The following is a 57,671-nucleotide window of genomic DNA, read 5'->3' as shown; positions in this document are numbered from 1 at the left end:
GGTCTGCACGGCATGTCGATCATGCCGTTTATCATGTCCGGCGGGCTTCCCGGCGGTTGCGCCGTTCCCGGTGTCATGACCTGCCGTACCCTGCGCAGTCCCAAGGAGCGCATCGCTACCATCCTCACCGCTCCGTTCATGATTTGCGGTGCTAAAACCACGGCTTATCTGATGCTGGTCCGTGCATTTTACCCGGACAACGCAACCACAGTCATGTTCGGCCTTGTGCTGGTTTCATGGCTGCTGGCCCTTTGTTTCGGACGTTTGCTGCGCTGGACTGCGCTTAGGGGTGAGTCCACCCCTTTTGTGATGGAGCTGCCTCCGTATCGTATTCCCACTTTGCACGGGGTTGCCATTCACACCTGGGATAGAGTCTGGGAATACGTGAAGAAGGCCGGTACTGTCATTCTGGCCATCTCGATTCTTATGTGGGCTTTGATGACTTTTCCGCAGCTGCCTGTTGATCAGGTTGCATCTTTTGAAGAGCAGCGAGTTCAGGTTGCCGAGCAGAGCGCCGCGTGGTCTGGAACCGCAGAGGAAAAAGAGACGAAAGTGGCCGAGGCTTTGGCGCAGATCAGCTATAATGAAGGTGAAGCGGCCCTCAAGCATTCTTACGCCGGGCGTCTCAGTGAAGCCATTTCTCCGGTAACAGACGTCGCCGGATTCCCGTGGCAGGCCAATATTGCCTTTATTGGCGCGTTTGCTGCCAAGGAAGTATTTGTCTCCACCATGTCCACAGCTTATTCGCTTGGTGAAGAAGATCCGGAAGAGCCTCTCTCGCTCAGTGAAAAGATCGCAGCGGATAAGGCTTGGACTACCCCGGTAATCTGGTCGGTGTTCATATTCCTGATGGTCTATGTGCCGTGTATGGTTACAGTGGCGGTAATCGCCCGTGAGACGAACTGGAAATGGGCTACGTTCTCAGTGTTCGGGTCGCTTGCTTTCGGCTACACACTCTCAGTGATTATTTATCAGGTCGGGAGTTTGTTAGTTTAGAAGATGCCTCCGGCGGCCCTTCCAAATTTTTTAGTTTGGCTTCGCCGTGTAAATTTTTGAATATGTTTAATTTTAATGGCCGCAACCTATTCAGGTTGCGGCCATTTTTTTCATTGCTCTAATGCAAATAGCAAAAGGCGGGATGTTCGGGTGGTAACGAACATTCCGCCTTTTTTGCTAGGGTGTGAGTGGTTTATGAGGTGATTAGAAATTTTTTAAAGAGGCTCGTAGTAACAGCGTTTGGGGCTGTGTACTTTACCAGCTTCTCTGAGGGCTTTGATAGCTTTGGAAACATCTTTGGATTCTTCGCCGATTGCTTTTGCAACATCACCGGGACGAACGGGCTTACCTGCTTCTTTCATTGCTTCGAGGACTTTATCTTGCATTTGGAATCTCCTTATTTGTTGCTGTTGATAACTATTACTAGTTTGGTTGTTGTCTGTTGTCAACAAGAAAATATAATTAGTTGTGAAGAATTATCTAAAGATCAGGAGCATAGAAGGTAGGCTGCTTTGATTGATATCTCACACAATCTGGACATGTGTGATGACTTTTGATTTATTAGGTTAATGATTTGAAATCGGGATTTCAGTCAAATAGATGAAAATTTTTCTGGTTGAAAGTTGCATCTAATCCAGATGTGAAATTTTTCAGGAGGTAGCGATGGGTAAAGAAGTTGTGTTATTTAAGAGTGAAGAGAAAAAAACTGCTGCTGAGGCCGCAGAGGTGTTGCGTCTTGTGGCAGATAGGGTTGAGTCCGGGAAATTGATTTTGTCCGCTGGTGGTGAACCGGTCGAGCTTGAAATTCCGGGGCAGGTCACTCTGGAGATTAAGGCTGAAGAAGAAACAGGTTCCAGCGGTAAGGTAAAGCGGTCACTGGAACTTGAAGTAGAATGGGCAGTGGGGGATGATGTTGGTTCTGGTGGGGGAGTGAGTATTGGTTGATTGTATATTGAGGACGAAGCTTATTAAAAGGTTTTGGGATTCTTAAACCCTTTTGTAAAAGGGTTTAAGGCCCCCGGCAGGGCCGCCGGAGGCCTTTATCTTATTCAGTTTTAAATTCCAAACCATCATCGCCTGCATCAATATTGATGAGGTGTTCCTCACGCAGTTCTCCGCCGATAATCTTCTTCGCCAGCGGGGTTTCCACGTGGGACTGCAGGTATCTGCGCAGCGGCCTTGCTCCATAGATTGGGTCGTAGGACGCATGGGCGATGAATGCCTTGGCCTTGTCAGTGACTTTCATGGACATCTTCTGTTCTTCAAGACGCGCACTCAGTCCGGCAAGTTGCAGGTCTACAATCTTGACAAGATCTTTTTCAAGCAACGGTTTGAAGAGCACTGTTTCGTCAACGCGGTTCAGGAATTCCGGGCGGAAGTGGTTGCGCAGAACGTTCATTACGCCGTCCTGAACACCGTTCTTGAATTCACCGTTTTCTTCAATTCCTTCAAGCATCAGCTGGGAGCCGAGGTTCGAAGTCATGATGATGATGGTGTTCTTGCAATCCACGGTGCGGCCCTGTGAATCTGTGATTCTCCCGTCGTCGAGGATTTGCAGCAGCACGTTGAATACATCGCTGTGCGCTTTTTCGATCTCATCAAAGAGCACCACGGAGTATGGCTTGCGGCGGATCGCTTCGGTGAGCTGTCCGCCTTCATCATAGCCGATATAGCCCGGAGGAGCTCCGATGAGCCGTGCCACGGCGTGTTTCTCCATGTATTCGGACATATCCATGCGGATGATGTTTTCTTCACTGTCAAATAGAGCTTCAGCCAGAGCCTTGCATAGCTCGGTTTTACCGACCCCGGTGGGACCGAGGAAGATAAATGAACCGATAGGCCGGGAGGGGTCTTTAAGTCCCGCACGGGCGCGCAGTACCGCTTCGGATACAGCACGGACCGCATCATCCTGCCCGATTACCCGATCATGCAGGATTTCTTCAAGCCGGAGCAGCTTTTCGCGCTCACCTTCCACAAGGCGGCTTACCGGGATTCCGGTCCAGCGCGAGATGATTCCGGCGATGTCGTCCGGGCCGACAAATTCCTTGAGCAGACGTTTGCTGTCCGCAGTGACTTTGTCTTCTTCGCCTTCGATGTTGCTTTCAATCCCTTCAAGCTGTTTTTCAAGAGCGAGCAGGGTGGAGTATTTCAGTTCTGCAGCGCGGTTGTAATCAAGGCTGCGTTCTGCAGTTTCTATGTCGAGTTTGGTCTTTTCGATCTGGGCTTTAAGGTTGCGCACCGTGTCGATGGAGCCTTTTTCCTTTTCCCATTGTTCGACCAGCTCGGACTGCTTGATTTTCATCTCGGTGAGGGAATCTTCCAGCTTGGAAAGACGCTCACGGGATGCCGCATCTTCTTCTTTGCGCAGTGCTTCGCGCTCGATTTCAGCCTGCAGGATCTGGCGGTTGATCTTATCCAGTTCGTAGGGCTGGGAGTCGATCTCGGTCCTGATCATTGCTGCGGCTTCATCGATGAGGTCGATGGCTTTGTCCGGCAACTGTCGTTCAGTAATATAACGGGCAGAAAGTCCGGCTGCTTCTACCAGCGCACTATCGCTTATGCGAACACCGTGGTGTACTTCAAAGCGTTCCTTAAGACCGCGCAGGATTGAGATGGTGTCCTCAATTGTCGGTTCCTCGACCAGAATGGTCTGGAAACGGCGTTCAAGGGCCGGGTCCTTCTCAATGTACTTGCGGTATTCGTCAGTAGTTGTCGCGCCGATGCAGTGCAGTTCGCCACGGGCCAGCATGGGCTTGAGCAGGTTTCCGGCATCCATCGCTCCGTCGGTTTTACCCGCGCCGACAATGGTGTGGATTTCATCAATAAAGATAAGGATCTGACCTTCGGATTCCTGAACTTCCTTAAGCACGGCCTTGAGCCGTTCTTCGAATTCACCGCGATATTTTGCGCCCGCAATGAGCGCACCCATGTCGAGCATGAATACGGTCTTGTCTTTCAGTCCTTCGGGAACATCCTGTTTGACGATGCGCTGGGCCAACCCCTCGATAATGGCGGTTTTACCGACCCCGGCTTCACCGATTAGGATAGGGTTGTTCTTGGTCCGCCGGGAAAGGATGCGGATTACGCGCCTGATTTCGGAATCTCGCCCGATGACTGGATCAAGCTTGCCCTTGCGGGCTTCTTCAACCAGATCGCGGCCATATTTTTTGAGCGCATCATAGGTGGCTTCAGGATTGTCAGTGGTCACGCGCTGGTTGCCCCGGATGGAGGTCATGGCTTCCAGAACCTTGTCCTTGGTCAGGCCGAAAGTCTTGTTGACCCTGCCTGCCCCGGTGGAACCGTGCTCATCCATGATGGCAAGGAACAGGTGTTCTACGCTGATGAATTCGTCCTGCATGCGCTGGGCAATTTCTTCAGAGGCAACAATAATCCTGTTCAACCGCTGGGTGACAAACACCTGTCCGGGCTGGGCGCCGGGACCGCTGACACTGGGCAGTTTACGGATTTCGTCTTCAACGGCATTTTTATAGGCCGCAGGATCAATGGATGATTTCTGGAGAATTTTGGAAACAATTCCTTTTTCCTGCTCAATAAGGGCGAGGAGGAGGTGTTCCACTTCTATCTGCTGCTGACCGTTTTTTACAGCCAGAGATTGTGCCGCAGCAATCGCGTCGTTAGTTTTCTGTGTGAATTTGTTCGGATCCATATAAAGTCTCCTTTTTGCTTTATCTTAATTGACTTGCATTCAAGATTCACAACTCATTTCAGGTAGTCTGCCTGAAATCCGGACGCACTTCTACTGTTCTCAGAGGGGAGGGCGTGTCCTCCCCTCTGAGTTTATGCTGCGTTTTAGGCAGGAGTCTGAATCCTGTAGAAAGATCGCAAGTCATTGCTTTCTTTTAGCCTCCGGCGGCTTAAACCCTTTTTATTGCGCCCCTTCCTGGGGCTTACCCCTTCGGGCGGTGCTTTCAGGCACCGGGCAAATCCGCTGTCCTGCAGATTTGTGCTAAAAGGGTTTAAGAATCCCAAAACTTTTTAATAAGCTTCGCTGCTGCCGTATGGCTGATTGTTCGTTATATCAATTTTTTCATTTCTTCGATCTGGGTTTCGAGTTTTTCCACCCTGTCGAGCAGGTCAATAATAATTGATCCGCCTATGGGGGTGACTTCCAAATCTTTGCAGAGCCTTGAGAGCTTAGTCATGCGATACAGATCGCGGGTCTCGAAGAGAAAATGACCGTCCCCGGTGGTTCCGGGCCGCACCCATTCCATGCTGATCAGTTCCATGACCACGGTTTCCTCCAATCCGGTCATTTCAATAACCTGAGTGATAACCAGTCTCTTGGAGCTGCTGGGAGGCTGCGCTTCGGTTCTTTTATTAATTTCCATAGCGGGCCTCCTTTAGAATGAGCGGGGTGAGAAGTCGGACTTTTCAGCCAGTTCTTCCCAGAGTTTTTTCATTTCATCGGTCTCGGCCTTGGGAACCTGAATCATGATGCGCACAAACTGATCGCCTTTGTTGGCTCCGGTTCCGAGTCCGCGTCCTTTAATCCTGAGTTTCTTACCGCTGCCAAGTCCTGCGGGAATATTCATTTCTACCATACCGTCGAGGGTAGGCAGCTTGAATTTACCGCCCATAACCGCTTCCCAGGGGGCAAGGTGCAGGTCGAGGATGATGTTGTTGTCTTCAACCTTGAAATGTTGGTGGGCAGCGAACTTGACTTTCAGGTACAGATCGCCGCGCGGTCCGTCGTGCTGTCCGGGGGAACCCTGACCGGAAAGCCTTATTTTCTGGCCTTCCTTGATTCCTGCGGGGATTTTGACATCCAGAGTCTTTGACTGCACCATGGGATGTCCGCCCGGTCCGGTTGCCTTTTCCTGCACGGTGATGGATTTTGGCCCGCCCTTGTATGCTTCCTCAAGGGTCAGAAGCAGGGTGGTTTCGGAGTTCTCTCCTTTGCGCGGACGCTGCTGCTGGTGGAAACCTCCACCGCCGAACCCTTGCGCTCCACCGAAACCTCCACCGCCGAAGTTTGCGCCACCGCCGCCGAAAATGGTTTCGAAAAAGTCGCTGAAATCACCGCCGCCGGCACCGTCGAATCCTTGGAATCCGCCACCGCCGAAGTTCATGTTCTCATAGCCCGGAGGCGGACGGAAATTCTGCCCGTGTTCCCAGTCCGCGCCGAACTGGTCGTACATCTTGCGCTTTTCCGGGTCCTTGAGAACTTCGTAAGCTTCGTTGATTTCCTTAAACTTCCTTTCAGCGTCCTCGTTGTCCGGGTTCAAGTCCGGGTGGTATTGCCTAGCCAGCTTTTTGAAAGCCTTGGCAATCTCATCCTTGCTTGAGGACCGTGAAACTCCCAGAAGTTTGTAGTAATCCTTATATTTCACGCTCATCTTGTAATTACTCCTTGAGTGATTGGGCGATTAGTTTCTGTTCGCCACTCTATCAAAGTAATTCAGTCTTCGCGCAAGTCAAGCGTAATAATTGAATTTAGGTTATGGTGGGCAGAATTTTGCTTATTGCTTATGATGTAACAGTATTTTGATTTGTATTTTTTGGGTGAGAGTGAGTGCATACTCTATGGTTTTGAAATATAGATTCTTTTATGTGTTTTTTGCGGTTTTAGAGGTTTCACCATCTTGTGTGGATGTTAAATTTTGTTTAATAAGATTAAGAAATGTTTTTTGAAGTCGACCTAACTTTCTTAGATTATATATTTTTGTTTTACATGGATTGAACTAATGCCGGATAATTCTTCATATGAAATTGGAAAGATTGTAGCCGTTAACGGTGAAGCTTTTGCGGAATCCGAGTCCGGTTTGCGTCCTTTGCAGGCCGGAAGCTCCATTTTTGAAGGTGAAGAGCTGGTTACCGGGGCAGATTCCAATCTTGAAGTGCGCTTTGTGGATGATACCCTGCTTTCTCAGGGCGAAGATTCGCGCATTTCCCTTGATGATTATGCTTTTGACCCTTCCGGTGAAGAGCTTTCGGACTACATGGTCAATATCACCGAAGGTACTTTCCGTATGGTTACCGGTAAAATTGCGGAGCAGAACCCCGAGCGGTTCAAGGTCGGAACCCCGCTTGCTACCATCGGTATCCGTGGCACCACCACTGTTCATGAAGTTATTCCGGGACAGGGCGAGAAACACGGTATCGAAGAGATTCACAGTGGCCGGGCATTGATAGTTCAAGGTTTCGACGGTCAGATCCGCCAGATTTCACAGTCCCAGAACATTGTTGATGTTTCATCCTCCGGTCAGCTCGGTGCTGTGCGTTCATTTTCTGTTCAGGAATTTAATACTTTCCGTGAGATCGCGCCTGCCAACATCCGCGAAGAGCAGGACATCAGGCGTGAACGTCAGGAAGAGCGAGAGCGTAATGATGCTCCTGACGATGCTCCTGACGATGCTCCTGACGATCAGCCGCAGGAGCAGGCATCCGGGGATGAGCCGCAGGATGACGATGCACAGCCGCAGGAGCAGCTGGTCCAGAGTGACGGTCCCCTGCCTGGTGATATTGTTCCTGGCGGTGGTGATATCGAAGATGTGCGCGGCGGAGTTATTGACCCTGAACATGGGGTGTTGACTGACGATGGTTTTGGCGCGTTGGCCGATGATAGGGATTTTGAGGGCGATAAGCTCCGGGGTGACCCCAAAGAGCTGGGAGAAAAGAATCAACCTCAGGGAAAGGAAGAGTCGCCGCTTGATGAAGAAGAAGTAGATGGTGAGGGTGAAGGTGAGGGAGAAGGTGAAGGCGGCGAAGCCGGAGAAGTTCCGAACCCTGAAGATCTGGAAAAAGAGCTGAAACCTGAGGGCGGAGAAAAAGACGGCGAAGATGATATACTGGACGATGAAAATTTAAACACTAGCGGCGATACCCCGCAGCAAAGTAGCGATGATGATTCCGGCAGCTCTGAGGAATCTCCAACCCCCATCATTCCTGTTGAGGGTTCATCTACCGGTGATTCTGACAGCTCGGATAGCGGCAGCTCTGGTAGCGGAGGTGGTGAGGCCGGCAGTTCGTCCTCTTCCCAGATTGTTTTTACTGGAGACGATAACCCAAACAATATTCAGGGTAATGAGCTGGCAAACACCATTTTCGGCTACGGCGGTACTGACCGGCTCGAAGGTCTGAGCGGCAATGATACCATCTATGGCGGTTCCGGTGATGACTCCATCTACGGCGGTAATGGCGATGATACCATCTATGGCGGGACAGGCAGCAATACCCTTGATGGTGGTGCAGAAGTCCGTGAGGGGCAAAGGAATGTTCTTTCATATAAAGACCTGACAGACGGTAGCGGAGTTAACCTTAATGTCGCTACCCATTTTGCCACCCATAGCAGTGAATCCGGTATTGATACATTTCAAAATTTTCAAGGTTACGAAGGTACCAACCATAACGACACCATGACCGGTGGTGGCTCGGACAACAGCCATTTTCTGGATACCCTTGGGGATGATACCTATATTCAGGGTGCTCCTGCGGGTGAGTACGATGTTGTTTCATATGAGTTTGTAAGTAAAGATATCAGCACCGGTGTTAATATCAATCTGGAAGCGCAAACAGCGCAAGGTGCATCCGGTAACGATACTTATACCAACATCCAAAGGGTTATCGGAACTGATTACGTCGACCATATTACCGGTTTTACCAGTGCCGGAAAGGATGCCACCATTGAGGGTGGGAAGGGTAATGATGTTCTTGATGGCGGGACCGGTGGCACAGCCAACGAAGTCAGGTATTACAATGCAGAAGGTGCAGTGCAGGTTAATCTGGCAGGTGGAACCGCTACTGGAGCTGACGGCGAAGATACCATAAGTAATTTTCAAAATGTGAGAGGGTCACATTACGATGACCATCTTGTCGGCGATGCTAATAATAACAGGCTTCGTGGCGATGACGGAAACGATACCCTTGAAGGGGGAGGCGGGTCTGACACTTTGAGGGGTGACGTCGGTGAGGATACACTCTACGGAGACAGTGGTAATGACTCTCTATATGGCGGAGCTGGTAATGATACTCTTATAGGTGGAGCCGGGGAAGATTACCTTGATGGTGGTGGCGGTAACGATACCTTTGTATACAATGATATGGGTACGAGTACTGTAACTGCAGAGCGAATGGCTTTTTTCGAAAGCGGTCTTGATACTCTCGAGTTTGCAGGTAGTGCCGGATACAGTGCCAGCGCGGGCTTGGTCCGTGTCACTGGAGCCTATACCGGAACCGGTCCGAATGTCGGTTCAGGAGCGACTTTTGTTTTAGATGATAGCCATCGCCTCTGGTATGATGACAATGGTAATACTGCGGGGGGGCTGCATTTTATCGCAACAATTACTGCCGGAGATGTCAAAGCTTCCGATATAACCGTTGATGGTGCGGCCATCTCTGGAATGACCATTGTCGAAAAAGGTTCAGGTCTTTCGATTATCGGCACTTCCGGTAACGACATAATCACCGGAACCGCAAACGGTGATGAAATTCATGGCATGGGCGGAGATGACACCATCAATGGCGGAACTGGTGAAGACGGAATCTGGGGCGGAGCCGGAAACGATGAGCTTCATGGCGGAACCTCTGCTGGTGATGTTGACCGTGTTATCTATTTTGATGCTACTTCCGGAGTGAATGTTAATCTTGCTGACGGAACAGCAACCGGTGGTGGGGGGAATGATACCTTTGACGGTTTTGAAGGTGTGATCGGATCTAATTATGATGATACCCTGACCGGGGATGCCGGTAACAATACCTTCTGGGGTGCAGGCGGAAATGATGTCATAGATGGCGCTGGCGGTCAGAACATGGTCCGTTATGAAATGGCACTTTCAGGAGTTACTGTTGATCTTTCAGCTAGTTTGGCAACGGGTGAAGGCACCGATACCTTGACCAATATCCAACATGTCAAAGGTTCTGCGCATGGAGACACCATAACCGGTGATACCGGCGCAAACAGGTTATACGGCGAAGACGGAAACGACACCATTTATGGTGGTGACGGCGCCGATACCCTTGATGGCGGACAGGGTCAGGATTACCTTGACGGTGGAGAAGGTAATGATCACATTTTCGCTGAGGCCGGAGATACTGTTTTAGGTGGCAGCGGTTTTGATACCCTTGATCTTAGTGGGGCCAGTTTAGGGGTTGTGTTAGATCTGAATACTAACATGATCGGAAGTGTCAGTGAGATTAATGGTGATCTGAAGCAGATTGAGAATGTAATCGGTTCTATTCATAATGACTCTTTTACCGGACTAAGCACTGATTTAAATGACGCTGCCACTCTTGATGAAACATTCTACAGCGGACGGGGGCATGATTCGATTACCTTGGCTTCTGATCCGTTAAATACTGTTTCAACTGTCCTTAAATATGATCAGTTCAGTGATTCATCCGACTACGATGATATTTTTAACTTTGATTCGGGTGAAGATAAGTTTGCTTTCAAAATGGGGTCAATTGGATTCGAATCTGTAGCGGGAAGCTATGATGGGCAAGCAGGCGTAACTTCGTCAACAGCGGTATTTGTCTTTGATGGGGATGATAACCTTTGGTACGACGCCGATGGTAACACCAGTGCTGGTGGCGAGGTAAAGATTGCCCACGTAACCGGCGAAGATGTTAGCGCAGGCGATATTAATTTCTACTCGTAAAACTATTTTAGCGGAAATGTTGTTTCATTTCACGTTTTGAATTTTTGGAGTGCAACAAGTGCGTTTTTTTGATTTGCGGATATTGGGGTTGGGGCTGCTTTTTGTCTTTTGGACTTTTGGAACAAGTTTTGCCGCAAGCTTGAGTATCCAGAATAAAGGTATTTACGAAGTCGAAGCCGAGCCGAAACCGTTACATAAAGAAGGCGACGTCGTTAAGATCAAAAAATATGTGCTTTCCAAGGAAACAAATGAGATTCCTGCTGTTCCCGGAACCCATTTCGGTTTTGAATATGTTGTGGAAGGAGATGGTGGAGCATCCACTAATATAACCATTTCCTCATATTACGAAGATGAATCCGGGGAATTGCAGAAGGTTGTACATACTGAAATTCCAGTAAAAGTTAAAGGCGGCCAGAAGCATTATCTGGGCTGGAATCTGCAGGATGATGAACTTAAATTTTCAGCATGGGAATTTAAATTCAGCTACCCGTATTCAAAATACTGCACTTTTAAAGTTGCCCAGCCCCGCAAGCCTGAGATGGGACAGGCAGAAACATTTTCTGTTCTTGGCGGTGTTGTGACCAGATATCTGGTTCGTGACGGCATTTATTCCCGGTTGAGCGAAGCAAAGTCCAGAAAGGCGGAGCTGAAAGAGCAGGGGTACAGTCCTTTTCTCTTCGGGCGTATACATAAAAACGACCGCTACTATTACCATTTGTTTGTCAGTATGCATGGCACTGAGGAAGAGGCCCAAAAAGATCTAGAGAAATATGTGAGTGCCAGCAATTCAGATGCTGAAATTGAAAAGGCCGAGATCTCATTGGATTAGCGGACTTTGATCTTGTCGTGCTGCGGGCTAAAAATCTTCCGGCAGTTCGTAATCTTTTTTTTCCGGAACGTAGCAATAAACACAGCGGTCTTTTTTTACAAAAAAACGGATCAATATCATTCCGGCTACGAAACCGCCAACATGTGCGGCCCACGCAACTTTTTGCGTACCTTCTGCAAAATGACTGGTTACGCCTGAAAAGACTTGGATAAAAAACCATAATCCCAGAAATAGAGCTGCCGGAATCTTGAAGAAAAATGGTATGATGATGACCGGGAACAGGGTCAGAACCTGCCCGTGCGGGTAGAGCAGCATATATGCACCCATGATTCCGGCTACTGCTCCAGAGGCCCCTATGACAGGTGCACTGGCAGATGGGTTGATCACCATTTGTACTGCAATGGCGATGATCCCGCAGATCACATAAAATATGATAAATCTGCCATGTCCCATTGCATCCTCAATATTGTCGGCAAAAATCCATAGCATCCACAAATTCAAGATAATATGCAGCCAGCCGCTGTGCAGGAACATGTAGGTGAACAGCGGCAGAAAACCTGAATCGGGATATCCTGCTGCTACAGCCCATTCAGGTTGGAAAAATCTGGCCGGAACTACGCCCAGTAGATGGAAAAGTGCAAGCCTTCCTTGCGGTGTCAGCATTTGCTCAAACAGGAAGACCGCAATATTTGCGATTATAATTCCGCGCAGCATATATGGTTTTATCAGGCAGGGGACGTTGTCGCGGATGGGAATCATGAAACACCTTTTCTTCGTAGTAGCTTGATTTTGATAAGTTCAAATAGAACTCTATCAGAAAAGAAAACTGATCTCTATGGTGCTGAGGACCAAAAAAAGACCCCCGTCGCATAAATGCGACGGGGGCGTGACGAGATTGAGTTGGTAGGTAAACTAGGGGTACTCACTCCCTAACCGAACCTGATTCCGAAAGCGGGGTTGGACCTTGCGTAGAATTCTTTTTTGTAAAATGGACTTGCATCCTAACAATTAATTTGTGTTCATTCTTCCGACTACAGTCCTGACCACTCGCCTCAGGTCTCACTTATAAAATAACACAGGGAGCTGGTAAGTCAATACTCACTCTCTCGTAAAACTAGACTGTATCGGGATGAAACAGTTTTTTAAGGTAGTTTTCGAATAAACTTTCCTTCTCTTCTCGCTGGGTTCTCAGAACTTCGAGAATGCGGTCTGTTTCCGAATCAATTTTCTTCAGGTCTTCGTCGTTTTCGATGATGGCGGTGCAGCAATCCAGCTTGGATTTCTCGTCCCATTGCCATGAATCGAATACTGCTAGAATTTCCGGGCTGATCCCGCGTTTCTCACGCAGTTCTTCGTTTCTCTTGCTTTCCGGGCAGCGTACACCGACGACGGCATCGACGATTTTTTGAGTATGCCAGCCACCTTCCAGCAGCAGGGGAACTTCGGCAACAGCCAGAGGTTCATCGTTGTGCGCTTTGTAAAATTCCAGCACATCATGTTGCACGATAGGGTGGATAATGCCCATTACTTCCCGGCGCAGATCTGCATTATCTCGCATAGCATTGAACAGTTTCGGTTTGTCCACTGTACCGGTTTCTGAATCAATAAAGCGGTTGCCGAATCTTTGGCGCAGCAACTCCCAGCCAGGACCATCTTTTTCGTAGGAGTGGGCAACTGAGTCATCTGCGCTGAAAGTGGGAATCCCTTTAGCGGCGAGAATCTTGAGTGCAGCAGATTTTCCGCCGCAGGGCATGCCGATGAGGCCGACCCGTTGCACTGATTTATTTAGGGCTTTGAGCATACCGATAAAATCATCCGGCGGTGCTTGTGTGAAACTGAGCTCTTCGCCTGATTCAGGATGCGCAAAAGAAAGGGAGTAGGCATGCAGCATCTGGCGTGTTGCCAGTTCAGCCAGTAGTGGTTCATCCTTAACCAGACGGGCATGTTCCATGGAACCGTAGACCTGATCTCCGAGCAGCGGATGTCCGATGTGGGCCATATGAACCCTGATCTGGTGAGTTCTTCCAGTGAATATTTTTACTTTGACCAGACTTGCACGTTCTTCAGGGTCTGACCAGAGAGTCTCATATTCAGAGCGCGCATCACGACCACCTTTAAGTACGACAGCCATCTTGGTTTTGTGCACTGGGTGTCTGCCCATGGGAGCTTCAATTTCCCCGAAATTACGTTCAGGCACTCCATGCACGATAGCCAGATAAGACTTGCTGACCTCGCGTTCAGCAAAGGCTGTGGACATAGCCAAGCGGTCATGTTCGTTCAGTGCAATGCTGATTAGACCGGAGGTGAATTTATCCAGACGGTGGACGATTCCAGGTCGCCATTCGTCCATATCTTTGATTTCAGGGAAATGGTGAATCATGCGGTGAACAAGTGTGCCGGTAGGGCAGCTGGGGGCTGGATGAGTGGTCAGTCCGGCAGGTTTGTTAATAACAGCGATTTTTCCATCATTAAATATAATTTCCAGCGGCAAATCTTCCGGGACCAGTGAAGTGATTTCAGCTTCACCTTTAAGGGTAAGCTCCTCATTTCCCATGAGCTTCTGGTTCGGCTTTTTGCAGACTTTGCCGTTAATCTCAGCAAATCCGGATTTAATCCAGTCTTTTACTTTGCCTCGGGAAATTCCTTCTTCTTCCAAAACGGTCCCCCAGAATTTATCCAGACGGGTGTTTCGATCAGAAAATCCTGCGGTCTTTTCCCAGAGAAGCTGGTTCTTATTTTCTGTAAAATCTTCATTATTGCACATGTAATTTATTCCATATTGGGTTATATTCGTGTTCAGTGAAAAAAAGTATATTTGTAATTTTCAGTAATGCCAAGTGGATATGGTTTATCTGAAAAATAGTTAAAAAAGATCTTGACTGTCAAAGCTGTGTCTTATAGAAACACGAAGTTTTGACTTTTCGGATTTTATAACAAATAACATGGGATCAAGGAGGCACCGTGGCGGTACATGTGGTAGACCATCCTTTGGTAAGACACAAGCTCGGCATTCTCCGTGAAGACGGCATCAGTACAAGTCGTTTTCGCGCTCTGGCTCAGGAAATTTCCAGATTGCTTACTTATGAAGCAACTAAAGACCTCGCTACCGAGTCCAAAACCATTACTGGTTGGGCAGGTGAAGTTGAGGTTGAGGAAATCAAGGGTAAAAAAATCACCGTAGTTCCTATTCTCAGGGCCGGCCTCGGTATGATGGACGGCGTTCTGGATATGGTTCCGGGTGCCCGCGTCAGTGTTGTCGGCTTCTACCGTAACGAAGAAACTTTGCAGCCTGTCGAGTATTACGTCAAGCTTGCAAGCAATATTGAAGAGCGCATCGCTCTTATTCTTGACCCCATGCTCGCTACCGGCGGAACCCTGCTGGCTACAATCGAACTTCTCAAGAAGGCCGGTTGTACCAACATTAAGGGTCTGTTCCTCGTAGCGGCTCCTGAAGGGATTGAGAAGATCGTAAGCGAACATCCCGATGTGGATATCTACACGGCTTCGATCGACGAAAAACTCAATGATGTAGGATACATTCTCCCCGGTCTCGGAGACGCGGGCGATAAGATATTCGGCACCAAGTAAATGTTTTTAAAGGCACCAGAAACGGTGCCTTTTTTTTGGAAAAAATATACGGAGAAATTAATGAGCACACATAATACTGAGTATAATTTTCGGGCAAAGGATTTTGTCCTCGGCGCGCAGATGCTTTTCGTCGCATTCGGCGCTCTTGTCCTTGTTCCCCTGTTGACAGGACTTGATCCTAACGTTGCCCTTTTTACTGCAGGTGCCGGTACACTTGTTTTTCAGGTAGTAACAAAAGGTAAGATTCCTGTATTTCTGGCTTCTTCTTTTGCCTTTATCGCACCTATTATTTATGGTGTGCAGACTTGGGGGATTCCTTCCACTCTGTGCGGTCTTGCCGCTGCGGGGGTTTTTTATGTCGTGCTCAGTTTCCTGATTCGCTGGCGTGGTACCGATATCCTGAAAAGAGTGCTGCCCCCGGTTGTTACCGGTCCGGTCATCATGGTTATTGGTTTGATCCTTGCTCCGGTCGCGGTGTTCATGGCTGTGGGTAAAACCGGCGACGGCGCAGTCGTGCTGGTTCCTGAAAAGACCGCGTTGATAGTGTCCATGATTTCTCTTTCAGTGACAGTTGCAGTTTCTCTGCTCGGTAAAGGCTGGCTCAAACTGATCCCCATCCTTTGTGGTATTACTGCCGGATATGTTACATCGTTATTTCTCGGTCTGGTTAATTTTGAAGCTGTTGCGGCTGCTCCGTGGATCGCGATGCCTAACTTCACTCTGCCTGAGTGGAACCTCGAAGCAATCCTTTTCATCGTTCCGGTAGCAATTGCTCCGGCAATTGAGCATTTCGGCGATGTGCTTGCCATCAGTTCAGTTGCAGATAAAGATTACGTGAAGGAACCCGGTATTCAGAACACCATGCTCGGTGACGGTCTGGCTACCTCCCTAGCTGCATTTCTAGGCGGACCTCCGAATACCACTTATTCTGAAGTTACCGGTGCTGTCGCACTGATCAAAGTCTTCAACCCCGCAATCATGACCTGGGCCGCAATTGTTGCCATGTCTCTTGCTTTCTGCGGTAAGGTCGGCGCATTCCTGTCCACCATCCCTGTTCCTGTAATGGGTGGTATCATGGTTCTGCTTTTCGGTGCGATTATGGTTGTAGGTATGAACACTCTCGTTCGTGCCGGTGAAGACCTCATGGAAGCACGCAACCTCGCCATTGTGGCTTTGATTGTTATCTTCGGCGTGGGCGGTATGTCTCTGCCCACCCCCTTCAGTGAAGAGTTCAGACTCGGTGGGATCGGCCTTGCCGGTATCCTCGGTGTATTCCTGAACCTTGTGCTGCCGCAGCCGAAGAAAGAAGAATAGCAAATCTCCGGCAGGTGCCGGATTTGTATATAGGATAGACTTGTGAGAGACTTGTCCGGGGACCCATCGGGGGTGTCCGGGCATTTCTCATTTTTTGCTTGCTGGACGTAGGTCCGCTCTGTATTTTGTAACCGGAACGAAGTTTCGCGGTTGATAAATTGTTACAAATAAAAAGTAATTTGTGGAGAATGGGATGGATACAGGGTTTAAATATCCTGAGCTGAATGAGCTTGTCGCCGGGCGTAAAGTCGCAATGGCGGTCAGCGGCGGTGCAGACAGCTTGCTTTCTTTGGTACTGCTGAAAGAGAGCGGGGCGGATGTTATTGCGATCCACGGTTGTTTTCTTGGAAAGGAAAAGGCCGGATTCGCTGTCGCCGGGCTGGAAAAAAGATGTGCGGAGCTGGATGTTCCGCTGCATGTTTTTGATTTTACGGCCGAGTTCGACCGTCTGGTGGTTGAGCCGTTTATTCAGGAATACCTTAAAGGAAATACTCCTAATCCATGCGCTCTTTGCAATCCTGAGATCAAGTTCGGCGTGTTGAATTCCGCGGCGCAGGAACTCGGTGCGGAGTTGATCGGCACCGGGCACTATGTGCGCATTGCTGAAGATGTACGGTACGGAAAAGTGCTGGCCCGTGGTGCGGACCAGTCCAAAGACCAGAGTTATTTTCTTTCCCTTGTTCCGCGCGATTCAGTTCTGAATGCAGTCTTCCCTCTTGGCGGTCATAGCAAGGATCAGACTTATGCTGAGCTTGATAAGCGCAGTGTGGAAATTCCGCTGCCTTCCGAGAGTCAGGAGATCTGTTTTGTCCCTGATGACGATTACCGCCAGTTCCTTATCGACCGTAAAGTGAAGCTTTCCGGACCGGGAATAGCTGTTCTTTCAGACGGCAGTAAAGTCGGTAAACATAAAGGTCTGTGGCGCTATACTCAAGGTCAGCGACGAGGACTTGGTATTTCCTGGAAAGCTCCTCTTTACGTTCTGGATAAGGACATGAAGCGTAATCTGCTCATCGTGGGAACCCGCGACGAGCTGGAGTCTCAGGGGTGCACCGCCGACAGCTTTAATTTTCTCGTGGATTTTGAAGAGTGGCCGGAAACAGTTTCTATCCAGACCCGCTACCGACAGCGATCCAAGCCCGCAAGGGCCGCGCAAGTTGGCAGTAGTATAAAATTTGATTTTATTGAGCCACATTCACGCCCTACGCCGGGACAGATTGTGGCAGTATATACAGAAGAGGGTGCTGTTCTCGGAGGTGGTATCATCCGGGAATAGTCCCGGGAGATATGCGCCGTGTTTATCGAGACGCAAAGATTGATATTAAGGCCCCTGAAGCAAAATGACGCCGTTTTTCTTTCCGGTATGATGAAAGATCCTGATGTTTACAAATTCATCCTGACACAGGAACCGTGGCCTGAAAGAAAGATTGATTCGCTGCTGCAAAAGCAGGAAAAGCTTTTTGCGCGGCAGGGCTACAGCCTTTTTGGTGTTGAAATCAAAGGAAGTGGCGATCTGGCCGGGTATTGCGGGGTTCAACCGCTGGAAGATTTTTCTGAATCGCTGTACGGAGAAGTCGGCATCAGCTGGGTCTTTAAAAAAGATTATTGGGGAGCGGGATTGGCTACCGAATCCGCCTCAGCATTCATTGATTACGCTTACCTGAAAACAGATCTACAGGCCATAAAAGCTCTCATCCATCCTGCTAACCGGGGGTCTGTTCGCGTTGCGTCAAAGCTTGGATTTGAATTCGACGACCTTGTTTTTCGCAACGGCAGATTGCGGATCATGTATTCACTTTCGAAAGACAAGTTCTGTGAAGGGGGTGGCGAGTTGGCTACGCAGGAACAGAAATTTATGCAGCCGGTCTATATTTAAGTTGTGCTGGGTGAGTATTCAGTCATAATCTTAGGAGCTTAAATTGTGCGCGGTCATAGTGTGAAAATTTCCTGATACCAATATTCAAATATTTTATGAATCTTGGGTTGACCTTTGTTTGGCTGGGGAGTATTAACTGATTCCTGAATGGGGTGACAAGTGTGTTGCCTTTCGAACATTTCAGCCCTGATGGGTAAATTTAAAATTAAAAACTAATACGATTCTACTGGAATTTATTTCCGAATCGGTTTAAGTATTTTTCATGGCAAAGGAAAAAAGAATACCGAAGCACAAGGGCGTATACATTCTGCCCAACCTTCTCACCGTGTCGAGTCTGTTTTGCGGATTCCTCGCGATGAACTGGGTTGTGGAAGGTGCATACGAGATGAGTGCTGTAGCCATTCTGGTGAGCTGTCTCTTTGACGGTCTCGACGGGAAGGTTGCCCGGTTGACCGGAACCAGCAGTGAGTTCGGCGTACAGCTCGACTCTCTCGCTGATGCGGTTGCCTTCGGTGTTACTCCTGCGTTCATGGTATATCATTGGCAGTTGCACCAGTTTGGCCGTTTGGGCATGCTGGCTGCATTCTTGTTGATGGCTTGCGGTGTGCTCAGGCTTGCCCGTTTCAACGTCCAGTCCGGTACTACTTCCAAGGCCCATTTCATAGGTCTGCCCATTCCTGCGGCTGGTTGTACCTTGTCGACTTTGATCCTGTTCACCCCCTACATCCCCGAAAATATCGCACAGAGTGTACTGCCTATGTTCACTCTGGTGCTCGTATATTGCCTCGCATTTCTGATGGTGAGTACTGTTCGCTATAATTCTTTCAAAGAATTTGGTGCATTCAAGGCTCATCCCTTCAGTTCCATGGTTACCGTTATTGCGCTTTTTACCATGGTTGCCTCTCAGCCTAAATTTTTGGGCTTCGTGATTTTTGCCGGATACATTCTTTCCGGTCCTATTTATACTATTTTTATTCTATCCCGCAGAAGCAATAAGCTACTAGGAAAGTCCTCCAAAGAATTGTCATAGGCTTTTTTCAGGGTAGTTCTATAACTACATCCAGAATAAGCTTGTACGGTACCATGATTCTTTAGGGGACGGTAAATTACTCGGTAGTTTAACCTGTTTCACTGTTTTATCCCCCCATTTTGTTATAAACTGCAAATATTCTGTTTTTGCAGCTTTTTTCAGGAGATAGATAAATGTCTGATAAAGTTTATATTTTTGATACTACCTTGCGTGATGGCGAACAGTCCCCCGGTGCAACCATGAACAGGGGTGAGAAAATCGCCATGGCCCGCCAGTTGGAAAAACTGGGCGTAGACATCATCGAGGCCGGTTTCCCTGCAGCAAGTCAGGGTGATTTCGAAGCTGTAACCGAAATTGCTAAATCCGTTGGTGATATTCAGGTTGCCGGACTTTGCCGTGCTTTGAAAGCGGACATCGACCGAGCTTTTGAAGCGGTCAAACATGCTAAGAATCCCAGAATCCATACCTTCGTGGCTACTTCCGATATCCACATGAAACATAAGTTCAACAAGGAACCCGAAGAGATTCTGGAAATGGCCCGCAAGGCTGTGCGCCACGCGGTTTCTCTGACTCCCAACGTTGAATTTTCTGCAGAAGATGCTTCCCGTTCACGCTGGGATTTCCTGGCACAGGTTGTTGAGGTTGCAATTGCTGAAGGCGCGACCACCATCAATATCCCTGATACAGTCGGTTATGCTCAGCCTGATGAGTTCGGCAAGCTGATCGAGTATTTGATCAAAAATGTTCCCAATAGCGACAAAGCCATCTTTAGTGTACATTGCCACAATGACCTCGGCTTGGCTTGTGCTAACACACTGGCTGCAATCAAAGCCGGTGCGCGTCAGGCGGAAGTAACTCTCTCCGGTATAGGCGAGCGTGCGGGTAACGCAGCTTTGGAAGAAGTGATCATGGCCTTACATACACGCAAAGACTACTATGATGTAGAGACTTCCATCCTCACCGAAGAGTTGTTTCCCTCCTGCCGCAGGCTGGCAACTACCATCGGTCAGCCCATATCTCCGTACAAAGCAATTGTCGGAGCTAACGCATTTGCCCATGAGTCCGGCATTCATCAGGACGGCATGCTCAAGAACCGCCAGACCTATGAGATCATGACTCCTGAATCCATTGGTAAGAAGGGCACTTCCATTGTAATAGGTAAACATTCCGGACGAAATGCGTTGGGGTCCAAGCTCAACGAAATGGGGTATGAGTTGGATGATGAGCAGATCGCACGCGTATTTGCTGCGGTTAAAGCCTTGGCTGACAAGAAAGAAGAAATCTTTGATGAAGACGTTGAAGCACTCGTTCTCGAAGAAGCCTACAGAATCCACGATTTATATCGTGTAAAAGATCTCTCCGTATTCTCCGGTACTGCAGGCGTTTCGCCGCACGCCGCAATCGTGTTGGAAGATTACAGTGCAGATAAGGAGAATCCGGTCGAGATTCAGGAAGTAGGTTTCGGCGACGGTCCAATCAACGCAGTGTTCTCTACCATTAATAAAATGGTCAACAGAACACCCAAACTGGAACTTTATTCCGTAAACGCAGTTACCGGCGGAACCGATGCGCAGGGTGCGGTTACGGTTCATATTACCGATAATGGTTTCAAATCAATTGGGCGCGGTTCTGACGAAGACATCATCGTCGCCAGTGCCAAAGCTTATGTCAACGCTATCAACAGGGTTGAACGCATGAAACAGGAGAAGAAATAATGCCTAAAACTTTAGCTGAGAAAATTTTACAGGCTCATACCGAAGAAACAGTGAAAGAGCCGGGCCAGATTGTCCGTTGCAATGTTTCAATGGTTCTGGCCAACGACATCACCGCCCCGCTTGCCATTAAATCTTTCAAGGCCATGGGCGCGGATCAGGTCTTCGACAAGGATAAAGTTGCTCTTGTCTGTGACCACTTTACACCCAACAAGGACATTGACTCCGCAGAGCAGGTCAAGGTTGTCCGCGAATTCGCGCACGAAAAGAACATTACCCACTACTACGAGGGTGGCGAAGTTGGTGTTGAACATGCGCTTCTGCCTGAGTTGGGTCTGGTCGGTCCTTCCGATATCGTAATCGGTGCTGACTCCCACACCTGCACCTACGGCGGGCTCGGCGCATTCGCTACCGGAATGGGCTCCACCGACATTGCGGGCGGTATGGCTCTCGGGGAAACTTGGTTCAAGGTTCCTCCGACTATCAAGGTTGAAATTGAAGGTACTCCCGGTAAGTACATGGGTGCGAAGGACTACATCCTCAACCTGATCGGAACTATCGGCGTTTCCGGTGCACTCTACAAGGCTCTTGAATTCAGCGGTTCCGTTGTTGATGACCTGTCCATCGAAGGCCGCATGACTATCGCTAACATGGCGATTGAAGCCGGTGGTAAAGTCGGTCTGTTCCCTGTTGACGCCAAGACCCTTGAATACTGCAAGGCTGCCGGCCGCACAGGTGATGTTGAAATGCGTGCTGATGAAGGTGCAAACTATGAGCGCGTGGTTAAAATTGACGTGACCGGCATGAAGCCACAGGTCGCTTGTCCGCACCTGCCCGACAACGTCAAGCCTGTTGATGAAGTCAAAGATATGAGAATCCATCAGGCAGTTATCGGGTCCTGTACCAACGGCCGTATTGAAGACCTGCGCGAAGCCGCAGCAGTGCTGAAAGGGCGCAAGGCTGACAAGAATGTACGCCTGATCGTTCTGCCCGCTACTCCGAATATCTGGAAGCAGGCTCTGCGCGAAGGCCTGATTGAAACTTTCATGGAGTCCGGCGCAATCGTAGGTCCCGCAACCTGTGGTCCCTGCCTCGGCGGTCACATGGGTATCCTCGCCGGTGGTGAAAGAGCAATTGCTACCACCAACCGTAACTTCAAAGGCCGCATGGGCAGTCTCGAGAGTGAAGTTTTCCTCTCCAGCCCCGCTGTAGCTGCAGCTTCTGCAATTACCGGTATCATTACTGATCCTGAAGCTTTGTAGAAGAATGCCTTCGGCGACCCTGCCGGGGGTCTTAAACCCTTTTGAAAAAGGGTTTAAGAATCCCAAAACTTTTTGTCAGGGCTTCGCCTAAAAACTTAAAAAGCATACGCAATTTATTAATTTAAGTTTCTAGCGGGGAATTTCTCTCCCCAAGGAGAATTTATATATGTCTATTAAAGGTACTGCACACAGAGTCGGGGCGCACATTGATACTGATGCCATCATCCCGGCCCGTTTTCTGGTTACTACCGATCCTGATGTGCTCGGTGCGAACTGCATGGAAGGTCTTGAAGAAGGCTGGATCAAGCGTGTTAAAAAGAACGATATCATGGTTGCCGATGAAAACTTCGGTTGCGGTTCCTCCCGTGAACACGCACCTATTTCTCTCCTCGGCGCTGGAATTCCGGTCGTTGTAGCTAAAAGTTTTGCCCGTATTTTTTACCGCAACGGTTTCAACATGGGGCTGATTCTCCTCGAAGTCGGTGATGATTTTGAAAAGCTCGGTGACGGCGATGAGCTCGATGTTGATGCTGAAAAAGGTGAAATCAAGAACATTACCACTGGTGAGACCATCACTTGTGCTCCTGTTCCCCCGTTCATGAAAGGTATCCTCGATTGTGGCGGACTGGTAGAATATGTAAAGGACCGCCTCGCTAAATAATTTTATAAATAGATAGATGCTAGACAGTTCTATTCTCTATAGGGAGTAATAGAACCAAGCGGCGAAGCCGTAATAAAAGGTTTTGGGAGAGTCCAGAGAACCCTTTTGCAAAAGGGTTCTTTGGTCCCGCTGAAAGCGCCCGCCGGGAGGCATCTTAAAATATAAGCGCGATAGCGCAGCAAAGAAAATAGGAATTTCAAAATGAAAATATGCGTAATGCCCGGTGACGGAATCGGGCCGGAAATCATGGAGCAGGGCGTTAAGGTCCTGAACGTAATCGGCGAAAAATTCGGTCATAAATTCGAAACCACCGAAGCTTTGATCGGTGGTGCAGCCATTGACGCAACAGGCGGCCCCCTGCCTGACGAGACCGTTAAGGCTTGCAAAGAGTCCGACGCTGTCCTGCTTGGCGCAGTTGGTGGTCCTAAATGGGATACCATTGATCCGGCAATCCGCCCCGAAAGAGGTCTGCTCGGCATCCGTAAAGAACTTTCCCTGTTTGCGAACCTGCGTCCTGCTGCACTCTTCCCGCAGCTGAAAGATGCATGCTTTTTGCGTCCCGATATCGTTGAGAACGGCATCGACATCATGGTTGTACGTGAACTTACCGGTGGTATCTATTTCGGTGAACCTCGCGGAACCAAGGTCGAAAACGGCGAACGCATGGGCTTCAATACAATGGTTTACTACGAGCACGAAGTAAAACGTATTGCCAAAGTTGCTTTCGAAGCTGCACAGAAACGCAAAAAGAAACTTTGTTCCGTTGATAAAGCCAACGTACTGGACGTTTCCCGTGTATGGCGCGAAATCGTCATCGAAGTATCCAAAGATTACCCCGATGTTGAGCTGACTCACATGTATGTGGATAACGCTGCTATGCAGCTTGTGCGCGATCCTTCCCAGTTTGACGTAATCGTGACCGGTAACCTCTTCGGCGATATTCTCTCCGACGAAGCTTCCGTAATCACCGGTTCCATCGGCATGCTGCCTTCCGCATCCCTCGGTGCTTCCAACCCCGGCCTGTACGAGCCTATCCATGGTTCCGCGCCGGATATCGCAGGTGAGAACAAGGCAAACCCGCTGGCAACCATTCTGTCCATCGCTATGATGCTCCGCTACTCCTTCGATATGTCTGCAGAAGCTGATTGCATCGAAGCAGCAGTTGAAAAGACCCTCTCCGAAGGTCTGCGTACTGGTGATATCATGGACGAGGGCGGCAAGCTCGTAGGCTGCACCGAAATGGGTGAAGCCGTAATTAAAAATCTTTAGTCGTCTCCGACGGCCAGAGGAGAGGGAAACCCTTTTGCTTACGCTAAAACGGGTTTCCCTCTCCTCTGGAATCCTCTCCCTTCCCAAAACGCGTTAGCGAGCTTCACACGTATATTCATCGTGTCGACTTCGGATAGAAGAGGATCGACTATCATGGCAGGCTGGTTTATTGAGATCGGGCTGCTTTTTTATTTTTGCAGCTGAAATTTACAGAGTGCTTCCTTCTATTGTATCCTGTTTATATGATTAAATTCAGAACTGAAAGACTTCTCCTGCGTGAATGGCAGGACAGTGATTATCCTACTTTTGCGCGCATAAATGCAGACACCGATGTGATGCGCTATTTTCCTGCCCCTCTTTCTGAAGCTGAAAGCAATGCAAATGCAGATGTGATCAGCACGTTGATTAGAGGGCGGGGTTGGGGGTTTTGGGCGGTTGAGATTCCTGAGATTGCGTCTTTTATCGGTTTTGTTGGGTTGCATATTCCTACGACGAAACTGCCGTTTTCACCTTGCGTCGAAATTGGATGGCGGCTCGATAAGCGGTTTTGGGGGAATGGATACGCCACTGAAGCAGCAAGTTTTGCTTTGAAATATGGTTTCACCGAACTTGATCTTAATGAGATTGTCTCTTTTACTTCCACGCAAAATAACCCGTCACAGGCGGTAATGAAAAAACTCGGTATGATTTTAGACGATGAGCCTTTTGAGCACCCGTCCGTGCCTGTGCCCAACCCGTTACGAGAGCATGTTCTTTATCGAATTTCACAGAAAGATTGGCGTGCAGGATTTGATTGTAAGTGCTCTCTCTTCGGTGGATCATAATTATCCCTCCATATGAAATCAGGCGAATTGTGCGCCGTAACATTTTGTCACAATTTGACTAAGTTGCCGTAACTTATGCTTAGTTTCTGATTGGATTCATTTATGCTTTAGATGAAAATAACAATAATAATCAGAACAGGAGGCATTATGCTTATCGCTGTAAGTGCAAATAATTCTAATGTAGATAGTTCATTTGAGCCTCGTTTCGGCAGGGCTGCGGGTTTTGTTGTTTTTGATAGCGAATCAGGAGAGATTCATTTTGTCGATAATTCCGCCAATGTTCAAGCCGCTGGTGGTGCTGGACCTCAGGCAGCACAATTGCTGGCCCAGAATGGGGTTCAGGTGATCATTTCCGGTACTTTCGGACCCAAGGCTGAACAGGCTTTGCTGGCCGGACATATTGAAATGGTGACAGCTGATTCAGGTACTGTGCGCGGGTTAGTGGAAAATTATGCGGCTGAATCAGGGGTAGGTCAGCCTGTGGCCGATCTCAAACGTTCTCCGCAGAGTCTTAATCAATCCGGCGGTGGTTGTCGTCGCATGGGTGGAACTGGACGCGGTATGGGAATGTCCGGTGGCGGTCGCGGAATGGGCGGCGGAGGCCGTGGCATGGGTGGCGGTGGAATAGGGCGTTTTTAGTCTAGATATGCATGTTGGAGACTGATTTATGACTAAAATTGGAATGATTCGGTGTGAAAAAAATGAAAATAGGTGTCCGCTGACTAGTTGCATTAAATCCCATGACCAGACAGTACAGGGGTTCAGCGGATATGATGAGTGTTCCTTGGCGGGGGTATTTACCTGCCGCTGTCCTGGCGATAATTTTACCGAGATGGTTAAGATTTTAAAGGCTAAGGGGGCTGAATCCGTTCATGTTGTGACCTGTTCTTTTTCTAAAAAAGAGCGGGATGGCTGGAAAATAGGTAATGGTTTTTGTGATAAGATTGATGAATTGGCAAGGAATGCGGCTTCGGAAGCAGGCATACCAGTAACCAAAGGAACTGCCCATCTTCCGAAAGACTACACACCGGAAGTGTTTAAATAAGTTTCTGCAACGATATCACGTAGCATAATATCGGTTTTCATCCTTTTTGTAAGAATAATTTGTTCCGCCGAGGCCTTTCTTCTAATTAAGATTACCGCGTAAAGTGTCATAAAAAAATCCCCGCATGGATAACCGTGCGGGGACTTTATATTGTATTGCTAAAGCAGGCTAGATAAGGCCGCTTTCTTTAAGCTGTGCTTCCAGCTTGGCTGTGCTTTCATCCATCAGCGGAACCAGAGGCAGTCTGAAGGAAGTCTCGAATTTACCCATCATGCCCAGTGCAGTTTTCACCGGGATAGGGTTGGTTTCGACAAACATCACGCGGTTAACAGGCTGCATCTTGAAGTGCAGTTCCTGTGCTTTTTTCATATCGCCTGCGTGATAAGCTGCACACATGTCGGACATGGTCTTGGGCATGATGTTGGCAACTACGGAGATAACCCCGTGGCCGCCAAGGGCGAGCAGGGGCAGTACGGTAAAGTCATCACCGGAAAGAACGGAGAATCCTTCTGGGCACTGCTCGATAACGTCGGAAACCTGACCGAGATTAGCGGTCGCTTCTTTAACGCCAACTACATCGGAAACTTCATTGGCTATCGTGGCAATGGTTTCCGGCATGCAGTTCAGTCCGGTACGTCCGGGGACATTGTACAGGATGAAGGGCATAGAAGCTTCATCCGAAAGGGCTTTAAAGTGCGCCAGCAAGCCCGCGGGTGTCGGTTTATTGTAGTAAGGTGTAATCTGGAGGGTGGCGTCCGCGCCTGCCTGTTTAGCAAGCTTGGTAAGGTTTACGGCTTCCTTAGTATTGTTGGAACCCGCGCCAGCGATGACCGGGACACGTCCCTTGGCCTGCTCGACACAGATTCTAATAACCTCACCTTGTTCTTCATGGGTAAGTGTAGCCGCTTCGCCGGTTGTACCACAGGGTACAAGGCCGTCGATTCCCTGTTCAATCTGCCACTCGATCAGTTCGCGGTATGCGTCCTGATCAATCTCTCCGTTTTTGAACGGAGTGACCAGAGCAGTGAATGCTCCTTGGAATGTCATTGTTTAAGCCTCCAAATTTAAATTACTAATCGTCCGAAATACCACTGAGCAGCTTCGCAATTGCAGGTTCCTCGCGGAGTTTTTCCGTCAGGGTCTGCAGGAACCATTTAACGTTCTCCCCGGAAGACCATTTAAAGTCCTCATCTCTTGTGGGCCAATGCAAAATGTCGATCCTGTTAACTGCTTTTCCGGTTGGGTAGCTGCGCACCCACAAAGTCTTACCGTTAGCGTTAAGACTACCGGACATTCCCGGTCCGTCACCGCTACCCAGAAGGATATCCGGGGCGGCCTCGCCAATCTCCGGGTTGGCGAGAAATTTCTTCTCCCTGAAGTATCCCCATGAACTCATGGCGATTACGAGATCCGCTTTTTCTTTGTTCTCCCTGATCAGTTTGGCGCATTTCTGAATGAGATCAGGAGGAATTTCGTCGGAACCTCGTTCAAGGTGAGGAAAAACTATGATGGAAACCTTTTTGCCATTGGCAAGAGGTTTGACCATAACTTGTGCTTTTGTGTTGCTAATCCAGTTTTGAGGAATTCCAGAGATGGAATTTTCCATAAATCTGAATTCTGCAGGACTAAGAATCCCTAAATCATAATTTATAATTTGGAAAGCTTCAGTCAGCGCATTTCGTTTTTTATCGGAAACTTTTTCGCCTGATGTCGGCAAAAACTCATAAGCACCACCAATTACAAGTACGTCGTGCTTCTGTGCTGTCCGCAAATCCTGAAGATAGCCGGCCCGCCGGGCCAGTCCGCCAAGGGTTTTGCTTCCTCAGGTGGGGCAGGGGTTTACAGTCCCGAATGTGTTGGCTGTGTCGGCAATAGACAATAGTACATCCTTGCCAGCGTGGGATATTGAAGTTCCCATGCTGGCAAGGATCAAAAAGGCAAATATGAGAAGTCGCATTAACCGTTCAGATATTCTTTCAGCTCTTTACCGGGACGGAAAAAAGGCAGTTTTTTCGGAGTCACGTCGACAACGTCACCAGTCTTGGGGTTGCGTCCGGTATATCCTTTGTATTCCTTCATCTTAAAGCTTCCGAATCCACGGATTTCTACTCTGTCGCCGCGAACGAGAGCCTCTTTGATAGCATCGACAAATGCATCAACTATTTCGGCAGATTCATCTACATGGAGGCCTTTTTCTTCCGCAAGATTCTTAATCAGTTCGCTTTTGTTCATGTCCTCTCCCAAATCGTGTTGAGTGTGACAAGGCAGTGTTTTTTGCCATTACTAGTACAACTATGCCGAAAAGTTAGCCTTTTCGCAAGCATAATTAGTCGGCCAGTGTCGGAAATTTTTTCATGACAGGTCTTTCGCTCAGTCTACCCATATTTTCCATTCTGATCTTCTGAATTTTGACCGCAATATTAAGGATGTCACGGCTGGCATCAGATTTAGGAGCAAACTTAATAAAAGGAATCTGCCGTCTTACAGCTTCTGTTACAGTGGGATCATAGCGCACATATCCCATATTTTTCAACTTAATATTAAGGAATTTTTCGCATGCCATGTTGAGGCGTTCAAAAGTGGCTCGCCCTTCTTTTGCGTCAGTAGCTTGGTTTACTACCACATGGAAATCACTGATATTATGCTGAGTGTGGAGCACTTTTATCAGGGCGTAGCTGTCGGTCAGCGAGGTAGGCTCCGGGGTTACCACAACGATTCTCATCTGGGTCATGGATGCAAAGGACATTACTGTTCCGTTGATTCCGGCCCCGAGGTCGAGCACCAGGTACTGGTAACTGCCGACGAGTTTTGTGATTTTGCTGAACAGCAGATCTTGCATATCTTCGTCCATCTCTACAAGCTCTGGCACGCCAGAAGCAGCAGGTAGGATATCGAATTTTTTGCCTTCTTCAATGGGAATGACGATGTCAGCAGGTTTCGCTCCGCTGGTCAGCAGGTCCTGCATGTTCGTTTCCGGGGAAATACCGAGCAGTACGTCAAGGTTGGCCAGCCCGAGGTCGCAGTCCATGAGCAGCAGGCTGTTCCCCCCTGCATTCAGGGCATAGGAAAGATTCAGGGAAAGGTTGGTTTTTCCGACTCCACCCTTACCACTCATGATAGCAAGACTTAGTGTTTTATTGGCGTTGATCATGACTTATCTATTCCTTTAGTTTCCCGTAAATAAAAATTTCTTCTCATTGGCATGAACAAGGCTTTCCTTGGTCACTGATTCAAAATCAAGGATGTCCGCTGTATGGACTTGGTCCTTGCCGGATTTTTTAGCCTCATAGAGGGATTTGTCCGCTTTGCTGATCAGTTCATGCATTTCAATATCCACCATGCCCTTGTAACAGGATATTCCCGCTGAGCAGGTGACTGAAAATTTGTCATCAGATCCCGGAATACTAAAGTCCAGATCTCGGACCTTAGCCAGCAATCTTTCGATTAATTGCTGCGATTTGACCAGCCCAACCCCGGAAAGAATGATAGCAAATTCTTCACCGCCGATACGGGCTACTAGATCGTAGCGTCTTGAATTGCGGGCCAGTAAATCTGCAAAATCGATCAGGACTTCGTCTCCTTTGAGATGCCCCCATGAATCATTGATCCTTTTGAAGTTATCAAGATCCAGAATGGCAAGACTGACCGGAGTTTTGTTTCTGCGTGATCTTTCAATTTCCTGATCAAGAGTCCGTTCAAAGACTCTGCGGTTGGAGAGTCCGGTAAGCGGGTCATGATCGGTTTTGTAGGAAAGCTCCTGCAATACCGATTGCACATGGTTCAAGTGCGGGGCCATGTTACGGTCAAGAGGCATAGTCAGCCAGTCGTTCAGGCCGTGTCTTTCCGCAAGGATTTCCCATGCTTCAAGAGTCATGCCCGGACAGAGCCTCATTACGGCAAGTCCTTCCGGGCACTCATGGGTATGGCAGACATTTTTCTCGTTGCAGAACTTGTCCCGCACGGAAAGAAGTTCCTCCATAAGGTTCGCTTCATTCTCAGCAATGTACTCAGCGTTCATTTTCTCCGCCGTATGCGTCAAGCATGTATTTTCTGATCAGCCCGTCAAGTTCTCCGTCCAGAACAGCTTCGACGTTTCCGTCCTCGGCTCCGCAGCGGTGGTCCTTGACCAGTCTGTATGGTTGCAGAGTGTATGTCCTGATCTGACTGCCGAAACCAATGGAATCCTTGGTGGCGTAGTCAGCTCGTTTGCTTTCTTCCTGCCTCTTGAGTTCCTGTTCATAAAGACGGGACTTGAGGACTTTCATGGCGGTTTCCTTGTTTTTCAGCTGCGATTTTTCATTCTGGCACTGAACAACAATATTTGTGGGTAGGTGGGTGATGCGTACAGCAGAGTTGGTCTTGTTGACATGCTGTCCGCCGGGACCGCTGGCCCGGAATACATCAACCCGGATATCTTCGTCCTTTACTTCGATTTCGATGTCTTGTGAAATCTCGGGATATACATCTACCGAGGCAAAAGAGGTATGCCTTCTGCCAGAGGCGTCGAAAGGAGAAATACGAATCAAACGATGGATTCCGGCTTCGCCCTTGAGGAATCCGTAGGCGTAAAGTCCTTCAATGCGGAGAGTAACGCTCTTGATTCCGGCTTCGTCGTCAGGCTGGTAGTCAAGGTAGCTGGTTTTCCAGTTACGTTTGTCGGTCCAGCGCAGGTACATGCGCAGCAGCATTTCCGCCCAGTCCTGAGATTCGATTCCGCCTGCACCGGGGTGGATTTCGAGAATTGCTGTGCTCTTGTCTTCGGGAGCGGCGAGCAGTGCCGCAAGCTCAGTCTGTTCGACCATTTGGGCCAGTTTTTCCACGTTTTCAGCAAGTGCTTCCAAAACTTCCTGATCCTGTTCTTCCGAGGCCATCATGAGCCATTCTTCCACATCTTCCCTGCTGGAAGAAAGGGCGTCGTATGAAGCTACTTTTTCTTCAAGCATGGATTTCTCGCGCAGGACCGGGGTTAGTGCGTCCGGTTTATCCCATGCACCGGGTTTGCTCAGGTCGTGTTCTATTTCTTCAAGCCTTTCCTTGCTCTGTGCGTGGTCAAAGACGCCCCCAGAGGGATTCATATTTTTCAATACTTGTTAAGGCCTTGGATCTGAGGTCTGAAAATTGAAGCATGTTTTGGTGTTGTTCCTTTATATTTTAATTTCCGCCTGATTTTTTACGGCGGTTAATTATTATCCAGATGGCGAAAAGCATAGTCAGCAGCAACGGAATACGGGTAACTGCGTTGTAGTTGGCGTGGTAAAAAGTATCGCCGCTGATTGTTTCAGCATCGGCAGCGAACGCAGCGTCAACAAACAGTTCTGTAGCATGGCTGATGCGTCCCAGTGGATCAATACAGGCGGATATGCCGGTGTTGGTTCCCCTGATCATGTAGCGTCCCTGTTCAACTGCTCTCATGGTTACGAGATTGAGATGCTGCAAAGGGGCTGAGGTGTTACCGTACCATGCGTCATTACTAATATTAATCAGGATATTGGCGCCTTTTTCTACCCGTTCCTGAGCCAGTTCCGGGAAGATTCCTTCATAACAAATGAGCATACCCATAGCAAGGTCGCCGCTTAGTAGTGGGTTTGCGTCTGAACCAGGCAGGAAATCTCCTGCTCCCTGCACCAGTTTGCCAAGCGGCAGGAATTCTTTAAACGGAATATATTCCCCGAATGGAACCAGATGCGATTTATCGTACCAATTCATAAATTTCTTGTCCGGGGAAATAAGGTATGCCCGGTTGTAAAGGGAAAAATCTCCTTTACTGTGAAGGACATATCCGGGTGCTCCGGTCAGGACAGGAGTCTTGGTTTCAGTGGTGAAATTCATTATTTCCGCACGCATGATACCGCCGTCCTGCAAATAGAATGGCATAGCGGTTTCAGGCCAGATCACGATATCGGTTTTGTCAGTGACCTGTCTGCTGAGTGCAAGGTATTTTTCAAACGTGGTTTTTTTGTATTTGGCATCCCACTTTCTGGCCTGATTAATGTTGCCCTGAACAACGCCTATGGACGTTTTGCCTGTGGGTTGCAAACCGGTGAATTGCTGTGGACTGGTGCGCATTCCACCGAGAACAATGATCAGCACCACCACGGACAATGCCCATATTTTTGCGGCATGGGATGTTTTCCAGACCAGTATTGCCATGGCTATAGACACCAGCAGTCCGGAAAGTCCGTAAGCTCCTATAAATGCGGCGCCTTGAATCCATTCCGGCCTGAAAGCCAGGGCCGAGGATAAGGTCATCCATGGAAATCCGCTGAGCAGCACGCCTTGGGCCATTTCCATGGTGGTCCAGAGCAGGCCGCTGAATATGCAGAGGGCAAAAGGAGGCAGGTTTCGCGCTGCATGATTGAGTACTAAGGTGAAACCGCCGTAGTATGCACCGACGACCATGCCAACCAGAATTGGGCAGGGGATGGCCAAAGCCCACGGCAGGCCTCCGTATACTCCTACAGGATACGCAATCCAGTACATGCAGGCCATGGCGGCCAGTGAACCGGCAATCCAACCTCTTTTCATGGCTTTGCGTGGAGATTCACTGTTTGTAGCGATCAAGCCGAGAGCCAGTGGAAAAGCAAGAATTGCAGCAGGTAAATGGAGCAGGGGATTGGCATAACCAATCCCCGCAGAAATCATTGCAATAATAATCGGAACAGCTGGGTGCATTCTAATTTCCGGTGGGCGGATCTATGAGTATGGAGATGATCTGCTTGGCGTCACCTTCATGGACTGTGAATTTGAATCCTGAAATATTGATGAATTCTCCAACATGCGGGATGCGTCCGGTCAGTTCGGAAATATATCCGCCGATGGATTCCACGTGTTCAGAATCGAGAGAGAGGTCAAGTTTTTCAGAAACTTCTGTCAGGGGAACTCTGCCTGAAATAAGGAATTTACCGCTTTCCAGTTCTTCAAAGTCAGAAGGACGGACAGCGTCGTGCTCATCGGAGATATCACCTACGATTTCTTCAAGCACATCTTCCATGGTCAGCAGGCCGGATGTCCCTCCGTATTCGTCCTGCAGGATAGCCATGTGGACACGACCGCTCTGAAATTCCCTAAGTAATGACTTAACTTTGATATTCTCGGACACAAAGAAAGGCTTGCGCATGATCGCGTCAAGTGGAGTATCGCTTTTGCCTTTTAAAAGAGGGGCGATGATGTCTTTTGCGTGGATAATGCCGATTATCTTGTCTTTGGTGTCCCGAAAGACAGGAATTCGAGAATGTCCGTACTCCATGATTTGTTCAGCAACTTCAGCAAGGCTGCTGTTGATCTCAACACCGATCATATCGGTACGGGGAATCATGATTTCGCTGGCTTCAGTATCCTTGAGTTCAAGGACGTTGAGCAGCATGGAAACGACTTCTTCCTTGATTTCGCCGTCTTCGCTGGCTTCGAGAATATGCTCTTCAAGGGGGGCATCTGTTTTTTTGAAAATGTTGACCATCTTAGCCCACAATCGGCCTTCTGAACCGTCGTCCAATTCCATTCTCCTTTTTGCGGTTATTACAAGTGTTTTTAAACATGGAAGTCAGATTTAGTTATATATCTACTTATTATGTGTTGCTGGTGTCAACAACCTTAACTATTCGTTACCTTCCCTGTACAATTCAAGGTAGAGATTATAAGTCCAATCGTCCATTTCCGGGCAGCCGTTCTGACTTACTTTTTCCCATTTAGGCTTTTTGGTATCGTCATCAAATCCCATGAATTGAGATTCGAAAGATAAACCCAGCTGGGCATGTCCTCTAGTCGAGTCAATGAAAACTCGTCTTATCTTGGTAACGAAAAGATGGCGCACAATGCCTTTGTTTCCGAAATCTACCAGACTGAGCAGGACCAGAAAATTTTGCCCTTTCTTCAATTTGAAATGTGAGGCGCGTTTTGAACTCATCCGGGTGAGTTCAAGGGAAAGTCCCCCTCCTGATATATCAGAAAGTAATACCGCAGCTTCTTTGCCTCCCATATATCCGGGAGCATATTCACCATTGGTGGATATGAATTTCAGTCCGGCAGCTTTACCTTGCTTGGTTTCAGGGATGATATTTACGTAGTCATAGTGACGCGAAGGAGGGGATACGCGCAGGAATTCGCGTTTCTGGGTTTGTTCGATATGGTCAGGAAGTTCTACAATCAGGTTGAAGTATTGGGAACTTTTGGCATTCACTTCGGATATGACCGAGTTGAAATTGTAGAAGATGACCATGCCGGACTGCTTGGCGGGTACATGGAAAAAGCAGGTAACCTCGCGTCCAATCCATGACCTGCCGATATTACCATTCGCAGGAATCTCAAGAATCAGGCGGTCAGTGATATCTTCTATGGAACAGGCAATAGTGCGTCTTTTTTCGGATTTAGTATGAAAGCTTAGATCTATTTTAGATCGGTAAACCAGAGCGGTTTCAAATATCTGCTCCAGTTGTTTTTTATCGGTTATCCAGCTGGTCGGGACAGCGTTCAGTTTCTTTTTTAGTTGCTTATTGTTGTACCAGAGCACTGCCGCAACAATCGCGGTAATGCAAAACCCGACAACAATAAGCATATTTACTGTTTGTTGAGGGAGACCTGTTTCTCCGAAACCACGCAGGGTTTTGTATAAAAACTCCTGATCTGCCGCCATCAGTTAGCCTCGATTAGATGTTAAAGCTTTTCTTTTACAATACTTACTTTTTATTGTTTTGAAAAGTGAATGCTTTAACCCGCAGGCATGGTATGTTAAATTGAGCCGGTTTTCTTCAGGTGAATTTCGATTGAAGATACTGCTGCCGGAGTAATTCCGGATATTCGGCTGGCTTGTCCAAGGGTCAGTGGGCGAACTTCTGTTAGTTTTTCAACGGCTTCCCGGGTCAGTCCGGCTACTTCAGAGTAATCGATTTCTTCCGGCAGGCTGACGGATTCCATTTTTCTAAATTTTTCCACCAATTCCTGTTGGCGCACCAGATAACCTTCGTATTTAATCTGGGTTTCCGCTTCAACAAGAACTTCCTCTGTTAAGTCTTCAATTTCAGGCTTGAAATGAACCATATCTCCAATGGAAAGTTCCGGCTGGCGCAGTATTGCCGCAAGGGGAACAGACTTGTTCGGTACGGTTCCGCCGATTCTGGTGATAATCTCGCGTGTAGATTTATCCGGCCTGATCTGGGTTGATTTCAGCAGGTTAAGGGCTTTATCCAGTCCTTTTTTCTTGGCGGAATAAAGAGTCCAGTGATCATCTTTGACCAAGCCGAGTTCTCGGCCGATCTCAGTCAGGCGCAGGTCTGCATTGCCCTCACGCAGCAGCAATCTGTACTCTGCGCGGGAGGTGAACATGCGGTAGGGTTCCTGAGTCCCCTTGGTTACGAGATCGTCCACCAGCACGGCAATGTATGCTTGATCGCGGGAAAGCAGGAAAGGATCGCGTCCGGTCAGTTTGCAGAAAGCGTTGCATGCTGCCCAGAGTCCCTGTGCCGCTGCTTCTTCATAGCCGGATGTCCCGTTGATCTGTCCGGCAAGATACAGGCCGGGAAGAACTTTGGTCTCAAGAGTCGGCAAAAGCTGGGTGGGCGGGACAAAATCGTATTCAATTGCATAACCGGGACGTATAATCTGAGCATCTTCCAGGCCTTCAATGGAGTGGATCATGCTTTTTTGCACGTCCAGTGGAAGACTGGTGGGAATACCGCTTGGGTAAACTTCGGGGCTATCGTATCCTTCCGGTTCAAGGAAAATCTGGTGGCGTTCTTTTTCCGGGAAGCGTGCGACTTTATCTTCAATGGAAGGACAGTAGCGTGCGCCGGTTCCTTTGATTACCCCGGTAAACATGGGGGAACGTTCAAAGCCGCTGCGAATGGCCTCGTGAGCTTTTTCGTTTGTGTAAGTGATGTGGCAGCTTACCTGCGGCAGCTTGATTTCGTCGGTCCTGAAGCTGAAGGGCTGCGGAGGATCATCGCCACGTTGTTCTTCGAGTTTGTCATAGTCGATGGAATCCTTGAGCAGACGGGGAGTGGTTCCGGTTTTAAGTCGGCCCAGAGTCAGTCCGGCCTCTTTAAGGCTTTTGGACATGCCTACGGAGGCAGGATCGCCCATACGTCCGCCGCTGAAATTTTCCAGACCGATGTGCATCAGCCCCTGCAAAAAAGTTCCAGTGGTAAGCATCACCGAGCGGGAATGAAATTTTTCCCCGATCTGGGTTACAACCCCTGCAGCTTTACCGTCTTCAATGATCAGAGATTCAGCCATAGCCTGCCGGACCCAGAGATTATCCTGCGAAAAGATATCCTTCTGGACCACACGCATGTATTCATTGCGGTCCATCTGGGCACGGCTCGCGCGCACGGCAGGGCCTTTGCGTGTGTTCAGGATACGGAACTGGATTCCGGCCTTGTCGGACCAGAGACCCATGTAGCCGCCAAGTGCATCAATTTCTTTAACCATGTGGCCTTTGGCAAGTCCGCCAATAGCCGGGTTGCAGGACAAATGTCCGATGCGGTCTACGTTGATGGTCAAAAGCAGGGTCTTCAGGCCGAGGTTGGCCGCAGCCATGGCGGCTTCACAACCGGCATGTCCTGCACCTGCAACAATTAAGTCGAATTTACTTGGGGGCGGTTCTTTTCTGATCATGATATTAAAATAAATTTATTAGAACGGCAGCAGCGCCATTACTTTTGCGTCGTTCAGGGTGTTGCTGATTGAACCCTTTTCGTTGGGCTGGTGTGCCTGATGCAGCAGGGTGGACCAAACCACTGTATGGTATCCGCGTTCACGCAGATGCGCTGCTACAGTTCCGCCGCCGATTCCGCCGGGTTTGGCGTCCACGCCGTATACTTCTTTAACCGCGAAAACAACTTTTTCGACGATTTCGGAATCTGCGGGGGTGGGCGGTGCGGCCTGACTTTCGCTTTCAACATCCACAGTAATTTTTACGCCGTACTCTTCAGCAACGTAAAGGGCCATGCCTCTGACCTGCTCAATCACTTCCTTAAGGTCGTAGCTGGGCAGCACGCGGCAGTCGATGTAGAATACATCCTTGCCCGGAATGGTGTTGATGTTCTCCACGTTGGCTTCTTTTTTGGTCGGCTCAAAAGTGGAGAAGGGCGGGGAGAAAAGTTCATCTTCTTCGTCAAAGTGGTATTTGAGTTCCGGTACTTCCATGATCATGGCCGCAGCGGCAACTAGGGAGTTGACTCCCTGTTCCGGTGTGGAAGCGTGGCACTGCTTGCCTTCGACGGTGACCTTGAACCAGACGGAGGATTTTTCCGCGATTTCAACCATTGAAGAATCCGGCTCACCGGAATCGGGTACGAGGAAAAGGTCCTTCTTTTTGAAGAGATCGCCGTGTTCCTTAACCAGATATTCAAGGCCGTAGTGGGAACCTGTTTCTTCGTCGGAAACAAAGATGAGGCCGACGTTGATGCCCGGAGTCATGCCGGAATCCATCAAAGTTTTAGCGGCGAGAACGGAGCTGACCAAACCCTGATGGTTGTCTTCCACTCCGCGTCCGTAAAGAGCGTCACCGTCCTGTTCCATTTTGAAGGGATCGGTTTTCCAGAGACTCAGGTCGCCCACAGGAACAACGTCCATGTGGGAGATGATCCAGAGTGTTCTGGAGCTGTCCTGTCCGGGGATTACGGTGACCAGATTAGGTCTGTAGCCGCACTCGACACGATCATCCGGCGCGTTGTATGATTTTACTTCACCGAAACCGTTTTCTTTGAGGTAATCGGTCAGGAAATCAGCTTTGGCCTTTTCCCCGGTCCCGTTGTTTGTGGGGCCGATGGCGGGGATGGAGACCAGCTTTGCGTGGAGTTCGAGAGCTGCGTCTTTCATGTCGTCGATTTTTGAAAGAAGCTGAGTGGGCATTTATGTTTCTCCGGTTCTGGGCAGATACAGGGTGAATGAAAATGTGTTCCGGTGTACCAAAGAGAAGAGCCGGAACAAGTCCGGCTCCCATGATACACGAAATGAATCGGTTGAAAAACATTCAGTAAGAATGTTTTTCCGGTAATATGCAGTTAACGACTTGCCTGAAAAGACAGTGCTCGCTTGAAACTGGCATCGTGTCCATAAAATGAAGCCATTTTACGAACCAAATTAATGAATATTAATTTAATTGATGCTGTACTAGCGACCGCGTGCAGCACGCTTGGATGCTTTAAGCGGGTTAACTTTAACTTTACCTTCTTTGTCAACACCGGCACGTACGTGGGTGGCAAAGTTGCATACGCTGTGAGACCACTTTTTAGCGGGCTGAGCGTAGCTGGGACAGTAATTGGAACCTTCGAATTCAACTGCGCGTTCACAACCGTCACATTTTTCAACAACGGTTTCCATGATTACGCCTTTGTAAGAAAGACCATCAGCAGTCATTTCTGCACCGTCAAGTGCGTGTACTCTTGCATTCTTTTTAGCCATGTAGCGCCTCCTGTTTGGCAAGTCGCTTGCGAACAAGCGTTGTTTTATCTTTAAATATCTTTGCTTGGAAAAGCACAAATCCATATGCAGTCTTCCCCTATGTTGTCAAGGAAAAACCGCTTTTAGATCTCGAAAAAAATATCCACTCAGCGGCTTTCAAGCCGCTTTAAGGCCCATTTTACGGCCTTTTCAGCTTCCCGTGAAATAATTTCCACATCTACGGTAAGAAACTCTCCATTCCGATAAAGGACCTGCCCGTCGCAGACTGTCAGGCAGACATCTTGTCCTCCAGCAGAGTAAATAACGTGCGAGAGGGGGTTGTATACAGGTTTTAGGTGCATCTTGTCCATATCTATAGCGACGATGTCTGCTTTTAAACCCGCTTTTAGTGATCCGGTGTCTTCAAATCCGAGGAATGAGGCTCCGCAAACTGTTGCCATATCGAGAACTGTTTGTGCAGGCATGGCTTCCGGGTCCTGCAGGAATCCTTTCTGGAGCATTGCGGCAGTTCGCATTTCATCGAACATGTCGAGATTGTTGTTACTGGCTGCTCCGTCCGTGCCCAGTCCCGCATTAACTCCGGCCTCAAGGAATTTGGTCAGCGGGCAGATTCCCGATCCCAGCTTGAGGTTGGATTGCGGGTTATGTGCAATCATGGCTCCAGCGTCCCGAATCCAGTCGATTTCCTCGTCGGTGACATCAACGCAATGATGCAGCCGGGTTCGTTTGGTCAGCAACCCGTAATCTTTTAGTATTTGCACAGGCCGTTTGCCGAAAGTCTCCAAGGTCAGCTTGGTTTCAGGTACTGATTCCGCAGCATGAATCTGCCAGAGAATATCCAGCTTTTCAGCAAGTTCCATGCTTTCAGCAAGCTGTTCTGGATCGGTGGTGAATACCGCATGGGGTGTAACCGAAGTCCTGATTCGGTCATGGTCTGCGAATCGTTCCTGCAAGGCTTCGATAGCATTCCATGCTTCCTGCGCTGTTTTGAAAAACGGCGATGGAAATTTGAAAAATCCTTCGCCCAGAACTGCTTTCATGCCGCTTCCATCAACGGCCTTGCCGACGGCATCTTCATACATGTAGCCGTCAAAAATTGCAGTCGTACCGGAAGCAATCATTTCAGCGCAGCCCAGACGTGCCCCCAATTCTACCAGTTCTTTGGTCAAACCGGACTCGATGGGAAACATATAATTATGCAACCAGTCCAGCAAAGGAAGATCATCGGCAACCCCTCGCATGAGAGTCATGGGAACATGGGTGTGAGCGTTCATCAAGCCGGGCAGGATAACAGACTTGCCGCAATCAACGGTTTCCTCTGCAACCCATTCCACTTCGATCTCTGATCTTTTCCCAACCGCAGAAATCAGCGAACCGCTGACGGCAATAGCACCGTCTTCAATCAGCTCCCGTTCATCATTTTGCGTAAGAACGTAACTGCCTTTGATTATCAGATCACATTTTTTCGGCTGCATGAAGTTAACCTACGGTTTTATAAGCGAATGCGGCGAAGCCTACTAAAAGGTTTTGAAGGGATGGGTCTGGGGAAGGGGAACTCTTGCAAAAGTTTCCTTCCCCAGCCGTCGGAGGCATCTAAATCTTTTCGATAGTCTTGATCAGCATGGATGTTACATTCTCGGCATTCGCTTTGAAGATGGCGAGGATGTCATCCCATGTGACGGGCGCTTCGTCGGTTTTCCAGCAATCGTAGTCGGTGGACATGGCGACTGCGGCGTAAGGAATTCCGGCCTCGTTGGCGAGGATCGCTTCGGGCGCGGTGGACATGTTGATGATGTCTGCTCCCCAGGTACGGAACATGTGGGATTCAGCGCGGGTGGAAAAACGAGGACCTTCGATGGTCACGACGGTTCCTTTGTCATGTACGGTTACACCGAGTTCGTTGCAGGCTTCGGTCATTTTGGCGCGTAGTTCGGCATCAAATGGTTCAGCCATAGGGGTATGTACCGGGGCGTGTGGCTCGAAAGTCTGGTGAAAAGTTAGTTCGCGTTTACGGGTGAAGTCGATGAACTGATCGATGATAACCAGATGTCCGCGATCAATTTCTTCGCGCAGGGAGCCTACGGCAGTGGTGGCGAGGATGCAGTCACATCCGAGGTCTTTGAGTGCCTGAATGTTGGCGCGGTTGTTAACATAGGTCGGGGGGATGGTGTGTTCCCGGCCATGCCTTCCTATAATATGAACTTCCTTGCCCGCAATCTTTCCTGATTTAATGGGAGAGCTGGGTTCGCCCCATTCTGTTTTGAACTCTGAATCCTTGGCGTCTTTGAGGATGTCGGGGTTATCCAGTCCGCTGCCGCCGATGATGCCGATTACTGCCATTGCTTTGTCCTTGTATGCAGTGTTGAAAAGAAAAACTCCTGCCGTGATCTTTGATCTGCGGCAGGAGTCTTGACTGGTCCCTGTTAAAGCTGGATCAGACTGCTGGTTTCAATACCGGCCAGTTTGCTTTTTCCTTCGAGGAAGCTCAGCTCGGCAATAAAGCCCATAGCGGAAACAGTGCCTCCTGCTTTTTCTACCAGTTTGACCATGCCTTCAGCGGTTCCGCCGGTGGCGAGAACATCGTCGATGAGCAGAACTTTTTCGTCCTTTGCGACGGCATCAATGTGCATGCTCAGGTTGTCGGTTCCGTACTCAAGATCATAGCTTACGGAAATAGTTTCGTAAGGCAGTTTGCCGGGCTTGCGGATGGGCACGAAGCCGATACCGAGCTTGCTGGCGAGCGGTGCGCCGAAAATGAAGCCACGTGCTTCAGCAGCAGCAATTTTGTCTACTTTGTAATCTGCAAAGCGTTCAGCCAGCTGGTCAATAGTATATTGAAATGCTTTCGGCTCAGCCAGAAGCGGGGTGATGTCAAAGTATACGATTCCTTCCTTGGGGAAGTTAGGAACATCGCGGATATATTCCCTCAGATTCATGAAATTCCTCCATCCTTAATTGGATTTATTTAATAAGTTTCGATTAAGTATTTTTACATACTTTGTCAAAGGTGGAGGAGTGCCGAACGTAATCATGACTTTATGGGCCGGAAGAGTGTGAGGTTATATCGGGCTAGAAGCTGATTTCACAAGTATTTCCAGATATTGATCAATTATATTTTTGTATTTACGCTGTCAGCGTTATTAGCCTCTGAACTTTTGTAATCAGTTTTCGTGGTCGTAATTGTTTCAATAGGTATTGAAAAAGATCTGCGTACCTATTAATTGAAGAGAAAAGATAACCCCCGCAAAAATTGATTTTTTTGCGGGGGCTGCGGTTTGTTAAAACTCGTTCTGCTGTGATGAAGGATGTTAAGTCAGAGAGTTGCTCATGCCTTCTGCGCGGGTTCCGCCTTTAGCGCTTGTCCCGGAGGCTTTGTTCTTCTGGTCCTGCAATTCAACCAGCTGACCTTGATACTGCATCAATTCATTTTGTTTTGCGGCAATCTGGTCTTTGTTTTTTTCGGGTTCTTTCTGCAGTTCTTCGATTTCTTTTTGAATTTTTTCGATCTGCTCTTTAACCTTTTCGATCTGCTCATCGATACTATCGGTAGTTCCGGAGCTCTTTTTGGTTTCAGAAGAATCGGATTTCATGGCTGCGAGTTTTTCTTTGCCCTGTTCAGATATGGAAACAGTGTCGCCATCTCCGCTTTTGGCTATGGTCAGCCTTGTGGTTTCGTTTTGCGGTTCTTCCACAGCGGTATTGCGGGCAGGTGCTGCTGCGTAAGGCTGCGCCTCTGCACCGACACGAAAGTTGAAACTCATATCGATATCCTCTTTTTAGAGTTATAAGCTTTATTCGTACTTCGTATCGGTGGTATTTAAGATAACTTTACGGTTGTATATCTATCTTTAGATCATATTAAGAGAGTTTGATCATTATCCTACTGTCCAAAAAACCGTGGTAGCTGGCCAGGTCTTCTTTTAAGGCAGGATAAGTGCTGAAAGCGGTGTTAAAGTGCTTGTCCAGAGAAGAACTCGTGTGTATTTCCTGCAATGTAGTTTGTGTCTTCTTGAAAATGCGGGAGCCGGAGACCTGTATAATCAGCTGGCAACCTAAGACTTGCGTAACATATATTACTGAAGTTATCGTAAATTTTTCAAAAATAATGTGGAGTTTTTGTGCAGATAAAACATAGAGCCAAGAAAAGCCTTGGGCAGAATTTTTTGCAGGACGCAAACATTGCGCGCAAAATTGTGGATAGCCTCAAGATTACGGAAAACGATTCAGTGATTGAAATCGGTCCGGGGCAGGGGGCTTTGACAAAATTTATTCTTGAAGCAGGTCCCGATAGTCTTACTCTGGTTGAAAAGGATCGCGATCTGGCCCCGGCACTTGAAGCCGAATATCCCGAAGCGACAGTCGAGCTTCAGGATGCGTTGAAATTTGACTGGGCGGGGCTTGATCCAGAGAAGAACTGGAAGATTGTGGGCAACCTGCCTTACAATGTGGCTTCGAAGATTATGTGGGATATTGCGGCCCAAAGCAGCGCTAATTGTGTCTTCATGGTTCAGCATGAAGTGGCGCAGCGTATTACAGCCGGACCGGGATCAAAAAAGTATGGTGCTATCAGTGTCTGGGTGCAGAGCTTTTGCAGAACAGATTATCTTTTCAAGGTTCCACCGACCGTTTTCAAGCCGAAACCCAAAGTTGACTCGGCTGTAATAAAATTTTTTCCATTGCCGCAAGAGGAAAAACCCAGTGATATTGAGGGGCTTGCCAAACTTATCAAATACTGTTTTCAGTTCAGACGCAAGCAGCTTGGTAAGATATTGAAATCATTCATTTCTGACTCTGTACATAAGTGGGCCGAAGATGAAGGCGTTTCACTCAAAGATCGCCCTGAGGCCTTGTCCCCACTGCAATTCCAGAGTCTCTATAAATGCGTTAAAACCGATTTTCCCTCTTGACTTGTTGGTGAAAATTTTGTTTTAGATTTTCTTCAAGGTCGTTTGAGCAGGCGGTTCTGCGTTTTTTTTCTAAGAATGCGGCCCAGGGGGCTTGTTTTAAACGTTTTTGAGTGTTAGCAAAACGACTTGCGAAGCTGGGTTGACCCGGTTCGCACTATTACGAACCCAACTCTCGCTCGAGGGCGAGGTTAATGGCAGGCACGATAAAGTGCCGCAATAATCATTTTCCCGTTTCAAGGAGGAAGGACTGATGACTAAGGCTGAACTCGTTGTTAAGATTGCTGAGAAAGCAGGAATGACCAAAGCTGATGCAGAGCGTTGCCTGAACTACTTTCTGGATACAGTAGAAGAAACACTCGTTAATGAAGGAAAACTGACCCTTACAGGTTTCGGTACCTTTCAGGTTGACGAAAGAAAAGAGCGTGTAGGCCGCAACCCCCGCACTGGTGAAGAAATCAAGATTCCCGCTTGCAAGGTTGTGAAGTTCCGTCCCGGTAAGCTTCTTAAAGACGCTGTAAAGTAGTCAAGGAGAATTGAATTATGTTGCATGGTGAAACTGTTCAGAGTCCTCTTCCTATGGATCTTCCCTGGTGGCAGCCCGATCACTTTATTTTTTTCGGCGTCCTTTATATCGTAATCGGCATTCTCGGTGCCGGTATGGCATACTGTGCTGTTAAGGCATGGATGGATTCCAAAGAAGATACCGCCGCTCACTAGGAAATTTTTTCGGAATTTTGTTCAGCATCTGCGTATGCGGATGCTGAACTTTTTTTTGTGCTTAGTACTTGACTCCATGTAATATTTAGAGTTAATAAATATCTCTTCCGCATAGTTTTTCTGTGCGAGATTAATTCAGGGGGGTGATTTGATTGCCCGGTGTATATCTCGAAGATTCTGATAACTTTGAAATAGCTCTTCGCCGCTTTAAGAAGCAGGTTGAAAAAGCTGGAGTTCTTTCCGAACTCAAAAAGCGTCAGCACTATGAAAAGCCCAGCGTACAGCGCAAAAAGAAAAAAGCTGCTGCCCGCAAAAGGCTCATTAAAAAAATGCGCAAAATGTCAATGGGTTAGTATATGAGTCTCATTGAGCAGATTGATAAAGACTACATTGCGGCCTTTAAGGCCAAGGATGATGTTAAGAAAGCAGTATTGAGACACCTCAAGACTGCTATCAAAAACCGCATTGTCGAATTGAAAGGGGAGACTCTTTCTGATGATGAGGTTCTTGATCTCGTTGCAAAGCAGATCAAGCAGCGTAAGGATTCCATTGAGCAGTATACTGCTGCCGGACGTCCTGAACTGGCCGAAGTTGAAGCTGTCGAAGTCGAGGCTCTTTCCGGTTACATGCCGGAGCAGCTTTCCGAAGAGGAAATCGCTGCTGCTATCGATAAGGCAATTGCTGATCTCGGTGCATCATCCATGCAGGATATGGGTAAAGTGATGAAAGCCATCACTGCCGCCTATAAAGGGCAGGTTGACGGAAAGGTTGTTAGCAACCTTGTTCGTGCCCGTCTTTCCTGACATCAGCTTAAGCTGAATTTTAACGGCAGGCCCCGGAGTTTCTCCGGGGCTGTTTGCCGTTTTTTCTGTATTGGTATCTCGTTCCAACGGGGTGCGTGATCTAACATTTTCTACACTGGAATCCTATGGAGCCAAGATCTCTCCAGCTACTTGAATTTCCGAAAGTTCTTAATGTCCTTTCCGGCCACTCAGTTTCCACGTCCGGTGCGGAGGCTTGCCTTGCCCTGTCTCCCATGGATGATGCTGATTCCATCAATTCCACAGCCCAGTTTTTTCGTCAGGGTCAGAATTTTGTTAAAGAAACCGGATTCAGACTCGGCACCTTCCCCCCTTTGGAAGGACTGTTTCAGTATCTGGTCAAGCCCAATAATGTGCTTGATGCGGATGCGCTTTTCGCTTTGATACAGACTTTGGGGCAGGCACGTATTCTGAAAGAGGCCCTCGCCATTGCTGAAAAGCGTGAGTGGGATACCATTCTTGAATTCCTTGAAGGTGTAAGCTGGCCTGAGAAAACTTTTTCCGGTCTTAAACGTTGTCTTGATCAGGACGGTAATATCAAGGATGAAAGTTCTCCGGAACTTTATGATATCCGCCAGTCCATCCGTTCCCTGCACCAGCGTTGCTCCAAAAAGGTCCGCGATTTCATCCACGGCGAGGACATCTCCCGTTTTCTGCAGGATGATTTTATGACCATCACCAACGACCGCTATGTGCTGCCGTTGAAGACAAATTTCAAAGGCCGTCTGCAGGGTATTGTCCACGATTATTCCAATACTGGCGAGACCTGCTATTTTGAGCCGATGTTTCTCGTGGAGCTGAACAACACCATGCAGGAACTCAAGCAGCAGGAAAGGACAGAAGAACTTAAAATTCTGACCTATCTGACCGGGCTGGTCCGTTCCGAATATGACCAGTGCGAGGCTGCTTACGGTTTTCTGGTTGAGTACGACGTCCTGCAGGCTAAGATAAATTTTGCAGAATCCGTTAAGGCCGTGGCTGTTGATGTGCATTCCGGCTCCGGTTTCGATCTCCGCGGCGCGCGCCATCCGCTCCTCGCTGCTGCCGAGGGCGGGGTTAACCCGCTCAATATCGAGCTGCCTACAGAGCAGAAAGTACTTATAATCAGTGGTGGTAATGCCGGTGGTAAGACCGTTTGCCTGAAAACTGTAGGTCTGCTTTCCGCCATGGCTTTCAGCGGAATTCCTGTTCCGGTGGAAAAAGGCTCCGTACTGCCCTTGTTTAAGGAAATTTTTGTCATCATGGGTGACGAGCAGTCCCTTGAAGATAACGTAAGTACCTTCTCTGCCCAGATCCAGTCCATCAGCCGTATCTGGGAAGCTATGGATTCCTCAACCTTATTTATCCTTGATGAATTCGGGTCAGGTACTGATCCGGCACAGGGCGCGGCCCTTGCGCAGGCTGTTGTGGACGGGCTGCTTGAGAATGGAGTCACCTGTTTTGCTGCGACACACTTCCCGGCACTTAAGACATATGCTCTGGTGACCGAAGGAGTACGTGCTGCCAGTGTGCTTTTCGATCCTTCCACCAAAAAGCCTCTTTTCTCCATTGCTTACGATCAGGTCGGGGCATCCATTGCTCTTGATGTTGCCCGTGAGCACGGCTTCCCGGAAGCCTTGCTTTCCAAGGCTGAGCAGTATCTGCTTATGGAAGGTTCTGATTCAGGTTCGGTCATGAACAGGCTTAATGAACTTGCGGTCAGCCGTGAGAAAGAGCTTCAGGAAATGGACCGTATCAAATCCAAGCTGGAAGCAAAGCGCGCCAAGCTGGAAGAAAAATTTGAACGTGAACGTATTTCTGTGCTTGCTGATGTGAAGAAGCAGGCTCAGAGTGTGCTCAAAGAATGGCAGGACGGTAAAATCGGGCGTAAGCAGGCTTTGAAGAAGCTTTCTGAGGCCCGTGGTTCAATCGGCGGAGAAGATAAGCCTAAGGCCGATGTTAAACCGTTCTCCTTCGAGGATATCAAGGTTGGTAAGCCGATCCTGAATATCAGCTGGAACCGTAAGGGTGTGGTCATCGAAAAAGATGAACGCAAGAAGCGGGTCAAAGTTGATATGGACGGTGTAGCCATGTGGATTCCCGCTGATCAGCTTGGACCTGTGGGCAAAAAAGCCGTTCAGGAAAAGGAACGCCAGTCTGTTGAAAAGACTGCCGCCAAATCCGGCAAGAAAGCACCCAAGGGAGAAATGACCCTCAAGATCGACTTGCGCGGTAAGCGGGCCGATGTTGCTATCAGTGAACTTGGACGTTTCTTTGATCAGTCTCTGCTGCGCGGTGCTACTGAACTTGAAATTGTTCATGGTCGCGGAACGGGGGCGCTTCGTCGTGAGGTGCATATTTTCTTGGATGGAAATCCCGCAGTTGCCGGATACAGTCTTGCACCGGAAGACCGGGGCGGCGACGGCATGACCGAGGTTGAATTAGTTTAGTGCAAATTATTGCAGGCCGTGCTATGGATTTTCAGGCTGCCATGATTGTGCATTATTTCAGCTGTTTCGAACTTTTTCGACGCTGTTGAGGAGGAAACTTTGGATAGAGCTGCCATAGAAGCTATCAAAGACCGTCTTGACATCGTTGATATCGTGCGCAGGTATGTGGAACTGAAGCCTGTGTCCGGGCGTTGGATGGGCCTTTGTCCTTTCCATAACGAAAAGACCCCATCTTTCAGTGTAAACGGGGATGAAGGTTTTTTCTATTGCTTCGGGTGTCAGGCTTCGGGGGATATTTTTGATTTCTACTCCCATATCAACGGGGTGGAATTTAAGGATGCCCTTGAGCAGCTGGCGGCAGAGGCCGGTGTGGAGCTCACTCCCGGTAAAGTCGACCCGCAGGCGGCCAAGCGAAGTTCCGAACGTAAAGTTTTCATGGATATGCATGAACATGCGGCAAAATATTTCAGCCGTATGCTCAAGCTTCCTGAAGGGCGTGAAGCCCGAAAATATCTCGAACGCAGGGGGATGGATTCCTCTGTGGTCGAATCTTTCGGTCTGGGGTGCAGTACCGATGACTGGCAGGGTTTGGAAAAGCATTTGATTTCCAAAGGTTATACAGCCGAACAGGGAGTCAAGGCAGGCCTTCTTTCCCAGAATGCCAAGGGTCGCACTTATGACCGTTTTCGTGCAAGGCTTATCTTTCCCATAAAAAATTTATCGGGAAGGGTTATTGCTTTTGGCGGAAGAATAATTACAGATGGAGAACCGAAGTATTTAAACAGCAGTGATACTCCCATTTATAAAAAGGGAGAGCACCTGTACGGCCTTTCAACGGCCCGGAACTCCATTGCCAAAACCAAACACGCTCTGCTGACTGAAGGGTACATGGATGTAATTTCCCTGCACCAGTTCGGTTATACAAATTCATGCGGTGTGCTTGGAACGGCATTAACCCCGGATCAGGTCAAACGACTCTCCGGGTTCTGTTCTAAAATCGACCTCGTCTTTGACGGGGATGCAGCCGGGGTCAAAGCGGCTCTGCGCAGTACGGAGATGATTCTTACGCAGGGAGTTTCCTGCGGTGTTGTTGTCCTGCCGGATGGCGAGGACGTGGATAGCATTCTTCAGGCCAGCGGTGCCGAAGGATTTCAGAAGTTTCTGGATCAGGCCCGTGACGGTTTGTTCTTTAGCCTGGAAACTTTGCAGGCGGGGTCTTCACCCCGTGAAGTTATGGATTGGGCGCAGGAATTCCTTAAAAAGATGACCAGTGCGTCCTTACGTGCATTTTACCTGCCCAAGGTTGCCAGCGGCCTGGGTGTGGCAGAAGCGGAATTAAGGTCGGTTTTTTCCGGTGCCCTCAACGCTCCGGTCCCGCAGCAGCAGAATCCTGTACAGCAGGAACAGCCGCGCGCGGTGGCTCCGGTGGGGGGACAGGTTAAAGATGATAAATATTTCTTGAGGTATGCGGTAAAGCATCCGGAGTATGTCGTCGAATTATCGGAAAGGGGAGTAGCTCAGGTCCTGACCTCGCACTGGGGCAAAACACTGTGGTCTAAAATTGCGGCTCACAGCGGGCAGGACATTATCCCGTTACTCGATGATTCTGAAAAACGATTCTATGCCGGTTGCCGGATGGAGGAAGCTCTTTCCGGTGTCGATTTAGAAGAAGAATGGCGGCATGTCTGTAAGGTTATTGCCCGGCGGCGGTATGATATGGGCCGAAAAAAGCTCACCGATGCCTTGCGCCGTGCTCAGGCTCAAGGCGATACCGAACGCGTCAGCGCGTACCTCAAAGTCCTGAACGACTCTGTATGGAGGGATGATGAGCAACATTAAGGATATTCAGGCGATTAAAACTCTGATTTCAGAGGGTAAGAAACAGGGATTTCTGACCTTTGAACAGTTGGGTAAGGCTCTGCCTGCCGAGTTTAACAAGGCTGATCAGCTTGATGACGTCATCAAGATTTTCGACCAGTTGAACATTGCGATCGTCAACACACCCGAAGATGGTAAAAAAATCATGGATGCGGGTGTAGATAGTGATAATGAAATCAATCTCACTGATAACGAAGAAGAAAGCGTAGATTACGTTTCCCGTTCCACCGATCCCGTGCGCATGTATCTGCGAGAAATGGGTGCGGTTGGCCTTCTGGACCGTGAGGGCGAAGTTGTTATCGCTAAAAAGATTGAAAACGGCGAAATGGAAGTTCTGTATGCACTGGTTGAAATCCCGGTTGCCATTGAAGAACTTATCAGCGTCGGTGAAGACCTTGACGAATCCCGCATCAAGCTGAAGGACGTCGTTAAAACCATTGAGGAAGACGACCCCAGCGAAGATGAAATGAACCAGCGCCAGCGTGTTATTTTCCTGCTGGACGAAGTCAAGAATCTCTACGATAAAAAACGTGACCTGTACTACAAACTCGACGATTGCGCGCGCCTTGATAAAAAGGTCGTCAAGCAGCAGAACGAGATTATAGCCTACAAGCAGGATATTGTTGAAAGGCTGCGTGACATCAAGATCGAAAAGACCTTGATCGACCAGATTATCGAAACCGTGGGTGACTACGTGAGACAGATGCATAACTGTCAGCGTGACCTCTCTGCGTACATCCTCTCCACCGGTAAAACCCAGCAGGAAATCAAGGAACTTTTCAAACAGATAGATGACCGCGATATAAACCCGGTTGCCGCTTCTGATGAATTGGGCCTGACTGTTGATGAGCTCTTTTCCTTTAAGGAAATGATTTCCGGTAAGATGGAAATTCTGGTGCGTCTGCAGGATAAATGCTGCCACAACGTGCATGACCTTGAAGAAGTGCTCTGGCGCATCAAGCATGGTAACCGCAGCGCAATGCAGGCTAAGCAGGAGCTTATCCGTGCCAACCTGCGCCTTGTTGTTTCCATCGCTAAAAAATATACCAACCGCGGTCTGCAGTTCCTTGATCTGATTCAGGAAGGTAACATCGGCCTGATGAAAGCGGTTGATAAATTCGAATACCAGCGTGGTTACAAATTCTCCACTTATGCGACATGGTGGATCAGACAGGCTATCACCCGCGCTATTGCGGATCAGGCCCGTACTATTCGTATCCCGGTCCATATGATCGAGACCATCAACAAACTTATCCGTACTTCCCGCTACCTCGTACAGGAACTGGGACGCGATCCTTCTCCGGAAGAAATTGCGGAACGTATGGATTATCCGTTGGAAAAAGTTAAGAAAGTCCTTAAGATTGCCAAGGAACCCATTTCCCTTGAAACACCCATCGGTGATGAAGAGGATTCGAGTCTCGGCGATTTTATTGAAGATAAGAAGGCCGCAGCGCCCGCCGAAGAAGTTGTCAGCACCAAGCTTGGTGAGCAGATTGCAACTGTGCTTTCCGACCTGACTCCGCGTGAGGAACAGGTTCTGCGTAAGCGTTTCGGTATCGGTGAAAAATCCGACCATACCCTTGAGGAAGTAGGTAAGCTCTTTAACGTTACCCGTGAACGTATCAGACAGATTGAAGCTAAAGCCCTTAGGAAACTGCGCCATCCTGTGCGTAGTGCACTACTGCGTTCCTACTACGAAAATTAGAATAAGAGAGCGGTTCGGATTGTTGTCCGTGCCGCTTTTTTATATACTGGATAGTCAGCAAGCTTCCGGTTCTGTGGGAAGGATCGGATGCAGGGCGATTATTAGCTTCGGAAGAAGTCGGAATAGTGAGGTTCCTGCCCCCGGCTGTCCTTGTGTGTTGGGATTAATTTAAAGTGCGCCGCACTAATGTCCCGGCCAAACGCTTTAAGATTTGAGGAAAAATATCTGATGGACAATTCTACTGTTTTGTTTCTCGTACCTGTTATCGCACTTGTTCTTGATATCTTTTTAGGAGATCCGAAGTGGTTTCCCCATCCCGTTCGCTATATCGGAATGGCCTTGGACAAGTACAAAAATTGGGTTTTCTCCACCGGCATGTCCCGTAAAATCATGGGCGGTATCGGTGTATTGGTTTTCGCAATAGTTGTTTGGAGCGTGCTCAAGATTTTTCTGGCGATCCCCTTCATCGGTGTGCTGATTGCTATCTATCTCGCTTACGCGGGTCTGGCTCTCGGCTCCCTGCTTAATGAGCATAAGAACGCTGCTTCCCTGCTCGACAGCGGCAGAATCGAAGATGCTCGCAAAGCTATTTCCGAGCTGGTCAGCCGTGATGTATCCGAACTGGACGAAAACGGCCTGCGCAGAGCTCTGGCCGAATCCACCAGCGAAAACCTCAACGACGGTTTCGTTGCTCCTTTCTTCTACCTCGTAGTTACCGGTCCTGCCGGTATGTGGGTTTACAAAACCATCTCCACCATGGATTCCATGTGGGGCTACAAGAATGAAGAGTTCAAAGAGTTCGGTTACTACGCAGCCAAAGCTGATGATATCCTTGCTTTCATCCCCGCACGTATCACTGGCTTCATGATGCTGGCAGCAGGCCGCATTCTCAAACTCGACTGGGAAGCTGCTTACGATAACCTCATCGAAGATGCCAACAAAACCGAAAGCCCCAACGCTGGTTGGGCTATGGCTCCCGCAGCATGGCTGCTCGGCGCTCCCATGGGCGGCAAGGCTACCTACTTTGGTGAAGAAAAAGAAAAGCCCGTTATCGGACCCGAGTCCGGTGAATGGACTTCCCTGAAGCTGAAAAGACTCGGTTCTCTGGTGATGTTTACCGCTGTCTTCTCCGCTGTACTGCTCGACATCTACTTCGTAATGGTCTGGGCTTCTCAGGTTATGCACTAGAAAGTTACAGCTTACACGTTGATATTAAGCCGGAATCCTGCAAAGGGTTCCGGCTTTTTTATTCTGTTCAAATAGTTTTAATCCGTATAAAAAGAATAAAAAATTACGGAGCCTTTCATGTCGCAGGATTCATATAGAAATCGGGTTGTGCTGATCATTCTGATATTGGCAGTCTGCATTTTTGCCGGGGCTGGATTGTATGCTTTTAACTCCTCCCTCTCAAAGCCGGAGAATTCATATCTGACTGCACATTCTGAGGCGCGTTGGATAAAGCTTGATTTACCGTTTCGGCTCAATGCACGGAGCAACGGTTCTGAAATGATTTTGTTCAGACGTAATTTTGAGTTGGATGGTCCTGTGAAGATTACCTTGCACATCAAAGCATTTCGCGGGGCCGGAATCTGGTTGGACGGTATGCCTCTGCGTAAATTTGATGGTGATCTGGATAAATGGCGGGATGAGATTGTTGTTGATCTGCCGGAGCTTTCTGTTGGGAAGCACGAATTCAAGGTTGCAGTGGTAAATGAAAATGCACATCCGGCGCTGCTTCTTTGGGCGAAAGGGGCACTACCGCTGGATATTTCCACGCCGCATGGTTGGGAAGCAAGTCGGGATGATTTTGTTTGGAATCCGGCGGCTGATGCGGCCAAGACCGGGAAATTGCTCATCGGCGATAAATTTAAGCGCGCCGATCAGGCATTACTGGCCTCTCTGCCCATGATGCTGCCGCTGTTTGTGCTGGGCGCCGGATTGGTCTGGCTTCGCGAAAAGGAAAAGTTACCTGCTGGTCTGAATAAAACAGAAATTTCTCCATCTGCAATCCGCTTTGTGTTGCTGGGATTATGGACTGTGATGGCCTTGAATAATTTTCATGAACTGCCGTTTAAGCTCGGCATGGATCATAGCGGGCATTACAAATACATTGAATATGTGGCCCAGAATTTAAAACTGCCCAGCCCGCTGGAAGGGTGGCAGATGTTTCAACCTCCGTTGTACTACATAATTTCTGCCGCTTTCTATAAGTTCTTGCTTGTGTTTATGGATATGGAAAGTGCGCTGTACTGGCTGCGCTTGATACCGCTGGCATGCGGCGCGGGGTTGATTGAAGTCTGCTACAGATGTTCGGTTTTGGCTTTCAAAGAAGATCGTATGGCCCGGATCGGAGCAACAATCATCGGCGGGTTCATGCCCATGAATTTTGCTATGGCCCAATTTTGGGGCAATGAACCGTTTACTGCGCTTTTTTCTGCAATGACCATACTCAAGGTCCTGACCGTTGTTTGCGTGCAGGAGAAGCGAAATTTGAAGCAATTCGCGCTGCTGGGATTGTTCCTTGGGTTGGCGATATTGAGCAAGGCAACCTGCACGCTGCTAATCCCGCTGGTCATCTTTTTTGTTCTGCTGCCGTTGATGGCTGAAAACAGCGAATCATCTGCACAGAAATTGAGCTGCGTCAGAGGAATTGTTTTAGCATTGATCACAACCGCCTCGGTCGGAGGCTGGTACTACCTGCGCAATTGGGCCAGCTACGGCAAACCTTTTATCGGGGGCTGGGACAAGATCAGGGAGATCGGCTGGTGGCAGGATCACGGTTATCGGGTCTGGGAGCATTTCGGCACCTTCGGCAAATCCATCCTCAAGCCCGTGTATTCAACCACTGACGGTATCTGGGACGGACTTTATTCCACCCTCTGGCTGGACGCCAACCTGAGCGGCAAGAGCAAGTTTATGAGCAGGCCGCCGTGGGATGATGATCTGATGATGGCAACAGCACTGCTGGCCTTGATCCCTTCCATTCTGATTCTGGGCGGAATAGGGCGCACGTTCTACAAGCCGGTGAAGTCCGTCTTCAACGGACGTATGTTTCTCACAGCTTGCATTGTGGTCTACTTTACCGCAGAAGCCTATCTATACCTGAACCTGCCGGTCTACAGCACAGCCAAGGCAAGCTATACCCTTGGCCTGCTGCCATGTTACGGTATTCTGGCTATGACCGGGGTTCAACCACTGCTTAAAAATATCTACATCAAATCTGTAATGAGCGGCTTCCTGACTGTCTGGGTAAGCACGGTTTATTTGACCTACTTCGTATAAAAAAGAAAATGGCGACTTGATAAAACAAGTCGCCATTTTAATTCTCTGTGAATGCCTTAAAGCTGGTTCAAATCAAAACTAATAAAAGTTTTTGAAGAGTCCAGAGAAACTTTTTTCAAAAAGTTTCTTTGGCCCCCGGAGGGACCGCCGGTAGGCATTTATTTTTTCCCGAGTTCTATGCTGCGCTCGTAGCTTTTGCGCACCGCATCAATGATATTGGCGCGGGTTGCAGTCCGGTCCAGATGGATGAGGGCCTGTACGGTAGTACCTCCGGGGGAGGTCACCATTTCACGCAACTGGCTGACGTGGAATTTGCTTTCCTGCGCCAGTTTTGTGGAACCTTCAAACAGCTTGTTGACCATGGCTGTGGCCTGTTCGCGAGGGATACCCAGCTCAACTGCGGACTCGATCATGGCTTCAATGAAGTAGAAGACATAAGCAGGTCCGGACCCGACAACCCCGGTGAACGCATCAAACTGGCTTTCGGCCAGCGCGTAAACATCACCCAGCGGGGTGAACATTTCGCGGGTGAAGTTTGCCTGTTCGTCGCTCAAGTGGCTGTCATCAAGGCAGACTGCGAACACGCCCGCATTAACCAGTGCGGGAGTGTTGGGCATAACCCGGACAACAGGGCAGCGGTTTTCGCAGTAATCCTTGAGCTTCTGCACTGTCAGGCCGGCGGCAATGGAGATGATGCACTTGGACTCGGTGAGTTCGGGTGCGATATCTTCCAGAACTGCGGGAGCGTGCTGTGGTTTTACCGCCAGCACGATGAAGTCGGATTCCTTGGCTAGATCGCGGGCAGTATCACATTGGATGAGCCCGGTTTCTTCGGCAAGGGCGTTCAGTGCCGTTTTGTTCAGGTCGGAACCAAGCAGGTTGATGCTGTCATCGCCAGCCATTCCTCTGATTATGGCGGCGCCCATGTTGCCTGTGCCGATAAATCCAACTTTTTTAGTCATATTAGTTTACCATTTCAAGGTTGCTGAAGAAGTAGGGTACTTCGATTGCTGCGGTTTCGGGAGCATCGGAGCCGTGGCATGCGTTTGCTTCGATTCCAGCGCCGAAAGCCTTGCGGATGGTACCTTCTGCTGCTTCATTGGGGTTAGTAGCACCCATGAGGTCGCGGTAACGTTTGATAGCGTCTTCGCCTTCAAGAACGGAAACCACACAGGGTCCGGAAACCATGAACTCAACCAGTTCGCCGAAGAAGGGACGCTCTTTGTGAACAGCGTAGAAACCTTCAGCCTGTGTCTGAGTCATGTGGATCATCTTGGTTGCCTTGATTTTCAGACCGGCGTCGGAGATCATTTTCATGATGTCACCGATTTTACCGGCTTTAACTGCATCGGGCTTGATGATGGAAAAAGTAAGTTCGCTCATTGTTTAAGTCCTCCAAGTGTATTCTTTTTTGCGGATTCTCGCATTTCTCAGGTTGCCCTGAACGGGAAGTACATGTTGCTCCGGCTAGGAAAAAAGCATCCTGTCCGTGGCAACATCCTCGCCTCGAAGGGAGTAGAAACGATCCAGTAGATCTTCAACGCCCAGTCCCTTCTTTTCCTTCCCGGAAATATCCAGAATTATCATGCCCTGATGGAACATGATCAATCTATCGCCCATGTTGATTGCCTGATTCATGTTATGAGTGACCATGAGTGTGGTCAGCTTATCCCGGCGTACAACGGCGTCGGTTATATCAAGAATTTTGCGTCCTGTCTTGGGGTCAAGTGCAGCTGTATGCTCGTCCAGTAATAAAATGTCCGGCCTTGTCATTGTAGCCATGAGCATGGTCAAAGCCTGTCTCTGACCACCGGACAGCAATCCAACCTGATCCGCAAGTCTGTTTTCAAGTCCGAGACCTAGCGTCGCCAGCTGCTCCCGGAACAGTTCCCTGTCGCGCGCTTTTACTCCCAATCCCAGACCCCGGCGCTTACCTCGCTTAAGTGCCAGAGCCATGTTCTGTTCAATGGAAAGTGATCCGCATGTTCCGAGCAGAGGGTCCTGAAAAACACGTCCCAGATTTGCTGCCCGTTTGTGTTCCGGCCATCTGGTTACGTCTTTTCCGGCGATAGATATTTTTCCGCTGCTGAGTATGAATGTCCCGGCTACGGAATTAAGAAAAGTGGATTTTCCGGCCCCGTTGGAGCCGATTACGGTGATGAATTCCCCGGCGTCAACTTTAAGGTCCACTCCGCGCAGGGCCTGCACTTCGTTTACGCTGTCCGGATTGAAGGTCTTGGCTGCTTTTTCGACTACCAGCATTATGCAGCCCTCCTTTTCAGCAGACCGCTTTTGATCTGCGGTGAAACCAGCGCAACTACGACCAGCGCGGCGGTGACAAGGTTCAGGTCACTGGGGGTGAATGCAAAATCGCCGAGGCGCACACCGAGTGCCAGTGCGATGGCTATGCGGTAGACCACAGATCCGAGCAGGGCGGCAAACATGGCCCGGGTGACATTTGGTTTTCCGAAAAGGGTTTCACCGATGATGACCGAAGCAAGACCGGCGATGATAGTCCCGATCCCCATGTTTACGTCGGCTGCACCCTGGTTCTGGGCCACTAACGCCCCGGAAAGGGCGACCATGCCGTTGGAAAGGCCCACGCCGAAGATGATCATCATATCGCGGTTAACCCCGAGACTGGTGATCATTTTGGGGTTGTCCCCGGTGGCGAGCATTGCAAGTCCGAAAGATGTTTTTAAAAACCAGATCAGTCCCAGCAGGGCTGCACCGGAAATAATGGCGAAAAGTATTGGGGTGGAAAAGTGGGGCGCAAGACCGCTTAATTCGATGAACTGGTCAATCAGGGTATCCTCGCCTAGCAGGGTCATGTTCGGTTTGCCCATGATGCGGATGTTGATTGAATATAGGGAAATCATGGTCAGGATGGAGGCCAGCAGATGCAGAATCTTGAACTTGGTATTCAGAATCCCGGTTACGGCCCCGGCAATGAATCCGGCTCCAACGGCCATAGCCATCCCGAATAGGGGGTGATAGCCGTTGCTGATTGCCACAGCAGAAACAGCAGCACCGAGAGGCAGACTGCCGTCAACAGTGAGGTCGGGGAAATCCAGTACCCTGAATGTTAGGTACACACCTAAAACCATGAGCCCGAAAGCAGTTCCCTGCTCAATGGCTCCCATAAATGCATATAAACTGATCATGATATTTTGGGTTGCCTCCGGCGGCTGGGGAAGGGAAACTTTTGGGAAAAGTTTCCCTTCCCCAGACCCCATCCCTTCAAAACTTTTTGATCGGGCTTCGCCGCTGGAGACGCGAATTTAGTAGTTATCGAAAAGTAATTATCCCCACGCCAATTTGTCTGAACATGGACGCGAAGCAGACTAAAAGTTTTTGGGATTCTTGAACCCTTTTTACAAAAAGGGTTTAAGGCCTCCGGCAGGATCACCGAAGGCAAATAAAAAAAGGCGCAGAATGTACTGCGCCTTTAACTTTTATATGAAAGATTTGCAAATATTTACTTGATGATCTTGTCGGCCCGTTCCATGA

The 57,671-nt window shown here is 48.8% G+C and carries 52 protein-coding genes and 1 pseudogene (2 of these 53 running past the window's edge); 26 read left to right on the top strand and 27 right to left on the bottom strand.

Features of this window, described 5'->3' with window-relative positions; genetic code table 11:
* A protein-coding gene (gene feoB / locus ACNI29_RS19645; protein ID WP_419780061.1) for a ferrous iron transport protein B crosses the window boundary here: on the top strand, positions 1 to 996 show its end. It extends 1,185 nt beyond the left edge of the window; 996 of the gene's 2,181 nt are visible here — the last part of the coding sequence; its start codon lies beyond the left edge, outside the window; its stop codon occupies positions 994 to 996.
* 215 nt (positions 997 to 1,211) lie between these two features.
* On the opposite strand, the gene ACNI29_RS19640 is transcribed toward feoB, so the two are convergent.
* The gene (locus tag ACNI29_RS19640; RefSeq protein ID WP_163295103.1) at positions 1,212 to 1,382 is read right to left on the bottom strand and encodes a DUF8462 domain-containing protein; all 171 of its coding nucleotides are present in this window, start codon (positions 1,380 to 1,382) and stop codon (positions 1,212 to 1,214) included.
* 277 nt (positions 1,383 to 1,659) lie between these two features.
* Here ACNI29_RS19640 and ACNI29_RS19635 point away from each other — a divergent pair, with 277 nt between their 5' ends.
* Positions 1,660 to 1,941: an amphi-Trp domain-containing protein gene (locus ACNI29_RS19635; protein ID WP_419780060.1), complete on the top strand. Its 282-nt coding sequence runs from the start codon at positions 1,660 to 1,662 to the stop codon at positions 1,939 to 1,941.
* Positions 1,942 to 2,041: 100 nt separating this feature from the next.
* Here ACNI29_RS19635 and clpB read toward each other — a convergent pair whose 3' ends face one another.
* The 3 genes from clpB to ACNI29_RS19620 form a co-directional block, all read right to left on the bottom strand.
* Positions 2,042 to 4,663 (bottom strand): ATP-dependent chaperone ClpB, encoded by a 2,622-nt coding sequence (clpB, locus tag ACNI29_RS19630; RefSeq protein WP_419780059.1) that lies wholly within the window; start codon positions 4,661 to 4,663, stop codon positions 2,042 to 2,044.
* 367 nt (positions 4,664 to 5,030) lie between these two features.
* The gene (locus ACNI29_RS19625) at positions 5,031 to 5,345 is read right to left on the bottom strand and encodes a chaperone modulator CbpM (protein WP_419780058.1); all 315 of its coding nucleotides are present in this window, start codon (positions 5,343 to 5,345) and stop codon (positions 5,031 to 5,033) included.
* 12 nt (positions 5,346 to 5,357) lie between these two features.
* On the bottom strand, positions 5,358 to 6,353 hold the full coding sequence (locus ACNI29_RS19620) for a DnaJ C-terminal domain-containing protein (protein ID WP_419780057.1): 996 nt from the start codon (positions 6,351 to 6,353) through the stop codon (positions 5,358 to 5,360).
* Positions 6,354 to 6,701: 348 nt separating this feature from the next.
* On the opposite strand from ACNI29_RS19620, the gene ACNI29_RS19615 reads away from it, so the two are divergent.
* Positions 6,702 to 10,613: a FecR domain-containing protein gene (locus ACNI29_RS19615; protein ID WP_419780056.1), complete on the top strand. Its 3,912-nt coding sequence runs from the start codon at positions 6,702 to 6,704 to the stop codon at positions 10,611 to 10,613.
* 58 nt (positions 10,614 to 10,671) lie between these two features.
* Positions 10,672 to 11,442 (top strand): SPOR domain-containing protein, encoded by a 771-nt coding sequence (locus ACNI29_RS19610; protein ID WP_419780055.1) that lies wholly within the window; start codon positions 10,672 to 10,674, stop codon positions 11,440 to 11,442.
* 27 nt (positions 11,443 to 11,469) lie between these two features.
* Here ACNI29_RS19610 and ACNI29_RS19605 read toward each other — a convergent pair whose 3' ends face one another.
* Together ACNI29_RS19605 and coaE are read right to left on the bottom strand one after the other, a co-directional pair.
* Positions 11,470 to 12,201, bottom strand: a complete 732-nt coding sequence (locus ACNI29_RS19605) for a rhomboid family intramembrane serine protease (RefSeq protein WP_419780054.1) — start codon at positions 12,199 to 12,201, stop codon at positions 11,470 to 11,472.
* 355 nt (positions 12,202 to 12,556) lie between these two features.
* Complete coding sequence (coaE, locus tag ACNI29_RS19600; protein WP_419780053.1) at positions 12,557 to 14,206, bottom strand: dephospho-CoA kinase; 1,650 nt, start codon at positions 14,204 to 14,206, stop codon at positions 12,557 to 12,559.
* A 197-nt stretch (positions 14,207 to 14,403) separates the two neighbouring features.
* Between coaE and upp the strand changes: the two genes are divergently transcribed.
* The 12 genes from upp to ACNI29_RS19540 all read left to right on the top strand — a co-directional run bounded on the left by upp (position 14,404) and on the right by ACNI29_RS19540 (position 26,023).
* Positions 14,404 to 15,030, top strand: coding sequence for a uracil phosphoribosyltransferase (gene upp / locus ACNI29_RS19595; RefSeq protein ID WP_419780052.1), 627 nt, complete (start codon positions 14,404 to 14,406; stop codon positions 15,028 to 15,030).
* Between the two features lie 60 nt (positions 15,031 to 15,090).
* Positions 15,091 to 16,344: a uracil-xanthine permease family protein gene (locus ACNI29_RS19590; RefSeq protein WP_419780051.1), complete on the top strand. Its 1,254-nt coding sequence runs from the start codon at positions 15,091 to 15,093 to the stop codon at positions 16,342 to 16,344.
* 193 nt (positions 16,345 to 16,537) lie between these two features.
* Positions 16,538 to 17,620 (top strand): tRNA 2-thiouridine(34) synthase MnmA, encoded by a 1,083-nt coding sequence (mnmA, locus tag ACNI29_RS19585; protein ID WP_419780050.1) that lies wholly within the window; start codon positions 16,538 to 16,540, stop codon positions 17,618 to 17,620.
* Between the two features lie 18 nt (positions 17,621 to 17,638).
* Positions 17,639 to 18,220: a GNAT family N-acetyltransferase gene (locus ACNI29_RS19580; RefSeq protein WP_419780049.1), complete on the top strand. Its 582-nt coding sequence runs from the start codon at positions 17,639 to 17,641 to the stop codon at positions 18,218 to 18,220.
* A gap of 262 nt (positions 18,221 to 18,482) precedes the next feature.
* Positions 18,483 to 19,250 carry a CDP-diacylglycerol--serine O-phosphatidyltransferase gene (gene pssA, locus ACNI29_RS19575; RefSeq protein WP_419780048.1) on the top strand — a complete coding sequence of 256 codons (768 nt, stop codon included), beginning with the start codon at positions 18,483 to 18,485 and terminating at the stop codon, positions 19,248 to 19,250.
* Positions 19,251 to 19,423: 173 nt separating this feature from the next.
* Complete coding sequence (locus tag ACNI29_RS19570; RefSeq protein WP_419780047.1) at positions 19,424 to 20,965, top strand: 2-isopropylmalate synthase; 1,542 nt, start codon at positions 19,424 to 19,426, stop codon at positions 20,963 to 20,965.
* Complete coding sequence (gene leuC, locus ACNI29_RS19565) at positions 20,965 to 22,224, top strand: 3-isopropylmalate dehydratase large subunit (RefSeq protein WP_419780046.1); 1,260 nt, start codon at positions 20,965 to 20,967, stop codon at positions 22,222 to 22,224. The genes ACNI29_RS19570 and leuC overlap by 1 nt, the downstream gene beginning before the upstream one ends.
* A 166-nt stretch (positions 22,225 to 22,390) precedes the next feature.
* A complete protein-coding gene (locus ACNI29_RS19560) occupies positions 22,391 to 22,885 on the top strand; it encodes a 3-isopropylmalate dehydratase small subunit (protein WP_419780045.1) in 495 nt (164 codons plus the stop codon).
* Positions 22,886 to 23,086: 201 nt separating this feature from the next.
* On the top strand, positions 23,087 to 24,154 hold the full coding sequence (gene leuB / locus ACNI29_RS19555; protein WP_419780044.1) for a 3-isopropylmalate dehydrogenase: 1,068 nt from the start codon (positions 23,087 to 23,089) through the stop codon (positions 24,152 to 24,154).
* A 242-nt stretch (positions 24,155 to 24,396) separates the two neighbouring features.
* Positions 24,397 to 24,978 carry a GNAT family N-acetyltransferase gene (locus tag ACNI29_RS19550; protein ID WP_419780043.1) on the top strand — a complete coding sequence of 194 codons (582 nt, stop codon included), beginning with the start codon at positions 24,397 to 24,399 and terminating at the stop codon, positions 24,976 to 24,978.
* A gap of 147 nt (positions 24,979 to 25,125) precedes the next feature.
* Positions 25,126 to 25,617 (top strand): NifB/NifX family molybdenum-iron cluster-binding protein, encoded by a 492-nt coding sequence (locus ACNI29_RS19545; protein WP_419780042.1) that lies wholly within the window; start codon positions 25,126 to 25,128, stop codon positions 25,615 to 25,617.
* A 28-nt stretch (positions 25,618 to 25,645) separates the two neighbouring features.
* The gene (locus ACNI29_RS19540) at positions 25,646 to 26,023 is read left to right on the top strand and encodes a CGGC domain-containing protein (RefSeq protein ID WP_419780041.1); all 378 of its coding nucleotides are present in this window, start codon (positions 25,646 to 25,648) and stop codon (positions 26,021 to 26,023) included.
* Between the two features lie 168 nt (positions 26,024 to 26,191).
* Here the strand turns inward: ACNI29_RS19540 and dapA are convergent, their stop codons facing one another.
* The 16 genes from dapA to ACNI29_RS19455 form a co-directional block, all read right to left on the bottom strand.
* Entirely contained in the window at positions 26,192 to 27,070 is an 879-nt protein-coding gene (gene dapA, locus ACNI29_RS19535; protein ID WP_419780040.1) for a 4-hydroxy-tetrahydrodipicolinate synthase, read from the bottom strand.
* Positions 27,071 to 27,095: 25 nt separating this feature from the next.
* On the bottom strand, positions 27,096 to 27,980 hold the full coding sequence (locus tag ACNI29_RS19530) for a UshA-like (seleno)protein family 2 (protein WP_420705246.1): 885 nt from the start codon (positions 27,978 to 27,980) through the stop codon (positions 27,096 to 27,098).
* Entirely contained in the window at positions 27,980 to 28,291 is a 312-nt protein-coding gene (locus ACNI29_RS19520; protein WP_419782123.1) for an HU family DNA-binding protein, read from the bottom strand. The genes ACNI29_RS19530 and ACNI29_RS19520 overlap by 1 nt, the downstream gene beginning before the upstream one ends.
* A gap of 58 nt (positions 28,292 to 28,349) precedes the next feature.
* The gene (locus ACNI29_RS19515; protein ID WP_419780037.1) at positions 28,350 to 29,174 is read right to left on the bottom strand and encodes a MinD/ParA family protein; all 825 of its coding nucleotides are present in this window, start codon (positions 29,172 to 29,174) and stop codon (positions 28,350 to 28,352) included.
* 15 nt (positions 29,175 to 29,189) lie between these two features.
* Positions 29,190 to 30,041, bottom strand: a complete 852-nt coding sequence (locus ACNI29_RS19510; RefSeq protein WP_419780036.1) for a GGDEF domain-containing protein — start codon at positions 30,039 to 30,041, stop codon at positions 29,190 to 29,192.
* Positions 30,031 to 31,150 (bottom strand): peptide chain release factor 2 gene (gene prfB / locus ACNI29_RS19505; protein ID WP_419780035.1). Its coding sequence is split into 2 segments (ribosomal slippage): positions 30,031 to 31,074 and positions 31,076 to 31,150, totalling 1,119 coding nucleotides; the frame shifts between segments, so codons are not numbered across the junction. The genes ACNI29_RS19510 and prfB overlap by 11 nt, the downstream gene beginning before the upstream one ends.
* Before the next feature lie 24 nt (positions 31,151 to 31,174).
* Positions 31,175 to 32,695 carry an apolipoprotein N-acyltransferase gene (gene lnt / locus ACNI29_RS19500; RefSeq protein WP_419780034.1) on the bottom strand — a complete coding sequence of 507 codons (1,521 nt, stop codon included), beginning with the start codon at positions 32,693 to 32,695 and terminating at the stop codon, positions 31,175 to 31,177.
* Between the two features lies 1 nt (position 32,696).
* Entirely contained in the window at positions 32,697 to 33,521 is an 825-nt protein-coding gene (locus ACNI29_RS19495) for a hemolysin family protein (protein WP_419780033.1), read from the bottom strand.
* A 96-nt stretch (positions 33,522 to 33,617) separates the two neighbouring features.
* Entirely contained in the window at positions 33,618 to 34,574 is a 957-nt protein-coding gene (locus tag ACNI29_RS19490) for a PilZ domain-containing protein (protein WP_419780032.1), read from the bottom strand.
* Positions 34,575 to 34,747: 173 nt separating this feature from the next.
* Positions 34,748 to 36,631, bottom strand: coding sequence for a tRNA uridine-5-carboxymethylaminomethyl(34) synthesis enzyme MnmG (mnmG, locus tag ACNI29_RS19485; protein ID WP_419780031.1), 1,884 nt, complete (start codon positions 36,629 to 36,631; stop codon positions 34,748 to 34,750).
* 18 nt (positions 36,632 to 36,649) lie between these two features.
* Positions 36,650 to 37,870, bottom strand: a complete 1,221-nt coding sequence (locus ACNI29_RS19480; protein ID WP_419780030.1) for a M20 family metallo-hydrolase — start codon at positions 37,868 to 37,870, stop codon at positions 36,650 to 36,652.
* Between the two features lie 261 nt (positions 37,871 to 38,131).
* Positions 38,132 to 38,422: a PxxKW family cysteine-rich protein gene (locus ACNI29_RS19475; RefSeq protein ID WP_419780029.1), complete on the bottom strand. Its 291-nt coding sequence runs from the start codon at positions 38,420 to 38,422 to the stop codon at positions 38,132 to 38,134.
* Between the two features lie 146 nt (positions 38,423 to 38,568).
* The gene (locus tag ACNI29_RS19470) at positions 38,569 to 39,897 is read right to left on the bottom strand and encodes an amidohydrolase family protein (RefSeq protein WP_419780028.1); all 1,329 of its coding nucleotides are present in this window, start codon (positions 39,895 to 39,897) and stop codon (positions 38,569 to 38,571) included.
* Between the two features lie 118 nt (positions 39,898 to 40,015).
* On the bottom strand, positions 40,016 to 40,762 hold the full coding sequence (gene mtnP, locus ACNI29_RS19465; protein WP_419780027.1) for an S-methyl-5'-thioadenosine phosphorylase: 747 nt from the start codon (positions 40,760 to 40,762) through the stop codon (positions 40,016 to 40,018).
* 83 nt (positions 40,763 to 40,845) lie between these two features.
* Positions 40,846 to 41,358, bottom strand: a complete 513-nt coding sequence (locus tag ACNI29_RS19460) for an adenine phosphoribosyltransferase (RefSeq protein ID WP_419780026.1) — start codon at positions 41,356 to 41,358, stop codon at positions 40,846 to 40,848.
* Positions 41,359 to 41,730: 372 nt separating this feature from the next.
* Complete coding sequence (locus ACNI29_RS19455) at positions 41,731 to 42,183, bottom strand: hypothetical protein (RefSeq protein ID WP_419780025.1); 453 nt, start codon at positions 42,181 to 42,183, stop codon at positions 41,731 to 41,733.
* Positions 42,184 to 42,540: 357 nt separating this feature from the next.
* On the opposite strand from ACNI29_RS19455, the gene rsmA reads away from it, so the two are divergent.
* From rsmA to ACNI29_RS19405, 10 genes and pseudogenes are all read left to right on the top strand, one after another.
* A complete protein-coding gene (gene rsmA / locus ACNI29_RS19450; RefSeq protein ID WP_419780024.1) occupies positions 42,541 to 43,329 on the top strand; it encodes a 16S rRNA (adenine(1518)-N(6)/adenine(1519)-N(6))-dimethyltransferase RsmA in 789 nt (262 codons plus the stop codon).
* A 241-nt stretch (positions 43,330 to 43,570) separates the two neighbouring features.
* Positions 43,571 to 43,852, top strand: a pseudogene (locus ACNI29_RS19445) (HU family DNA-binding protein); the annotation flags it as partial.
* 17 nt (positions 43,853 to 43,869) lie between these two features.
* Entirely contained in the window at positions 43,870 to 44,046 is a 177-nt protein-coding gene (locus tag ACNI29_RS19440) for a hypothetical protein (protein WP_419780023.1), read from the top strand.
* 152 nt (positions 44,047 to 44,198) lie between these two features.
* Positions 44,199 to 44,399: a 30S ribosomal protein S21 gene (gene rpsU, locus ACNI29_RS19435; protein ID WP_015336888.1), complete on the top strand. Its 201-nt coding sequence runs from the start codon at positions 44,199 to 44,201 to the stop codon at positions 44,397 to 44,399.
* Between the two features lie 3 nt (positions 44,400 to 44,402).
* Positions 44,403 to 44,849 carry a GatB/YqeY domain-containing protein gene (locus tag ACNI29_RS19430; RefSeq protein ID WP_419780022.1) on the top strand — a complete coding sequence of 149 codons (447 nt, stop codon included), beginning with the start codon at positions 44,403 to 44,405 and terminating at the stop codon, positions 44,847 to 44,849.
* A gap of 125 nt (positions 44,850 to 44,974) precedes the next feature.
* On the top strand, positions 44,975 to 47,296 hold the full coding sequence (locus tag ACNI29_RS19425; protein ID WP_419780021.1) for an endonuclease MutS2: 2,322 nt from the start codon (positions 44,975 to 44,977) through the stop codon (positions 47,294 to 47,296).
* A 99-nt stretch (positions 47,297 to 47,395) separates the two neighbouring features.
* The gene (gene dnaG, locus ACNI29_RS19420; RefSeq protein ID WP_419780020.1) at positions 47,396 to 49,135 is read left to right on the top strand and encodes a DNA primase; all 1,740 of its coding nucleotides are present in this window, start codon (positions 47,396 to 47,398) and stop codon (positions 49,133 to 49,135) included.
* Positions 49,122 to 50,879 carry an RNA polymerase sigma factor RpoD gene (rpoD, locus tag ACNI29_RS19415; RefSeq protein WP_419780019.1) on the top strand — a complete coding sequence of 586 codons (1,758 nt, stop codon included), beginning with the start codon at positions 49,122 to 49,124 and terminating at the stop codon, positions 50,877 to 50,879. Before dnaG ends, rpoD begins: the two co-directional genes overlap by 14 nt.
* A 228-nt stretch (positions 50,880 to 51,107) precedes the next feature.
* Complete coding sequence (gene cbiB / locus ACNI29_RS19410; protein WP_419780018.1) at positions 51,108 to 52,067, top strand: adenosylcobinamide-phosphate synthase CbiB; 960 nt, start codon at positions 51,108 to 51,110, stop codon at positions 52,065 to 52,067.
* A 117-nt stretch (positions 52,068 to 52,184) separates the two neighbouring features.
* A complete protein-coding gene (locus ACNI29_RS19405; RefSeq protein ID WP_419780017.1) occupies positions 52,185 to 54,161 on the top strand; it encodes a glycosyltransferase family 39 protein in 1,977 nt (658 codons plus the stop codon).
* Positions 54,162 to 54,319: 158 nt separating this feature from the next.
* Here the strand turns inward: ACNI29_RS19405 and proC are convergent, their stop codons facing one another.
* From proC to ACNI29_RS19380, 5 genes are all read right to left on the bottom strand, one after another.
* Entirely contained in the window at positions 54,320 to 55,123 is an 804-nt protein-coding gene (gene proC, locus ACNI29_RS19400) for a pyrroline-5-carboxylate reductase (protein WP_419780016.1), read from the bottom strand.
* A gap of 1 nt (position 55,124) precedes the next feature.
* Positions 55,125 to 55,544 carry a nucleoside-diphosphate kinase gene (gene ndk, locus ACNI29_RS19395; RefSeq protein ID WP_419780015.1) on the bottom strand — a complete coding sequence of 140 codons (420 nt, stop codon included), beginning with the start codon at positions 55,542 to 55,544 and terminating at the stop codon, positions 55,125 to 55,127.
* A gap of 84 nt (positions 55,545 to 55,628) precedes the next feature.
* Positions 55,629 to 56,423 carry an ABC transporter ATP-binding protein gene (locus ACNI29_RS19390; RefSeq protein WP_419780014.1) on the bottom strand — a complete coding sequence of 265 codons (795 nt, stop codon included), beginning with the start codon at positions 56,421 to 56,423 and terminating at the stop codon, positions 55,629 to 55,631.
* Positions 56,423 to 57,325: an ABC transporter permease gene (locus tag ACNI29_RS19385; protein WP_419780013.1), complete on the bottom strand. Its 903-nt coding sequence runs from the start codon at positions 57,323 to 57,325 to the stop codon at positions 56,423 to 56,425. Before ACNI29_RS19385 ends, ACNI29_RS19390 begins: the two co-directional genes overlap by 1 nt.
* Positions 57,326 to 57,639: 314 nt before the next feature.
* On the bottom strand, positions 57,640 to 57,671 hold the final stretch of the coding sequence (locus ACNI29_RS19380; protein ID WP_419780012.1) for an ABC transporter substrate-binding protein. It continues 919 nt past the right edge of the window; the window shows 32 of its 951 coding nt (coding positions 920-951); its start codon lies beyond the right edge, outside the window; it ends in the stop codon at positions 57,640 to 57,642.

The organism is Maridesulfovibrio spiralis (SeqCode) (assembly GCF_048571135.1).
In the GTDB taxonomy this organism is placed as follows: Bacteria; Desulfobacterota; Desulfovibrionia; order Desulfovibrionales; family Desulfovibrionaceae; genus Maridesulfovibrio; species Maridesulfovibrio spiralis.
This window is presented reverse-complemented; position numbering and strand designations above follow the sequence as displayed.

Bases quoted from the DNA above. Each gene is read 5' to 3' on its own strand.
- ACNI29_RS19640 (WP_163295103.1), bottom strand. From the start codon at position 1,382: ATGCAAGATAAAGTCCTCGAAGCAATGAAAGAAGCAGGTAAGCCCGTT.
- ACNI29_RS19635 (WP_419780060.1), top strand. From the start codon at position 1,660: ATGGGTAAAGAAGTTGTGTTATTTAAGAGTGAAGAGAAAAAAACTGCT.
- clpB (WP_419780059.1), bottom strand. From the start codon at position 4,663: ATGGATCCGAACAAATTCACACAGAAAACTAACGACGCGATTGCTGCG.
- ACNI29_RS19625 (WP_419780058.1), bottom strand. From the start codon at position 5,345: ATGGAAATTAATAAAAGAACCGAAGCGCAGCCTCCCAGCAGCTCCAAG.
- ACNI29_RS19620 (WP_419780057.1), bottom strand. From the start codon at position 6,353: ATGAGCGTGAAATATAAGGATTACTACAAACTTCTGGGAGTTTCACGG.
- ACNI29_RS19615 (WP_419780056.1), top strand. From the start codon at position 6,702: ATGCCGGATAATTCTTCATATGAAATTGGAAAGATTGTAGCCGTTAAC.
- ACNI29_RS19605 (WP_419780054.1), bottom strand. From the start codon at position 12,201: ATGATTCCCATCCGCGACAACGTCCCCTGCCTGATAAAACCATATATG.
- coaE (WP_419780053.1), bottom strand. From the start codon at position 14,206: ATGTGCAATAATGAAGATTTTACAGAAAATAAGAACCAGCTTCTCTGG.
- ACNI29_RS19590 (WP_419780051.1), top strand. From the start codon at position 15,091: ATGAGCACACATAATACTGAGTATAATTTTCGGGCAAAGGATTTTGTC.
- mnmA (WP_419780050.1), top strand. From the start codon at position 16,538: ATGGATACAGGGTTTAAATATCCTGAGCTGAATGAGCTTGTCGCCGGG.
- pssA (WP_419780048.1), top strand. From the start codon at position 18,483: ATGGCAAAGGAAAAAAGAATACCGAAGCACAAGGGCGTATACATTCTG.
- ACNI29_RS19570 (WP_419780047.1), top strand. From the start codon at position 19,424: ATGTCTGATAAAGTTTATATTTTTGATACTACCTTGCGTGATGGCGAA.
- leuC (WP_419780046.1), top strand. From the start codon at position 20,965: ATGCCTAAAACTTTAGCTGAGAAAATTTTACAGGCTCATACCGAAGAA.
- ACNI29_RS19560 (WP_419780045.1), top strand. From the start codon at position 22,391: ATGTCTATTAAAGGTACTGCACACAGAGTCGGGGCGCACATTGATACT.
- leuB (WP_419780044.1), top strand. From the start codon at position 23,087: ATGAAAATATGCGTAATGCCCGGTGACGGAATCGGGCCGGAAATCATG.
- ACNI29_RS19550 (WP_419780043.1), top strand. From the start codon at position 24,397: ATGATTAAATTCAGAACTGAAAGACTTCTCCTGCGTGAATGGCAGGAC.
- ACNI29_RS19545 (WP_419780042.1), top strand. From the start codon at position 25,126: ATGCTTATCGCTGTAAGTGCAAATAATTCTAATGTAGATAGTTCATTT.
- ACNI29_RS19540 (WP_419780041.1), top strand. From the start codon at position 25,646: ATGACTAAAATTGGAATGATTCGGTGTGAAAAAAATGAAAATAGGTGT.
- dapA (WP_419780040.1), bottom strand. From the start codon at position 27,070: ATGACATTCCAAGGAGCATTCACTGCTCTGGTCACTCCGTTCAAAAAC.
- ACNI29_RS19515 (WP_419780037.1), bottom strand. From the start codon at position 29,174: ATGATCAACGCCAATAAAACACTAAGTCTTGCTATCATGAGTGGTAAG.
- ACNI29_RS19510 (WP_419780036.1), bottom strand. From the start codon at position 30,041: ATGAACGCTGAGTACATTGCTGAGAATGAAGCGAACCTTATGGAGGAA.
- lnt (WP_419780034.1), bottom strand. From the start codon at position 32,695: ATGCACCCAGCTGTTCCGATTATTATTGCAATGATTTCTGCGGGGATT.
- ACNI29_RS19495 (WP_419780033.1), bottom strand. From the start codon at position 33,521: ATGGAATTGGACGACGGTTCAGAAGGCCGATTGTGGGCTAAGATGGTC.
- ACNI29_RS19490 (WP_419780032.1), bottom strand. From the start codon at position 34,574: ATGCTTATTGTTGTCGGGTTTTGCATTACCGCGATTGTTGCGGCAGTG.
- mnmG (WP_419780031.1), bottom strand. From the start codon at position 36,631: ATGATCAGAAAAGAACCGCCCCCAAGTAAATTCGACTTAATTGTTGCA.
- ACNI29_RS19480 (WP_419780030.1), bottom strand. From the start codon at position 37,870: ATGCCCACTCAGCTTCTTTCAAAAATCGACGACATGAAAGACGCAGCT.
- ACNI29_RS19475 (WP_419780029.1), bottom strand. From the start codon at position 38,422: ATGGCTAAAAAGAATGCAAGAGTACACGCACTTGACGGTGCAGAAATG.
- ACNI29_RS19470 (WP_419780028.1), bottom strand. From the start codon at position 39,897: ATGCAGCCGAAAAAATGTGATCTGATAATCAAAGGCAGTTACGTTCTT.
- mtnP (WP_419780027.1), bottom strand. From the start codon at position 40,762: ATGGCAGTAATCGGCATCATCGGCGGCAGCGGACTGGATAACCCCGAC.
- ACNI29_RS19460 (WP_419780026.1), bottom strand. From the start codon at position 41,358: ATGAATCTGAGGGAATATATCCGCGATGTTCCTAACTTCCCCAAGGAA.
- ACNI29_RS19455 (WP_419780025.1), bottom strand. From the start codon at position 42,183: ATGAGTTTCAACTTTCGTGTCGGTGCAGAGGCGCAGCCTTACGCAGCA.
- ACNI29_RS19440 (WP_419780023.1), top strand. From the start codon at position 43,870: ATGTTGCATGGTGAAACTGTTCAGAGTCCTCTTCCTATGGATCTTCCC.
- ACNI29_RS19430 (WP_419780022.1), top strand. From the start codon at position 44,403: ATGAGTCTCATTGAGCAGATTGATAAAGACTACATTGCGGCCTTTAAG.
- ACNI29_RS19425 (WP_419780021.1), top strand. From the start codon at position 44,975: ATGGAGCCAAGATCTCTCCAGCTACTTGAATTTCCGAAAGTTCTTAAT.
- rpoD (WP_419780019.1), top strand. From the start codon at position 49,122: ATGAGCAACATTAAGGATATTCAGGCGATTAAAACTCTGATTTCAGAG.
- cbiB (WP_419780018.1), top strand. From the start codon at position 51,108: ATGGACAATTCTACTGTTTTGTTTCTCGTACCTGTTATCGCACTTGTT.
- ACNI29_RS19405 (WP_419780017.1), top strand. From the start codon at position 52,185: ATGTCGCAGGATTCATATAGAAATCGGGTTGTGCTGATCATTCTGATA.
- proC (WP_419780016.1), bottom strand. From the start codon at position 55,123: ATGACTAAAAAAGTTGGATTTATCGGCACAGGCAACATGGGCGCCGCC.
- ndk (WP_419780015.1), bottom strand. From the start codon at position 55,544: ATGAGCGAACTTACTTTTTCCATCATCAAGCCCGATGCAGTTAAAGCC.
- ACNI29_RS19390 (WP_419780014.1), bottom strand. From the start codon at position 56,423: ATGCTGGTAGTCGAAAAAGCAGCCAAGACCTTCAATCCGGACAGCGTA.
- ACNI29_RS19385 (WP_419780013.1), bottom strand. From the start codon at position 57,325: ATGATCAGTTTATATGCATTTATGGGAGCCATTGAGCAGGGAACTGCT.